Source organism: Candidatus Planktophila sp. (genome assembly GCA_030681675.1).
Classification (GTDB): domain Bacteria; phylum Actinomycetota; class Actinomycetes; order Nanopelagicales; family Nanopelagicaceae; genus Planktophila.
This window is the reverse complement of the sequence record JAUXRP010000002.1, coordinates 57,672-102,633: the sequence shown is the minus strand read 5'-3', so window position 1 is coordinate 102,633 and position 44,962 is coordinate 57,672. Positions and strand designations below refer to the sequence as shown.

46 protein-coding genes (1 of these 46 running past the window's edge) are annotated in these 44,962 nt (G+C 45.8%); 9 read left to right on the top strand and 37 right to left on the bottom strand.

Annotation, left to right across the window (positions count from 1 at the left end; all coding sequences use genetic code 11):
• The 4 genes from Q8K48_00540 to Q8K48_00525 form a co-directional block, all read left to right on the top strand.
• On the top strand, positions 1-513 hold a 513-nt coding region (locus tag Q8K48_00540), incomplete at its 5' end, for an adenine phosphoribosyltransferase (GenBank protein ID MDP1850888.1).
• Positions 514-515: 2 nt separating this feature from the next.
• On the top strand, positions 516-2,366 hold the full coding sequence (locus tag Q8K48_00535; GenBank protein ID MDP1850887.1) for an acyltransferase family protein: 1,851 nt from the start codon (positions 516-518) through the stop codon (positions 2,364-2,366).
• A gap of 21 nt (positions 2,367-2,387) precedes the next feature.
• Positions 2,388-3,032, top strand: a complete 645-nt coding sequence (locus Q8K48_00530) for a thymidine kinase (GenBank protein ID MDP1850886.1) — start codon at positions 2,388-2,390, stop codon at positions 3,030-3,032.
• Between the two features lie 4 nt (positions 3,033-3,036).
• Positions 3,037-4,077, top strand: coding sequence for an NAD(P)-dependent alcohol dehydrogenase (locus Q8K48_00525; protein ID MDP1850885.1), 1,041 nt, complete (start codon positions 3,037-3,039; stop codon positions 4,075-4,077).
• Positions 4,078-4,087: 10 nt separating this feature from the next.
• Here the strand turns inward: Q8K48_00525 and Q8K48_00520 are convergent, their stop codons facing one another.
• A complete protein-coding gene (locus tag Q8K48_00520; protein MDP1850884.1) occupies positions 4,088-4,822 on the bottom strand; it encodes a DUF554 domain-containing protein in 735 nt (244 codons plus the stop codon).
• A gap of 81 nt (positions 4,823-4,903) precedes the next feature.
• Here Q8K48_00520 and Q8K48_00515 point away from each other — a divergent pair, with 81 nt between their 5' ends.
• Complete coding sequence (locus Q8K48_00515) at positions 4,904-5,572, top strand: hypothetical protein (protein MDP1850883.1); 669 nt, start codon at positions 4,904-4,906, stop codon at positions 5,570-5,572.
• Positions 5,573-5,669: 97 nt separating this feature from the next.
• On the top strand, positions 5,670-7,106 hold the full coding sequence (locus tag Q8K48_00510; protein MDP1850882.1) for an NCS2 family permease: 1,437 nt from the start codon (positions 5,670-5,672) through the stop codon (positions 7,104-7,106).
• Between the two features lie 54 nt (positions 7,107-7,160).
• Here Q8K48_00510 and Q8K48_00505 read toward each other — a convergent pair whose 3' ends face one another.
• Both Q8K48_00505 and Q8K48_00500 read right to left on the bottom strand, forming a co-directional pair.
• Complete coding sequence (locus Q8K48_00505; GenBank protein ID MDP1850881.1) at positions 7,161-7,799, bottom strand: uracil-DNA glycosylase; 639 nt, start codon at positions 7,797-7,799, stop codon at positions 7,161-7,163.
• A 1-nt stretch (position 7,800) separates the two neighbouring features.
• Positions 7,801-8,592, bottom strand: a complete 792-nt coding sequence (locus Q8K48_00500; GenBank protein ID MDP1850880.1) for an ABC transporter ATP-binding protein — start codon at positions 8,590-8,592, stop codon at positions 7,801-7,803.
• Positions 8,593-8,678: 86 nt separating this feature from the next.
• On the opposite strand from Q8K48_00500, the gene serB reads away from it, so the two are divergent.
• On the top strand, positions 8,679-9,872 hold the full coding sequence (gene serB / locus Q8K48_00495) for a phosphoserine phosphatase SerB (protein MDP1850879.1): 1,194 nt from the start codon (positions 8,679-8,681) through the stop codon (positions 9,870-9,872).
• A 3-nt stretch (positions 9,873-9,875) separates the two neighbouring features.
• On the opposite strand, the gene hisG is transcribed toward serB, so the two are convergent.
• Genes hisG through pyrR form a run of 20 tightly spaced genes read right to left on the bottom strand, consistent with a single transcriptional unit; the run spans position 9,876 to position 30,324 of the window.
• Complete coding sequence (hisG, locus tag Q8K48_00490) at positions 9,876-10,721, bottom strand: ATP phosphoribosyltransferase (protein MDP1850878.1); 846 nt, start codon at positions 10,719-10,721, stop codon at positions 9,876-9,878.
• A gap of 17 nt (positions 10,722-10,738) precedes the next feature.
• Complete coding sequence (locus Q8K48_00485) at positions 10,739-11,002, bottom strand: phosphoribosyl-ATP diphosphatase (protein MDP1850877.1); 264 nt, start codon at positions 11,000-11,002, stop codon at positions 10,739-10,741.
• Positions 11,003-11,015: 13 nt separating this feature from the next.
• A complete protein-coding gene (pnuC, locus tag Q8K48_00480) occupies positions 11,016-11,705 on the bottom strand; it encodes a nicotinamide riboside transporter PnuC (GenBank protein MDP1850876.1) in 690 nt (229 codons plus the stop codon).
• A gap of 7 nt (positions 11,706-11,712) precedes the next feature.
• Positions 11,713-12,378 (bottom strand): ribulose-phosphate 3-epimerase, encoded by a 666-nt coding sequence (gene rpe, locus Q8K48_00475; protein ID MDP1850875.1) that lies wholly within the window; start codon positions 12,376-12,378, stop codon positions 11,713-11,715.
• Positions 12,375-13,739: a transcription antitermination factor NusB gene (locus Q8K48_00470; protein MDP1850874.1), complete on the bottom strand. Its 1,365-nt coding sequence runs from the start codon at positions 13,737-13,739 to the stop codon at positions 12,375-12,377. Before Q8K48_00470 ends, rpe begins: the two co-directional genes overlap by 4 nt.
• Complete coding sequence (fmt, locus tag Q8K48_00465) at positions 13,732-14,637, bottom strand: methionyl-tRNA formyltransferase (protein ID MDP1850873.1); 906 nt, start codon at positions 14,635-14,637, stop codon at positions 13,732-13,734. Before fmt ends, Q8K48_00470 begins: the two co-directional genes overlap by 8 nt.
• Positions 14,637-15,197, bottom strand: coding sequence for a peptide deformylase (gene def / locus Q8K48_00460; protein ID MDP1850872.1), 561 nt, complete (start codon positions 15,195-15,197; stop codon positions 14,637-14,639). The genes fmt and def overlap by 1 nt, the downstream gene beginning before the upstream one ends.
• Before the next feature lie 20 nt (positions 15,198-15,217).
• On the bottom strand, positions 15,218-17,101 hold the full coding sequence (locus Q8K48_00455) for a hypothetical protein (GenBank protein ID MDP1850871.1): 1,884 nt from the start codon (positions 17,099-17,101) through the stop codon (positions 15,218-15,220).
• A 3-nt stretch (positions 17,102-17,104) separates the two neighbouring features.
• A complete protein-coding gene (gene metK / locus Q8K48_00450) occupies positions 17,105-18,295 on the bottom strand; it encodes a methionine adenosyltransferase (protein MDP1850870.1) in 1,191 nt (396 codons plus the stop codon).
• 4 nt (positions 18,296-18,299) lie between these two features.
• Positions 18,300-19,484 carry a bifunctional phosphopantothenoylcysteine decarboxylase/phosphopantothenate--cysteine ligase CoaBC gene (gene coaBC / locus Q8K48_00445; protein MDP1850869.1) on the bottom strand — a complete coding sequence of 395 codons (1,185 nt, stop codon included), beginning with the start codon at positions 19,482-19,484 and terminating at the stop codon, positions 18,300-18,302.
• Between the two features lie 15 nt (positions 19,485-19,499).
• Positions 19,500-19,748 carry a DNA-directed RNA polymerase subunit omega gene (gene rpoZ / locus Q8K48_00440; GenBank protein MDP1850868.1) on the bottom strand — a complete coding sequence of 83 codons (249 nt, stop codon included), beginning with the start codon at positions 19,746-19,748 and terminating at the stop codon, positions 19,500-19,502.
• A 35-nt stretch (positions 19,749-19,783) separates the two neighbouring features.
• A complete protein-coding gene (gmk, locus tag Q8K48_00435; GenBank protein ID MDP1850867.1) occupies positions 19,784-20,656 on the bottom strand; it encodes a guanylate kinase in 873 nt (290 codons plus the stop codon).
• 28 nt (positions 20,657-20,684) lie between these two features.
• Positions 20,685-21,389 carry an orotidine-5'-phosphate decarboxylase gene (gene pyrF, locus Q8K48_00430; protein ID MDP1850866.1) on the bottom strand — a complete coding sequence of 235 codons (705 nt, stop codon included), beginning with the start codon at positions 21,387-21,389 and terminating at the stop codon, positions 20,685-20,687.
• A complete protein-coding gene (locus Q8K48_00425) occupies positions 21,389-22,396 on the bottom strand; it encodes a dihydroorotate dehydrogenase (protein ID MDP1850865.1) in 1,008 nt (335 codons plus the stop codon). The genes pyrF and Q8K48_00425 overlap by 1 nt, the downstream gene beginning before the upstream one ends.
• Positions 22,330-23,166 (bottom strand): dihydroorotate dehydrogenase electron transfer subunit, encoded by an 837-nt coding sequence (locus Q8K48_00420; GenBank protein MDP1850864.1) that lies wholly within the window; start codon positions 23,164-23,166, stop codon positions 22,330-22,332. Before Q8K48_00420 ends, Q8K48_00425 begins: the two co-directional genes overlap by 67 nt.
• A 1-nt stretch (position 23,167) precedes the next feature.
• Positions 23,168-26,428 (bottom strand): carbamoyl-phosphate synthase large subunit, encoded by a 3,261-nt coding sequence (gene carB / locus Q8K48_00415; GenBank protein MDP1850863.1) that lies wholly within the window; start codon positions 26,426-26,428, stop codon positions 23,168-23,170.
• Entirely contained in the window at positions 26,428-27,543 is a 1,116-nt protein-coding gene (carA, locus tag Q8K48_00410; GenBank protein ID MDP1850862.1) for a glutamine-hydrolyzing carbamoyl-phosphate synthase small subunit, read from the bottom strand. The genes carB and carA overlap by 1 nt, the downstream gene beginning before the upstream one ends.
• Positions 27,540-28,853 carry a dihydroorotase gene (locus tag Q8K48_00405; protein ID MDP1850861.1) on the bottom strand — a complete coding sequence of 438 codons (1,314 nt, stop codon included), beginning with the start codon at positions 28,851-28,853 and terminating at the stop codon, positions 27,540-27,542. The genes carA and Q8K48_00405 overlap by 4 nt, the downstream gene beginning before the upstream one ends.
• On the bottom strand, positions 28,850-29,797 hold the full coding sequence (locus Q8K48_00400; protein MDP1850860.1) for an aspartate carbamoyltransferase catalytic subunit: 948 nt from the start codon (positions 29,795-29,797) through the stop codon (positions 28,850-28,852). The genes Q8K48_00405 and Q8K48_00400 overlap by 4 nt, the downstream gene beginning before the upstream one ends.
• Entirely contained in the window at positions 29,797-30,324 is a 528-nt protein-coding gene (pyrR, locus tag Q8K48_00395) for a bifunctional pyr operon transcriptional regulator/uracil phosphoribosyltransferase PyrR (GenBank protein MDP1850859.1), read from the bottom strand. The genes Q8K48_00400 and pyrR overlap by 1 nt, the downstream gene beginning before the upstream one ends.
• A 127-nt stretch (positions 30,325-30,451) precedes the next feature.
• Here pyrR and Q8K48_00390 point away from each other — a divergent pair, with 127 nt between their 5' ends.
• Positions 30,452-30,940, top strand: coding sequence for a helix-turn-helix transcriptional regulator (locus tag Q8K48_00390; protein MDP1850858.1), 489 nt, complete (start codon positions 30,452-30,454; stop codon positions 30,938-30,940).
• Here Q8K48_00390 and nusB read toward each other — a convergent pair.
• The 14 genes from nusB to Q8K48_00320 form a co-directional block, all read right to left on the bottom strand.
• Positions 30,933-31,355 (bottom strand): transcription antitermination factor NusB, encoded by a 423-nt coding sequence (nusB, locus tag Q8K48_00385; protein ID MDP1850857.1) that lies wholly within the window; start codon positions 31,353-31,355, stop codon positions 30,933-30,935. The genes Q8K48_00390 and nusB overlap by 8 nt on opposite strands.
• Positions 31,355-31,915, bottom strand: coding sequence for an elongation factor P (efp, locus tag Q8K48_00380; GenBank protein MDP1850856.1), 561 nt, complete (start codon positions 31,913-31,915; stop codon positions 31,355-31,357). The genes nusB and efp overlap by 1 nt, the downstream gene beginning before the upstream one ends.
• A 90-nt stretch (positions 31,916-32,005) precedes the next feature.
• Entirely contained in the window at positions 32,006-32,437 is a 432-nt protein-coding gene (gene aroQ, locus Q8K48_00375; GenBank protein ID MDP1850855.1) for a type II 3-dehydroquinate dehydratase, read from the bottom strand.
• Complete coding sequence (gene aroB / locus Q8K48_00370) at positions 32,434-33,483, bottom strand: 3-dehydroquinate synthase (protein MDP1850854.1); 1,050 nt, start codon at positions 33,481-33,483, stop codon at positions 32,434-32,436. Before aroB ends, aroQ begins: the two co-directional genes overlap by 4 nt.
• Complete coding sequence (locus Q8K48_00365; protein MDP1850853.1) at positions 33,484-33,984, bottom strand: shikimate kinase; 501 nt, start codon at positions 33,982-33,984, stop codon at positions 33,484-33,486.
• A 9-nt stretch (positions 33,985-33,993) separates the two neighbouring features.
• Positions 33,994-35,175, bottom strand: a complete 1,182-nt coding sequence (gene aroC / locus Q8K48_00360) for a chorismate synthase (GenBank protein ID MDP1850852.1) — start codon at positions 35,173-35,175, stop codon at positions 33,994-33,996.
• 135 nt (positions 35,176-35,310) lie between these two features.
• A complete protein-coding gene (locus Q8K48_00355) occupies positions 35,311-36,132 on the bottom strand; it encodes a shikimate dehydrogenase (GenBank protein MDP1850851.1) in 822 nt (273 codons plus the stop codon).
• Positions 36,129-37,145, bottom strand: coding sequence for an endolytic transglycosylase MltG (mltG, locus tag Q8K48_00350; GenBank protein MDP1850850.1), 1,017 nt, complete (start codon positions 37,143-37,145; stop codon positions 36,129-36,131). The genes Q8K48_00355 and mltG overlap by 4 nt, the downstream gene beginning before the upstream one ends.
• Positions 37,142-37,567 (bottom strand): Holliday junction resolvase RuvX, encoded by a 426-nt coding sequence (ruvX, locus tag Q8K48_00345; protein ID MDP1850849.1) that lies wholly within the window; start codon positions 37,565-37,567, stop codon positions 37,142-37,144. Before ruvX ends, mltG begins: the two co-directional genes overlap by 4 nt.
• A gap of 8 nt (positions 37,568-37,575) precedes the next feature.
• Entirely contained in the window at positions 37,576-40,248 is a 2,673-nt protein-coding gene (alaS, locus tag Q8K48_00340) for an alanine--tRNA ligase (protein MDP1850848.1), read from the bottom strand.
• A gap of 9 nt (positions 40,249-40,257) precedes the next feature.
• Positions 40,258-40,617: a DUF948 domain-containing protein gene (locus tag Q8K48_00335; GenBank protein MDP1850847.1), complete on the bottom strand. Its 360-nt coding sequence runs from the start codon at positions 40,615-40,617 to the stop codon at positions 40,258-40,260.
• 4 nt (positions 40,618-40,621) lie between these two features.
• Complete coding sequence (gene aspS / locus Q8K48_00330) at positions 40,622-42,373, bottom strand: aspartate--tRNA ligase (GenBank protein ID MDP1850846.1); 1,752 nt, start codon at positions 42,371-42,373, stop codon at positions 40,622-40,624.
• Between the two features lie 20 nt (positions 42,374-42,393).
• Positions 42,394-43,644: a histidine--tRNA ligase gene (gene hisS, locus Q8K48_00325; protein MDP1850845.1), complete on the bottom strand. Its 1,251-nt coding sequence runs from the start codon at positions 43,642-43,644 to the stop codon at positions 42,394-42,396.
• Positions 43,644-44,306 carry an MBL fold metallo-hydrolase gene (locus Q8K48_00320; GenBank protein ID MDP1850844.1) on the bottom strand — a complete coding sequence of 221 codons (663 nt, stop codon included), beginning with the start codon at positions 44,304-44,306 and terminating at the stop codon, positions 43,644-43,646. The genes hisS and Q8K48_00320 overlap by 1 nt, the downstream gene beginning before the upstream one ends.
• Positions 44,307-44,476: 170 nt before the next feature.
• Between Q8K48_00320 and Q8K48_00315 the strand changes: the two genes are divergently transcribed.
• Positions 44,477-44,962, top strand: the beginning of a protein-coding gene (locus Q8K48_00315) for a DUF349 domain-containing protein (protein ID MDP1850843.1). 813 nt of this gene lie beyond the right edge of the window; 486 of the gene's 1,299 nt are visible here — the first part of the coding sequence; it begins with the start codon at positions 44,477-44,479; its stop codon lies off the right edge, out of view.

Sequence of the window (44,962 nt, the reverse complement as noted above, 5' to 3'; positions counted from 1 at the left end):
GCGCTCTCGCTCATCCGTGAAATCCCTGACTATCCAAAGCCGGGAGTCCGTTTCCAGGACATAACTCCCCTATTAGCCAATGGTGAAGCATTTTCTGCTATTACTAGAAAATTAGCCTCCTTTGCAACGGTTGGAACATTAGTGGCCGGCATTGAGGCACGAGGCTTCATTTTCGCATCGGCCGTCGCCCATGAACTGAACTCTGGCTTTGTGCCCATCCGAAAGGCCGGAAAACTACCCCACCACACTATCTCCCAAAACTACGGCCTTGAATACGGCACTGATACTTTAGAGATTCATAGTGATGCAATCGCACCAGGTGCATCAGTACTTTTAATCGACGATGTTTTGGCAACAGGAGGAACAATTGCGGCAGCAATTGAGCTCATACATAGAAGCCAAGCACGTGTCGAAGCGGTTCTAACCCTCATTGAAATAAAGGGATTAGACGGACGCAGCGCACTCAGTGCCCAGTATCCTGAAATAGCAATTAGATCTTTGTTAGTTTTATAGCGGTGCGCGTTTTACAAATTCAAGGTCTTAGAGCTTTTGCCGCAATAGTAGTTACCCTGTTCCACGCTCGTTTGGTACCTGGCGGATTCATTGGTGTTGATATTTTTTATGTCATTTCGGGTTACCTTATTACTGGCCTAATTCTGCGCGAATTGGATACCACTGGAAAACTTGATCTCGCCGCTTTTTATCAACGGCGTATAAAGCGCCTTCTCCCAACATCGATTTTTGTTCTATTTGCAACGGCAATAGTCTCGTGGTTTGTTTTACCCTCAATAAATCGTGACGAGCTTGGTCGAGATTTTTTTGCAGCTGCGACATATATTTCGAACTATCTTTTTGCATGGTGGGAAAATGATTATCAAAATCTCGACGCTACTCCTTCGCCATTTATTCACTATTGGTCGCTGGCAGTTGAAGAACAGTTTTACTTAGTGTGGCCTGTACTCCTCATTGTATTTGCGCGAAAAGGCAAGCGAGCTATATTAAATGGAGTTTTAACTATAACTACGCTCTCGCTCGTACTCTCGATTTATCAAACTCAGAGTTCACCTATTTGGGCCTTCTATTCACTATCTACACGAGCGTGGGAATTAGGCGTTGGGGCTCTCTTACTCTTTATACCGTCACGGTTTTTTGCGTATCGCTTTCTCCCGTGGGTAGGGTTGACTGCAGTTTTTGTAGCATCATTTGGTTTTAGTGATGGAACAGCATTTCCTGGAGTCAATGCACTTCTTCCAGTCCTTGGTACCGCTCTTCTGATAGCAACCATTGCAGAGTGGCCGCCAATTCTAAATGACTTATCAAATAATCGCGTGAGTCAATGGCTAGGAAAAATATCTTATCCACTCTATCTGTGGCATTGGCCAGCATTAGTTATTCCAAGTAGCGCACTTGGCCGCCCTTTAACTCTTCTCGAGCGATTCTTGTGCATTATTCTCACCGTGATTTTGGCCGATGTTACAAACAGAGCTATAGAAGAGCCGCTTAGACATATGAAGATTGCACCAAAGAAGATCTATCTGGCGGCTTTAGCAACGACGGCAACCTCCCTTGCGCTAGCGGTTTTCATTTCAACATCGGTACCAGCGCTAGTATCAACAAGTGGCAAAACCGCCTTTACCTTTAATTTAGCCGAAGTAGTAGCTAAACCGATTGTGGTTGGCGATGGTTGCCACGTTTCACATAGAGGCAATAGATCTGGTTACTGTACATATGGGGATATCAAATCTAAAAAAACTATCGTTCTTTATGGTGATTCTCACGCGGCACAATGGTTTCCTGCACTTGAAAAAATCGCCATTAAAAGAGGAATTAAATTGGTATCACTTACAAAATCAGCATGTCCAGCGGTCGATGCTCCCAGGGATGATAGAGGTGGATTCAAATATATAAACTGCGCGCAGTGGCGAAAATACTCATATCAACGGATTAATGAAATCAAACCAATTGCCGTAATCATGAGTAGTTTTCAGTACTTTTCAGCTCCAGACAAATATCCAAATCCAGAACTGTGGTGGAGGAATGGTCAGATAAAACTACTCAACTCACTCAAGGGAGCAAGTGAGAACTTAATTTATATTAGTGATACTCCCCACCCCAAAGTAGATATCCCCTCGTGCCTTGCCACACAAAAGGCCTTCGAATGTGATACCTCCGAAAAATCACTAAACCTAGTAGTCCCGGGTTTTAAGGTCATTGACCCAACTCCATGGCTCTGCACCGATATCTGCCCGGCAATAAAGGACTCCATCGTCGCCTATCGTGATAGGTCACACATTTCGATAGCAATGTCTCTTCATTTGATGCCATTGTTAGAGTCGGCATTAAAGGAGAAGGGGCTCTTTGCCTGATGGTGTGGCAAGATAGTTTTCATGGCTGAGTTAATTTATTACTGCGGAACTATGGATAGTGGTAAATCAACTCTTGCGCTTCAAACGGCTCATAACCACCATAGTCGGGGACGCAGTGGAGTTATCTTCACTAATAAGGATCGTGCAGGTACTGGTGTGATTTCATCGCGTCTGGGACTCTCATCTCCGGCCATTGAAGTTACTCCCGAGCTAGATTTACACAAACATGTCGTTGACCATCTATCTGCTGGCGATCGAATCGATTACATAATCTGCGATGAAGCCCAGTTTTATGAAAGAGAACAAATTGAACAACTCGCCAAAATCGTAGATGGTTTGGGAATCGATGTTTTCGCCTTTGGCATTCTCACTGACTTCCAAACTTTGCTATTTCCAGGTTCGGCTCGATTGATTGAACTATCTGATCGAATTCATGCTCTCCAAGTTGAAGCGTTGTGCTGGTGCGGCTCTAGGGCTACCCACAACGCTCGTACACAAGGTGGGACAATGGTTATTGAGGGCGAACAAGTAGTGGTTGGTGATGTGACACCGGGTGCAGAGATTGCATATGAAGTCTTGTGTCGCCGCCACCATATGCGACACGTTACAGCCCGCGCTTCACGCGCCGGACACATATCATCACAACCTCTTCCATTTAAGGAGTAAAGCCGTGAAATCACGTGGCCTAGCAGCTATCACCCCTAGCGCTCTTTTGACTCCTTTTGAGTTTGAACGACGCGACTTAGGTGCAAATGATGTGGTTTTAGATATTTCATTCACCGGAATCTGTCACTCTGATATTCACCAAGTTCGTCAAGAGTGGGGTCCGGCGATATTTCCTATGGTTCCAGGCCATGAGATTGCTGGCGTTGTAACTTCCGTTGGGGATTCTGTAACAAAGTTTGCCGTGGGAGATCTCATCGGCGTCGGTGTCTTTATCGATTCATGTCGAGTGTGCACTAGCTGCTTACAAGGGTTACAGCAATATTGTGAAGAGGGAATGACCGGTACATATAACACTCTCGAGCGTGATGGTACGAGCGTTGCTTATGGTGGTTATGCAAATAGCTTCATCATTGATCAAGATTATGCAGTACATATACCCTCAAATCTCCCACTTTCTGGAGTGGCTCCACTTTTGTGTGCTGGGATAACTTTGTACTCGCCGCTTCGTACATGGGGCGCCGGTCCTGGGATGAAAATAGGCGTGATGGGTTTAGGCGGTCTTGGCCACATGGGAGTTAAGTTTGCACATGCAATGGGCGCTGAAGTTACAGTCTTTTCACACTCTCCCGACAAAGAGAGCGATGCAAGAGCAATGGGTGCTGATCACTTTGTTGTTACTAAAGATACATCGCTCTTGAAACCACTGTATAAAACCTTTGACTTGATACTGAATACAGTGAGCGCCGAATTGGATATTAACGTATATCTGAATCTTCTCAAATTGGATGGCACACTCGTTGTCATTGGACTGCCAGGTAAACCTTACGGTGTCAACGTAGGTTCTCTTCTTGATGGTCGCCGCCGAATCGCTGGATCGATGATAGGTGGAATTCCAGAGATGCAGGAGATGCTTGATTTTTGCGGCCAACATTCAATTGTGAGTGATGTTGAAGTAATTTCTGCAGATTATGCCAATGTTGCGTACGAGCGAACCGTTGCCAGTGATGTTAAATATAGATTTGTGATTGACGCTTCAACTTTTTAACTCATGTGTCTTAATTAAAACTGTGCACAAGCAATGCAAGTATTGGAGCTATTGCAAGTGCAGGAAGAAGGTTGGCAACTGCAACGCTCTTAATATTAAGTAGTTTTAAAGCAATTGTTATAAGCAGTATGCCACCCACTATCGTCATCGCATCAATTTGGTAAGGGCTCAAAATTTCACCGAGTGATAACCCAGTAATTGTCCAAAAGCCCTGATAAATTGCCACCGGCATTGCCGATGCGGCAACTCCCCATCCCAATGAGCTAGCAAAGGCCATCGCTGCAAAAAAATCTAAAGTACTTTTAAGCAAGAGTTGATCAATGCCGGTAGACATTCCATCACTAATAGATCCAAGAATAGCTAAAGGTCCAATGGCAAATAAGAGCGCGGCCGAAACAAAACCTTCAACAAAAGGGCTCTCCTTAGAAGCTTTAAAGCGCCTTCTCAACTGCTCCCCCATGTGATCTAATCTAGATTCAAGATCAAGTGCAGATCCTATGAGCCCGCCGATGAGCAGTGATCCTAAAATAACAAGTAATGCCCAACCTTGGGCAAATGCCGAGGTATACCTAGTAGACCACATGGGAATCAAGGCAGAAGCAGCACTTACCAAAACGACTAATCCAAGAACATCTGTTAGCAAAATCCGAGTACGAATACCCATGCGATTTCCTACTAGTACTCCGAACGATGCACCAATAACTATCGCTATTACATTTATTACGGTGCCAACTCCAGGAAACATTCTGCAAAGGTTACGCAAAACTAAATATAGATGCAACATCTAAATACCCTCTAAATACATTAGAGGCAATAGACTCCCACAATGTCATCCAATCCAATAATGGAGTTCCTGCGTCCTCATCGAAGCGTTCCAATAACTCCCTGGACAGCAAGTGGGCGATGGGATTTAAACCCTCTGAGAACCTTCATTCTCATCGCTGCTCTTTTCATATTTGGTGTAGGCGACGCTTTTCTCATTCAGAGCAATATTGGTAATACTCCTTGGTCAGTACTCGCTCAGGGAATTTCGAATCATCTAAACATCACTATGGGGTGGTCAACTTTTCTCATAAGCGCGGTGGTTTTACTTGCTTGGATTCCACTTCGAGAGAAACCAGGCTTTGGAACAATTTCTAATTTGGTGATAATTGCGATTGCGATTCAAGTAGGAGTTTCAGTTATTCCTGTGCAAGATAGTTTTTTTGCGGGCGTTGTTTTCGCACTTTTGGGAATCGGTATGGTTGGAGTTGCAACTAGTTTCTATATTACCTGCGGCTTAGGACCCGGACCTCGCGATGGATTGATGACGGCAATCCATAATCGATCGGGAGTTCGAGTTGGCCGAGTACGTTTAGGCATTGAACTAACCGTGGTAGCTCTAGGTGCCCTACTGGGGGGCAATGTAGGCCTTGGTACGCTCTTATTTGCCGCTTTGATCGGGCAATCTATTGCTATCGCTCTCGGTGTCGTAGCCCGTCTTACTACACCTTAACCATTAGCCTTCTCATATCCCCCGGCCTTTGTGTTGGCCGATTCACTGCACACGGGGTCGTAAACACCCCCGATACCAAAACAGAAAGGGATAATCCATGCTCGATTCATATTTCAAAATTACAGAACGTGGGTCAACCGTAGCTCGTGAAATTCGCGGCGGTTTCGTCACATTTTTCACAATGGCATACATCGTTGCTCTCAACCCCTTAATTATCGGTCTTTCCAAGGATGTGAATGGAAAGTATCTCGGCGGTGGAGATGCACCAAACTTAGCTGCTGTTGCTGCCATGACCGCTTTAATGGCTGGAATTCTGACGATTCTCATGGGCGTTGTTGGTAACTACCCACTTGCACTTGCAACAGGGTTAGGGTTAAACACTTTTGTTGCCGTTGGAATTGCATCTCAAATGACATGGGCCGAAGCTATGGGCTTAGTAGTTCTTGAGGGAATCATCATTACGATTCTTGTTTTAACTGGATTTAGAACTGCCGTCTTCAGGGCCGTTCCATCTCAATTGAAGATCGCGATATCTGTAGGTATTGGCCTATTTATTGCACTCATTGGGCTAGTTGATGCTGGATTTGTTAGAAAAACCGGCGCAGGTCCAGTTCCTGTTACTTTGGGTGATAACGGAACGCTTGTCGGATGGCCAATTATCATCTTTGCTCTCGGACTCTTTTTAATGATCATCTTAATGGTAAAGAAAGTTAAAGGTGCGCTACTCATTGGAATCGCTGCAGCAACTGTTGCAGCTATCGCAGTAGAGTCTGCATTTAAAATAGGTCCTGGCTTTAATGGAGCTACCGGTGAAGTTAATCCAAAGGGATGGGGTCTTAACATCCCGGTTATCCCATCCGATGTAGTGGGCAAACCTGATTTTTCTCTATTTGGAGATTTCAACCTGTTTGGCTCCTTCGACCGGATATCTCTAATCGCTTGCATTCTCTTGGTATTTACACTTCTACTCTCAGATTTCTTTGACACCGTTGGTACGGTTACTGCCATAGGTTATGAAGCTGATCTCATTGATAGAGATGGAAATATTCCAAACAATGATCGTATCTTGCTAGTTGATTCGCTAGCTGCCGTAGCCGGTGGCGCCGGAAGCATCTCATCAAATACTAGTTACATTGAATCTGCCGCTGGCGTTGGTGAAGGTGCGCGAACTGGACTGGCATCTATTGTTACAGGTTTTCTATTTTTACTGACAACTTTCCTTGCTCCACTTGTTGCGGTCATTCCATATGAAGCGGCAACACCGGCACTTGTTATCGTAGGTTTCTTAATGATGACCCAAATCAAGAAAATCGATTGGGATGATTATGGAATTGCGATTCCGGCATTCTTGACAATCATTTTGATGCCATTTACATACAATATTTCAGTTGGAATCGGTGCTGGCTTCATATCCCATGTAGTCATTCGCCTTGTTCAAGGTCGACGCAAGGAAGTTCATCCTCTACTGCTTCTAGTATCTGGATTATTCATAATCTACTTCTTTACATCGCCAATAAACGCTTGGATCGGCTAAAACATTAAGAAATCAACTAAGAACCCGCAGAAAAATCTGCGGGTTCTTAGTTTTTCACCACTCTATAAGTGAGCGCCCTTGACCTGACAAAATCTCATTCACACGGGAAAATGGTTTTGATCCAAAGAAGCCACGATATGCCGATAAAGGACTTGGATGGACTCCAGAGATTACCAACTCATTTGAAAAATATGGCAAGAGTTCTTGAGCGCTCTTGCCCCACAAAACGGCTATAACATCGCGTGTACCTAGAATACGCGCTACTTCATCGGTAATAACCTGCCAACCAATATCAGAATGTGTCAACGATTGGTTAACTTGAGTCGTCAAGACTCTATTGAGAAGAAGAACTCCTTGCTCGGCCCAGTGTGTTAAATCGCCATTCTCGGGATGAATAATGGCGCAGTCATTGACCAACTCTTTAAAAATATTCCTCAATGTGGCCGGTAGCGGTGAAACACTGGGAGCAACAGAAAATGCGAGTCCGTTAGCATGGGCCGGATTTGGATAGGGATCTTGTCCGACGATAACAACTCTAATGGAATCAATTGGCGTGTTCAAGGATCGCAAAACAAATTCATATGCTGGAGTTATATCTTGTTCAATTAACTGTGCATCAATTGCCTCAAAATTACTTCGCATCGGGGCTAGAGCAATCTGCCAATCGGGATGTAACTGGCTGAACAGGTTCATGCTAATTTCGAGCGCGAGCCCAAAAGCGATCCGATTCATGCCTCACATCAATCGCAACATTAAAAACAGCTGAAACATGTTCGCTTGTTACTACGTGTTCGACTGGACCTGAAACTGCAATTACTCCCGATTTAAGTAAAAGGGCATGGGTCGTACCAATTGGAATTTCTTCGATGTGATGCGTTACTAAAACCGTTGCAGGCGCCGTTGGATCCTTTGAAAAATTAGCAAATCTAGCTAGTAAATCTTCGCGCCCTCCAACATCCAATCCCCCTGCTGGTTCATCGAGAAGTAAAAGTTCAGGATCGGTCATCAATGCTCGTGCAATTTGCACACGTTTTCGTTCACCCTCACTCAAACTTCCATAGAGACGTTCCCCAAGTTCTCGAACTCCAAAAGTTGACAATAACGATATCGCACGAGATTCATCCCAAAGATCATAGCTCTCATTCCAACGGCCGAGAATTGCATAGGCTGCCGTTAATACGACATCTCGAACTTTTTCATCTCCAGGAATATCTTCAGAGACTATTGATCCACACAAACCAATACGTGTGCGTAGTTCAAACAAATCTACTTTCCCCATTGATTTATCAAGAATTTTAACCGTACCCGTAGTTGGGAAAAATTTCGTTGCTAAAATCTGTAAAAGCGTAGATTTACCTGCTCCATTGGGTCCCAAAATTACCCAACGCTCCCCCGAGTTGATCTGAAAATTTATTGGTCCAAGGATCAAATTTTCGCCACGGCGAACTGAGACATCAATGAGCTCTAAAACCGTTGAACTACCCATAGAGCGAAAAGATACTGTGTAAATAGGGAAAGTAGCGCGATTATGGCTCCTGGCATAGCGTGATTCGCGATAACCTTGCTCACCTTATGGCAACCACTAACAATAGTGCGCAGTTTACAGGCCTAATTCTGCTCAGTGGGGTCGATAAACCTGGAATCACTCAGAACTTGTTCAACACATTAGCTCCATTTTCTATAACGATTCTAGATATTGAACAGGTCATTATTGGTCAAAGGTTGATTCTCACTGTATTAATCTCGCTTAACCCCGCTCACGAAAAGGCTATCGAAGCCGATCTCATGGCGTGTGCTGTGGCTCTAGATGTAGATATCGCCACACTTTTTTCTATAAGAGATAATTCAACAATTTCGTTAAAAAAAGATCTCATTCACGTCGTAATTTTAAGTAGCAAACTCACACCCACGGCTGTGGCTGGGGTTGCCTGTGCCATTGCCGATGCCGGTGCAAACATTGAACGCGTTACTCGAACGGCATCATCTCCCACGACTGCTATCGAATTCATAATATCCGGTGCCAGTCAAACTTCGATAAGTACGGCACTTGCCCCTGTTGCCGTTGCACAATCGATAGATATTGCAGTGCAACCAGGTGGACTGTTGAGATTTGCAAAGAAACTCGTTCAATTAGATGTTGACTCAACTTTAATCGCGCAAGAGGTCATCGAACTTCTAGCATCAAAAGCTGGGGTAGGTGATGAAGTGGCTGAGATTACCGAGGCGGCAATGCGTGGCGAGTTAGATTTTGAACACTCATTACGAGCCAGAGTTGCACTTCTTAAAGGTCTCCCAGAATCGGTGATTGCAGAAGTTCAAAGTGAGATTACTTTAACTCCAGGAGCAAGCACTCTCATTCGGTCTTTACAGAGGCTAGGTCACGCAGTATCCGTTGTTTCTGGAGGTTTCATTGATGTTATAGCACCGTTAATTACGCAATTAGGCATTGTTCATTTTCGTGCAAATAAACTGGAAATAGTCGATGGTTTTCTTACTGGCCAAGTGGAGGGTCCCATTATCGATCGCGCCGCTAAGGCTCAGGCTTTACGTGATTTTGCCGCATTGGAATCGGTAACTCTTGAACAAACAGTTGCAATAGGTGATGGGGCCAATGATCTAGATATGATCGCTCTTGCTGGCTTAGGAATTGCATTTAATGCAAAACCTGCCGTAAAAGCCGCTGCAGATAGTAGCCTCAGTTCACCATATTTAGATTCAGTTCTCTATTTTTTAGGAATACCTCGTGAAGTGATCGAGGAAGAGTAGTCTTTATAAGCGGCAGGCGTGGATATCTGTAACTAAAATTCCCCGTGCTCCAACGTTCCACAATTCATCCATCACTTGATTAGTATCTCTGCGTAGAACCATAGCTCGCACCGCTACCCAATCGGCTTTTTGCAATGGAGAAATTGTTGGAGATTCTAGACCTGGAGTTATGGCACATGCGGCCTCCACATTATTTTTAGGGATGTCATAATCTAACAAAACATATCTTCTTGCTGTTACGACTCCTTGAAGGCGTCTAATGAGAATCTCTAAATCTTTAGGGATAGCGACACCTTTTCTAGAGATGACTATCGCCTCACTCGTTAGAATTGGTTCACCGAAAATCTTTAATCCTGCCTGACGCAGGGTATTTCCTGTACTCACAACGTCAGCGATTAAGTCGGCAACTCCTAACCGAACACTACTTTCAACTGCGCCATCTAATCGCACAATATCGGCCTTAATCGAAAGTGGCTTTAAATACGCAGCAACTAAACCTGGATAAGCCGTGGCGATGCGTTTGCCTGCAATTGATTCTATTGACCACTCCTGAGTAATGGGAGCGGCAAAGCGAAAAGTAGAACCTCCAAAAGCTAAGCTGATGGATTCTTCGGCATCTGCTCCTGAATCAATAAGGAGATCGCGTCCAGTAATTCCCGCCTCAAGCTCTCCAGAGCCTACATAGATAGCAATATCTCGTGGCCTTAAATAATAGAATTCAACATTGTTTTCGGTATCTACTAAGACCAAATCACGACTATCCGTGCGTTGACGATATCCAGCCTCCTTCAGAATCTCGATCGATGAATCGGCAAGTGATCCCTTATTTGGTACGGCAACACGTAACATCACGTAACTCGATTCTATTAAAGGTACTTGTAAATGTCGTTGAGAGTTAAACCACGAACCAGCATCATTGTTTGAATGTGATAAATCAACTGGCTTATCTCTTGGGCTAGTGCCTCATCTGATTCATGTTCTGCAGCTAACCAGACTTCTCCAGCTTCTTCTAAAATCTTTTTACCAATACTATGTGCGCCGGCATCAACGGCCACCACTGTCCCTGAGCCCTCTGGGCGGCTCACCATTATGTCTGATAATTCTGCCCAGAGGGTGTCAAAGGATTTCATAAGCCTGAGTTTACTATGAAGCTACAACCTCAGGACGATTATTATCTTCACTCTTTGAGATTTTGAGCCATGCGACGAAACCCCAAAAAACAAATGGAAGATAAATAGCGTAAAGAGTACCCGTTGGGTAATAGCCGTTACTAAAAGCAAAGGGAACACCCACTAAATCAACTGCAACCCACACTAACCAAAATTCAACATATCCGCGGCTCATGCCAAAAGTAGCAAGTGCTGTACCGGTGAAAATCCATGTATCAACCAGTAACCATGTTCCAGTCTCACCTAAAGCCTTGAAAATCTGCATGGATACAATAAAAAATACAACGATAATCGGGGCAAGAATCAATTTCTCTCGAGTTGTTGTCCATCGTGGTGTCACAGCATGTTTGGAGTTGCCATGGCTCTTGCGGTACTGCGACCAGCGAATCCAACCATAGATGCTCACAAAGATGAGCAAGAGATTACGGCTTGCTTGACCGTAAAAATTAGCTGAAGGTTGGTCTGCATACGCAAAAACTGCGCCAAGAAAAACGGTAAAAAGCAAGGCATCTCCAAGAATTCCGACAGGCCATGCCCAAATTTTCCTGCGCATTCCCAGAATTGCACTTATTAAACCTAATGTGCCGCCAATGATTTCTCGCAGCGCGATAGATTTACTTCCAAAGTTGATGTTTGTTTCAAATAGCCAGGTAATTACATTCACAGTGGGCTCAGTTTGCCACAGAGGTAGCAAGATTGCGTAATGCATTAACCATCGCCGCTGGATCCTGTGCGTTAAATACTGCGCTACCTGCTACAAAGACATCTGCTCCCGCTTCAGAGGCCTCTGCGATAGTTTCCATTGAGACACCGCCATCTACTTGTAGCCAGATCGGTCTGTTACCAATAATCGTGCGCGTACGCCGCACTTTTGACATCATTTCATGCATGAACTTCTGTCCCCCAAAGCCGGGTTCGACCGTCATAATCAAAAACATATCAACTTCATCAATTACATCGAGATAATCTTCAATCGAAGTAGCCGGCTTAATTCCTAAACCTGCTCGTGCTCCAAATTTTCTGATCGTCCGCAAAGTCGATGAAATATTCTCCGTCGCTTCGGCATGGATAGTTACGCTTGCACACCCTACTTCAGCATAGGCTGGAGCAATCATGTCAACATCGGCTACCATCAAATGTGCATCAACTTCAATGGGACAAGACTTTATTATTTTACTTGCCTGCTCGAAATCAAAAGTAAAATTCGGAACAAAAATATTATCCATAATATCTAAATGAATTAAATCAGAGACTCCAGCTACTCGAGAGATTTCATTATCTAAATCAGAGGGATCGGCGTTCAATATGCTTGGTGTAATGCGAATTTCACGACTCATGTAAGTACCTGAGTTCTCTTAACAAAAATAGCTAGAAACATTGCGTCAGTGCCGTGTCTATGGGTCCACAGTGCTAGCGCTCCCCCACGAACTGCGTCTTTAAGTCCGCTCGGTAGGTTTGGAGTAATATCCAGAAGCTCCAATTCAGGATGTTTTTTTAGAATGTCATTAACTTGGACCGTAGTCTCTGCTAAATGCGGAGAACATGTGGCATATCCCAACACTGCATGTGGCTCTAGAATTGAAATCGCCGATTCGATGAGTTCGCGCTGCAGGGCGGTTAATTCGCGTAAATCTTGAAGGCTTCGTCGCCATCGAACCTCCGGACGTCTACGAAGGGCGCCCAACCCTGTACATGGTGCATCGATTAAAATTGCATCAAATTTCTCATTATGCATAGCGATATCTCGACCATCACCAACCCACACTCGTGCTCCGTGGACTACTTGTTGCACTAACTTTGCCCGCGGAACTGAAATCTCATTTGCCGTGAATTCTATTGAACGCTCTCGAGAAATCGCGGCCAATAAGGCAGCTTTGCCGCCAGGCCCAGCGCATAGGTCGAGCCATTTAGAACCTTTTGCAAAGGAGGCAAAGAGGGTTGCGACTAACTGAGAGCCTTCATCCTGTACACCGGCTAAGCGGTGTCGAATTAGCTCTAAATTTCCAGGATTGCCTTTCCACTTAGCTCCTAGCGCTGAAAATTGTGTTGGTTGCGCGCCGATTGCAATCAAATCAGCTTGGGTTGAATAACCCGGCCAAGCAACTAACGTCGGTAGGGCAGGCACATTATTTATCGCTAAAGCCGATTCAACTTGACTCCAATCCTTCAAAAGATCGTAATACGCAGAAATAATCCACTCAGGATGCGAATATTGAATCGCCATTCGCTGGATGGGATCTTTCAAATCTGCCAACGGAGAAAACCACTCCTGCATGGATTTGCGAGTGACATTGCGAAGTAGAGCATTGACAAAACTTGCCTTTGACTCACCCACTCGTTTACGAGCCACCTCTACAGTTGCCGCCACTGCGGCGTGATCGGGAATTCGCATCTCATGTAGTTGGTGCACTCCCATTCGAGCGACATCAACTATTCCTTCATCAACTTCTGACCATGGTCTATCGCTGATTTGAGACAAAATCCAATCATGCTTACCCTGCATTCGGATAGTTCCGTAAACAAGTTCGGTGGTTAAGGCTCGATCTCGTTCATCCAGCGAGCTCGTGGAAAGTGCTTGTGGGAGCAGCAAATTTGAATATCCATTATTTCTGTTGACTTCCGAAATTAAATCAAAGGCCAATAATCTCGATGCATCAGGTTTAGGCGATTTAAACGAGTTCCTGCGCGCTTCAACCAAAGTGTGAACCTATCTCTAAGCGTGCTCCGCGGGCCCAATCTATCGCAAGCATCTCTTTCTTTCCTGAAGGAATTACTGTCACAAGCGTAATTGTGCGATTATCACCGCATCCGACAGTTACCCAACCATCAATGATAGATATCTCACCCGGTGGCAGACTAGTTGAATTCATTTTCGCATCAGTGACTCTAAAACCTTCACCTTTCCATGTACACCACGCAATTGGCGCTGGATAAAAAGCACGTATACGTCGCAGAACAATATCTGCGCTCTGTTTCCAATCTATCTTTGCCTCTTGTTTCGAAATTTTCGGAGCCTTTGATGCCTGTCCACTTTGAGGCGTAGGTTTTTGACCCAGTGAAATTGCAGTCAATGCCGCCTCCACTACTTCAGGTGCGATCAGGGCGAGCTCATTAAATAGCTCATGTGCGCGCCATCTTGGATCGATTGAAATAGTCGAACTGCAGTACACGGGTCCGGTATCCATGCCTTTATCAAGTGCGAAGACCGTCACTCCTGTAGTGAGTTCGCCATTTTCAATTGCGCGTTGCACTGGAGCGGCGCCGCGATAAGCTGGCAAAATCGAAAAATGAAGATTTATAAAGCCAAAGCGTGGAAGTTTAAGGATCGCCTCTGGCACAAGAACTCCATAACCTATTGTCACAATGCAATCTAAATCCTCGATTACCCCTACCAGCTCTTCTGGAGACTCTGGTCGAATCAGTGGAATGTTGTGGCTCTTGGCCCACGTGCTCACTGGAGAAGATCGAATCTCCTGTCCACGTCCAGCGGCTCGATCAGGCTGAGAGATGACCAGAGCAATCTCATGGGATGAAACAAACAAAGAATTAAGCGTAGGTAAAGCCACATCCGGAGTAGCGGCTACTCCGATACGCATTAAGTGCTCCGTCCGAAGAAACTGTGGGGCGAATCTTTGATTGAAATATTTGTACCATTCCTAGAGGCTTCGTTAAACCAGTCGGACTCTCGAATCTGCTTCATTGCTATTTTGCGCTCACTCTTGCTTAAACGATCAATAAAAAGTACACCATCTAAGTGATCGGTCTCGTGCTGGAGAGCCCGAGCAAGTAGCTGTGAGCCGTCTACGGAGATCGGCTCACCAAACATGTTAAAGCCGTTTGCGACGGCGCGTATCGAACGAGGAGTGGGGTATGTTAAATCTGGAAATGATAAACAGCCTTCATCATCAACTTCAACGTCACCACTCAAAGTTAGAACAGGATTAACCAAATGTCCCAATACTTCATCGACGTTCCAAACAAAAACGCGAAGTGAGACACCAATTTGTGGCGCGGCAAGTCCTGCACCTGGTGCCAGCAACATTGTTTCTGTTAAATCAGATACCAGCGTTCGAAGTTCTTTATCAAAATCAACAACAATGGCTGCAGGAGTCAGAAGTATTGGATCGCCAAAGTATCTGATCTCCTGAATGCTCATTTAACTATCCTACCAAAAAGTTACAGCGAATACGGATCAAATCTAATTGTGAGATATTCCTTTTTAGCAATACTACGTCGACGCGCAAGTTCGAGTAAAAAAACAGCTAAATCAGCTCTCTTTTCCCGTGGACAGTACATTACAATTTGTGCAATATTTCGACCTTTATCATTCGGACCGAAAACTTTTACCTCACTTGGCAGTCGTCCATCTTCTATTGCCTTTCGTAAGCCTGTGGCAATTAATGTGAACTCCTTGGCATCTCCAGAAATAGTAACGCTTGATACATATGGCGGGAGCGGAACTTCCAATCTCTCTTTTAGCTCTCTACGAATCATGGCCCCCGGACTCCATCTCACTAGTGATGAAACAATCGGAGAGCTTTCATCGATGCTCAAAAGCACGGATGAGTTGACACGAGCCATAGCTGCAGTTTCGAAAAATAGTTCGCGCGCACGTTCTTGAGATCGCAAATCAGCATGAGCGAAAAATTTCCATCCTTCCAGTATTACTACTGCCCCATACCCCCATTTCACTTTAGGCGCAGAACCTGGGGTCGCCAAAACAAGAGCTGGTCTATTTTCGACAGTTGTTTTAATCACATTGCCAAATGAGAGAATTAAAGGCAATCCTGGGAAAGCTCGCGAGATCTCCTCTCCTGCGCGGTCTATACCCCGCGAACCCAAATATTGTTTACTACCATGACACCACGAACACGCCCAATCTAGATATGTTGTATGGCATAAGAGGCAGATAGGATCCGCGTTTTTACTCGTTACTGCAAGCCGTGATCCACATGCGCACACAGCAACATTTTTGCAATTGGCGCACAAAAGCGCATTTCCATAGCCTTTACGTGGAACGATGAAAAGTACCGGTCCTAACTTTAACCCTTTGCGAATCTCCTTAAAGATTCGATCCGGAAGAAGCGCACCGTCACTAGATGAAAATGCCTTTACATTCAATTGATGTGAATGAAATATATATTTCAATTGTGCATTTTCTATAAGCAAGGCGATATCCAAAGATGGAACATAACCCATATAAATTCTCTGAAAACCTTCAATGCCACTTCTTAGCGATAACACATCGCGAACGTTCCAACCCGGGCTACGTTTCTCAAAGTGCTCAAATGATGACTCTTTATACATGATCACGCATTTTAAATTTAGAATCGGCGCAAAAACAGCGCTTCGTGCCCCCACTACGATGCAATCTGATGACCTAAGCGTTTTAAGGAAGTTCGAATATCTATCAGAACGAGAGAGCGAACTATCTAGACGTATGTATTTCACTCTGGATTTCTCTAAACTCTCACAAATTGCATCAACATCGCTCTCATCGGGGGCTATTACCAATACCGAACCGACTTGAGCCTTTTGAAGAATTAACTCTGCGCATTGATCTGCCGGATCGCTCACAGGTTCAAAGGCGATAAAACGATCAGAGTCAGTATTCACAGAATTCAATACGGTTGGTTGTTGTTGCGCTAAAAGTGATTTATCAACACTTACAACGCGAGAAGGAATTGCAAAGCGGACAATATCAAAGGGATTACATGCCCAATGCCGAGAAACTGCCGCAAAAAGTTCAAGAGTGGCGACGGTAGCCACGGGATGAGGCGATATGAGCTTCGTAATCTCCTTAATAACACCCGTGACGTGAGTGGAATCTAAACGCTCAAGAACAAGTGCTTCTACTTCGCGCCCATTAAATGGAACTTGAACGCGAACGCCGACCTGAACTTCATCGGAAATTTGTAATGGAACGGCGTAATCGAAAGGGGAATCTAGATGAGGGACACCGCTATCAACCCAGAGCTTGGCAAAGGGTTTTGAGCTTGCCCGCACTTCGGGCCGAGCTATTAACTGCGCCTTAAGACGCAGTCGGCTCGGTATGGCCACGTCTTACTTTATTGCGCTTTGAAGTGCACTAACACGATCGGTTCGCTCCCAAGAAAACTCTGGAAGTTCACGACCAAAGTGGCCATAAGCGCTAGTCAGAGCATAAATTGGTCGAAGTAATTCGAGATCGCGAATAATGGCAGCAGGGCGAAGATCAAAAACTGACAGTACCGCATCTTGAATAGAGGAAACTGGCACACTTTCTGTTCCAAAAGTTTCAACAAATAGACCAACGGGTTGCGCTTTTCCAATCGCATATGCCACCTGAACTTCGCATCGACGTGCAAGTCCTGCGGCAACTACGTTCTTTGCGACCCAACGCATCGCATACGCCGCCGAACGATCTACTTTCGATGGATCCTTTCCGCTAAAAGCTCCGCCGCCATGTCGAGCCATACCGCCGTAGGTATCTACAATAATTTTTCGACCAGTTAAACCAGCATCCCCCATTGGTCCACCTATTACAAAACGACCAGTCGGATTAATCAGTATCTTCACATCTTTTTGAGGTAGTTCGATTGTTGCCAGAATTGGCTTAATTACATGTTCAATAACCTCTGGCGTCAGAGTTTTAACAACATCGACATCGCCGGAATGTTGACTTGAGATAACCACGGTATCAAGTCCGACTGCGCGATCGCCATCATACTCAATAGTGACTTGTGTCTTTCCATCTGGGCGAAGGTATGCAAGTTCTCCGGATTTGCGAACTTTAGAGAGTTGCTGGGCAAGAGCATGCGCTAACCAAATTGGTAGAGGCATTAATTCTTTTGTGTCATCACATGCATAGCCAAACATTAAACCTTGATCACCAGCGCCCTGTAAATCTAAGGGATCTGCACCTGCTGCGACTCGGTGCTCATAAGCATCGTTTACTCCCTGCGCAATGTCTTGTGACTGTTGCCCAATGGAAATTGAAACACCGCAACTATTTCCATCAAAACCCTTGTCCGAGGAGTCATACCCAATATTGAGAACGGTATCTCGAACAATCGTATTAACATCGGCATAGCCATTTGTTGTGACCTCACCAGCTACATGAACTTGGCCCGTGGTAATAAGCGTTTCAACGGCAACACGGCTCTTACTATCCTGCGAGAGAAGTGAGTCAAGAACTGCATCCGAGATAGCATCGGCAATTTTATCTGGATGCCCTTCGGTTACTGATTCTGAGGTAAAGAGGCGCTTTGACATATATTTAACCTAACTGCCGGATGGCGTGATCAAGGAGAAGATTTGCTAGAGCGTCTTTGGAGACTTCCTTGAGCGCTATGTGCGCACCGGTGCGCGAAATAATCATACCCTGCGTCGTATCTTTTCCAAAAATAGCCCCACCGCTAACATCATTTACATAAATAATATCAAGGCCCTTGGTCGTTAACTTAGTCGAAGCCGATGCAATGAGCTCACTCGTTTCAGCGGCAAAACCAACCATAACTTGATTCGTTCTGATGGCCGATAAGCTAGTTAATAAATCAGGCGTCGGTTCAAGTTCAATAATCTCCAACTGATCCTTCTTAATTTTTTCAGAGCGCATGTGCAGTGGTTTCGCATCTGCAACTGCCGCGGCCATCACGAGAATGTCGCATGTTGGAAATTGAAGCGACAACGCTTGGCCCATCTCTTCCGCGCTTTCAACGTGAGTCACTTCAACACCTGATAAATCCGATGTATCGGTATTTGCTGCAATGAGTTGAACATGAGCGCCTCGCATGACTGCCGCTTTAGCAACTGCTAACGCTTGCTTTCCAGATGAGCGATTACCGATAAATCGAACGGGGTCGATCGCCTCCCGCGTACCGCCACCGGTTACTAAAACACGCTTTCCCAGTAAATCTTGTGTATATCCAGTTAATGTATCGAAAACCTCAATAATCGCGGTACTTTCCGGAAACCTTCCTTGACCGATATCACTGCCAGTTAACCGTCCGATATCTGGCTCCATGACGGTGAAGCCGCGCGCTCGAAGAAGAGCGACATTAGCCACGGTGGCTGGAGCCGTCCACATCGATGGATGCATCGCAGGAACTATCAGAATCGGAACCTGCGCAGCCAATACAAGAGTGGTCAAAAGATCATCGGCGCGTCCCCATGCAATGCGAGCAATTAAATCAGCGGTAGCTGGGGCGATAAGAAAAAAATCTGCCGCTCGGGCGATAGAGATATGGGAAACCTCATGAACGTTCTCCCATACCTGCGTTGAGACGGGACGACCAGAGAGCGCAGCCCATGTTGCTGAGCCGACAAAGTTTAAAGAGGATGGTGTAGGTACGACCGTTACTGAATAACCACGATCTTGCAGGCGACGAAGGAGATCGCAGGATTTATATGCAGCTATTCCTGCGCCGACACCGAGAACTAATTCACGGGATGCGCCTGACATTGTATGAAAGAGTAATTAAGCGGTTGGTTCTAAATTTTCGATCGCCAATAAGCCTTCGTTTATCTCGCGAAGGGCGATAGACAGTGGCTTCTCGTGTACATGCGTCTCTACAAGTGGCCCGACATACTCAAGAAGACCCTCACCAAGCTGCGAGTAATAGGCGTTAATCTGACGTGCACGCTTTGCCGCATAGAGAACGAGGCTGTACTTAGAACCGCTCTTCTCTAGTAACTCATCAATTGGTGGATTTGTAATGCCATCCATAGTTTTCCCCGCTCATATATCTAACGCTCATGTGGTCAAGAGGTCAATGCTATCAGTTCCTCCACAACCCGCTCGACTGCGTCGTTAACGATCACTACATCGAAAAATGAGGCTGCGGCAAGCTCGTCCTGAGCGATCTGTAAACGCTCCGCACGACGGGCCGGTGTATCGGTTCCACGACCCTCTAGTCGAGAGACCAACTCTTCCCACGTAGGTGGCTCAAGAAAAACGAGAATCGCCTGATTGACGTGGGACTTTACCTGCTTGGCTCCCTCAATCTCAATCTCTAATAAAACATTGCGCCCAGCCAACAACGCCTCTTTAACGGCGGCGCTGGGAGTTCCATATCTGTTTCCAGCAAACTCTGCCCACTCCAGAAACTCATCGTTTCTAACCCTTCGAGAAAACTCTTCGTCGGAGATAAAGTAGTAATCAACGCCATCATGTTCATTCGTGCGAGGTGTACGAGTAGTCGCTGAGATGCTAACCCAAAAATCTCCGGATTTTCGCAAACGTGTAGCCACTGTGCTCTTACCGACTCCCCCTGGTCCAGACAAGACGAGGAGTTTGCCAGCTTTAGCCGCATGCGAAGTTTTCATAAACTCAGCTCTCAGCTCTTTAATTTGATGGCGACCAAGACCTGCGATCCTGCGATTGGGCGAAATATTTAAGCGCTGCATCAAAGCGCTGGCACGAACTTTACCGACCCCGGTCAACGCCTCTAATAGCTCTCGAACACGCATCTTGGCAACTGCATCTTCATTAGCTGCAATCTCTAGAACAGTGTCAATTGAGAACTCACCACGTTTAATTTTCGCCTTTATTTCAGCACGGCGTTTGCGATACTGCGTAGCTTTAGCAAGGGCGGCCATGCGTGCCTCGGGAGAGAGTTGTGGAGGTGCGCCCATGGTTGAAATCTAACGTACAACACTGTAATCAAAGAATTTGCTGCGCAATTTCAACTGCTCGCTCACGCATGGCTGTAGGACCATTAACCCACTGACTAGTGATGGGTCTTCCAATTACCAGTAAGTTTGCCCCTCTTTCAATTGCCTGTCGCGGTGTCAGAGTGCGCACCTGGTCATCAGAGATTGCCGCATTGGTTGGACGAACACCTGGAGTAATAATCGTTACTCCATTGCCAATGGCGGCGCGAATATTAGTTATTTCCAGTGGTGAACAAACGATAGCTCGCGCGCCAGCTCCAACCGCAATCGAAGCTAACTTAACCGCACTTTCACATGCATTCTCCTTGAAACCGATCTCTTGGACATCTTTTTCAGACAGAGATGTCAAGATGGTTACGCCTGTTACATGGGTAGATGGGGTTGCCTCAACGGCCGCCGCAATCATTGAACGGCCGCCAGATGCATGAACCGTCAAATACTTTGGTTGAAGTGTTGAAAGCGCAAGCGCTGCCGCACCCACGGTATGTGGAATATCGTGAAGTTTTAAATCAAGAAAAATATCAGAGTCTGTATGATCAAGAACTCTCTTTACTCCATCCCTACCGAAAGTTAGATAGAACTCCAAACCTAATTTATAAACAGAGACAACCCCCTGCGTCGCCTCTATCCACTCGATCGCAGTTTCTAGATAGGGCGTATCAAGGGCCAAAACTATTGGTGCCTTCGTTTCCATCACTGCACAACTCCATCCGGTCGATGGGCAAATCCAACAGCTCCTCGTAGCGATTCAAAACCTTTAACGCGCAACAACTCCTTTAACTCACTTTGAACCGATATCAGCGCCGTAGGATTTGTAAAACTGGCAGTGCCAATTGATACTGCACTTGCCCCGGCGGCAATCATTTCGAGTGCATCACGGCCTGTAGAGATTCCTCCCATTCCGAGTATTGGAGTTTTTGGCAATGCTGCATGAACTTGATATACGGCACGCACCGCGATTGGTCTGATTGCTGGACCCGATAGGCCGCCAGTCTTTCCGCCTAAATGCGGACGCAAAGTATCTAAATTTATAACCATTCCAAGAACAGTATTAATGAGGGCTAAAGCATCGGCACCAGATTCAACAACTCCTTGCGCGATAGCAACTAAATCTGTGACATCAGGAGATAGTTTGACGATAATCGGAATATCGCCACCGATGGTGCGACGAACGCTATCAATTACTCTGCGGGAAGCATCTAGATCACAAGCAAATACAAGTCCACGGTTTTCAACATTTGGACAGGAAATATTTACCTCGAGCGCACTAATTCCGGCAACAGATCGTAACTTTCGAGCAAGTGTCGCGTACTCTTCAACGGTTTCTCCTGCTATTGAAACAATAATGCGCGCTTTTTGCTCTATTAAGTAAGGAATATCCTTAGCAATAAAGGCATCGATACCAGGTCCTTGCAGACCAATTGAATTGAGCATTCCGCTTGGTGTTTCAGCCATGCGTGGAGTTGGCCTTCCATGACGTGCCTTGTTCATAACAGATTTTGTGACTACTCCACCTATATCATGAAGTGGAAAAAATTGAGCTAATTCGCGACCAGAGCTTGCACATCCACTGGCAGTAAAGATTGGCGAGGGGAACCAAGCATTACCAATTGTCGTCGAAAAATCTAACTCGATCATATTACCTGCCCGACTTTTTCCCATGCCACCGATGCGCCATCCATGACCGGACCATCTATACATGATCGAAGCATCGAGAGATTACCTGCCTCGTCTCTTACTGGAAGAACACATGTCATGCAAATACCAATTCCACATGCCATCGACTCTTCCACTGCGCACTGATGGATAACATTGGTGCCACGTGTAATCTCATTAATCGCCGACAACATCGGCATCGGACCACATGAATAGATTACGGCTATGTCCAAATCTTCAATCAGAGATTTGACCGGATCGGTTACTTGGCCTAACTGACCCATGGAGCCATCTTCAGTAAAAATTCGAAGTGAATTAACTGCACGCTTACCTTCCATTGGTGCATAAATTTTGCCTGCAGTGCTCGCGCCCAATAACATATCTACACGACAACCCCGCGCATGTAAGGTTTCAGCTAAACCAAAAAGAGGTGCGGATCCATATCCACCGCCAATCAGAAGTACCTGTACAGGCTCAGTTGGAATTCCAAATGCCGTTCCTAGTGGAACAACTACATCTAAAACCGTTCCCTCGTTTTGTGCGCACAGCCACTTGCTTCCTGAGCCATGGGGGGCAACTATCAACTCCATCGTGCCTCCAAATGATGAACTATTTGAAACGCGTGAGATCGCAAAAGCGCGGCGAAGCACCATCCGCGAACTTTCCCCACCAACATTAATTGCTACAAAATTTCCCGGTCTACATTGATTAGCAATTTCACCGATGCTGATAATAAGTTGGTAATACTGCCCAACGCGTTTGTTCCCAACTAAAGTTGCCCTAATCTGCACGGCAGCTTTATTTATAGTAGTCATGTTATGAAAGCCATTCCTGCAAAGGTTTGATTGATAATTCATTAGATTGAAGAAAACGAATTCCCTCCACCGCCGCGTTAAAACCGGCAGTCGTTGTGATGATTGGGATTGAGCGCTGCACCGCGGCGGTACGGATTAGCCAACCATCGGCTCTTGTGCCACGACCAACAGGAGTATTAATTACCAAATTGATTTCTCCAGCATTAATGATTTCAACGATTGTTCGCTCACCCATAGGACCAGACCCATCTGAGTTTTTGCGAACTGGAATAGAAGGTACTCCGTGGCGGGCTAGAAATTCAGATGTACCTTGTGTAGCCAGTACTTTAAAGCCGAGATCGATTAAACCTGCCGCTGGCGCCACACCCGATAACTTATCTTTATCGGCAAGAGAGATGAAAACCTTCCCAGCTATTGGAAGTGGACCAAAGGCCGCTATCTGAGATTTGGCATAGCTTTCACCAAATCCCGGGGAAATTCCCATCACTTCACCAGTAGATCGCATTTCAGGGCCTAAGACCGAATCCACACCTCGTCCATCTGTACGCCGAAAACGATTCCACGGCAATACCGCCTCCTTGACGCTCACACCTCTAGCAACGCCATCTCCCGTATCTGGTAGAAGCCCTTCGGTGCGTAGCTCTGCGATAGAAGTGCCGAGTGCGATGCGCGCGGCCGCTTTAGCCAGCGCCACACCAGTAGCTTTACTTACAAATGGGACGGTTCGCGATGCTCTGGGATTAGCCTCCAAGACATAAAGAACCTCATCGGCAATTGCAAATTGAATATTAATCAGACCAAGAACGCCGACGCTATGAGCAATTTTGTAAGTTGCCGATTTTATAGCCTCTAATTGCGAGCTAGTGATTGTCATAGAAGGTAGTACACAAGCGCTGTCACCACTGTGAATTCCAGCCTCTTCAATGTGCTCCATAACCCCGCCAAGAAAGAGTTCAGATCCATCAAAGAGAGCATCAACATCAATTTCAACTGCGCTATCTAAAAAGCGATCTACCAATACTGGATGATCGGGAGTGATGTCAGTGGCTCTAGTAATGAAACCACCTAAAGCCTCATCATCATAAACAATCTCCATGCCTCGGCCGCCTAAAACAAATGAAGGGCGCACCAAAACTGGATACCCAATTCGCGTTGCGATTCTCTTAGCCTCTAACTCTGATGAAGCCATCCCAAACTCAGGCGCATTGAGATTTTGTTCCAACAAAATCTCTCCAAAAGCGCCGCGCTCCTCAGCTAAATTAATTGCTTCGGGACTCGTTCCAAGTATTACTACCCCATTATCCTTTAAATGCACTGCCAATCCCAAAGGGGTCTGACCTCCAAGCTGAGTTATTACTCCCAATACAGGACCAGCAAGGGTTTCTGCATGTATTACCTCTAAGACATCCTCTAAAGTCAGTGGCTCAAAATAGAGTCTATTACTTGTGTCATAATCGGTAGAAACAGTTTCTGGATTGCAGTTAATCATAATTGTTTCAAAACCTGCCTCACGAAGTGCGAAAGAGGCATGAACACATGAGTAATCAAACTCAATTCCCTGACCTATTCGATTTGGCCCACTACCTAAAATAATTACTGCCGGCGTACTTCTTGGTTGAACCTCACTCTCTTCCTCGTAGCTTGAGTAATGGTAAGGAGTAAAAGCTTCAAACTCTGCAGCACATGTATCAACGGTTTTATACACTGGTCGAATAGATAGATGGTGACGTACCCGACGCACTTCATCTTCGGTAATTCCCCGAAGCAATGCAATTTGATTATCTGAAAACCCCGACGCCTTAGCTGACTTTAAGAGAATTGCACTGAGATCTCCGGGTTGGGCAATTAAAGCGGCCTGTTCATTAATGGTTTGAATCTGTCGTAAGAACCAAGGGTCAATTCTGCTTGCTTCGAATACTTGATTAATTGTCGCCCCACCCCACAGGGCGCGCTGCACTTGTTGCAAGCGATATTCAGTTGGTGTGTGCATTGCAAGTAAAAGCGAATCCTTATCGCTTTCACTCACAATCGGCCAAGTAAAAATCGCCTCCTTACGCTCTAACGATCGAAGCGCTTTCATCAAAGCCTCTGAGAAAGAACGGCCTATAGCCATCGCCTCTCCAACACTTTTCATCGTGGTGGTCAATCGCGGGTCTGCATCCGGGAACTTTTCAAAAGCAAATCGAGGAACTTTGACTACAACATAATCCAAAGTTGGTTCAAAAGAGGCTGGAGTAACCTTGGTAATGTCATTGTCTATCTCATCTAATGTATAACCGATTGCCAACTTAGTTGCAATCTTGGCGATTGGAAATCCAGTCGCTTTAGAAGCAAGCGCACTTGAACGAGAAACCCGGGGATTCATTTCAATAACTAAAATTCTGCCACTAGCAGGGTTCACTGCAAATTGAATATTGCAACCGCCTGTATCAACACCAACTTCTCGGATAATTCTGAGGGATAAATCTCGCAGTTTTTGATATTCAACGTCAGTCAGAGTCATAGCAGGAGCTACGGTTATCGAATCACCCGTGTGAACGCCCATAGGATCAACGTTTTCTATACTGCAAACAATAACGACATTGTCTTTGTGATCTCGCATAACTTCTAGTTCATACTCTTTCCAGCCAATAATCGATTCTTCCAATAGAACTTCAGAGGTAGGACTGTAACGAAGGCCTGCACCGGCAATCTGCTCAAGTTCATTTCTGTCGAAGGCAATTCCAGATCCAAGTCCACCCATTGTAAAAGATGGGCGAATGACGACTGGATAGTTCAAGCTTTCAACGGCCGCAAAGACTTCCTGCATCGAATGGCAGATAATTGAAAGCGCTGATTCTCCGCCAACTTTCGCCACAATGTCTCTGAAAAGTTCGCGGTTTTCTCCACGGTTTATCGCCGCAACATCAGCGCCGATTAAACGAACACCGTATCTAGAAAGCGTTCCTCGTTCAAATAAATCGATTGCAGCATTGAGTGCAGTTTGTCCACCTAACGTAGCCAGCACTGCATCTGGTTTTTCGTGAGCAATGATCTTTTCAATCACTTCAGGAGTAATCGGTTCGATATATGTTGCATCGGCGAACTCAGGATCTGTCATAATTGTTGCAGGGTTAGAGTTTACGAGGATTACTCGAATTCCCTCTTCGCGCAAGACCCGACAAGCTTGAGTACCTGAATAATCGAACTCACATGCTTGGCCTATAACTATTGGGCCACTTCCAATTACTAGTACTGACTTTATGGACGCATCTAGTGGCATTAGGTTCGCACTTTCATGCTCATCAAATCCACAAAACGATCGAAGAGATATGACGCATCATGTGGACCTGCCGCCGCTTCTGGATGGTATTGGACAGAAAAGGCTGGGCGATCTTGCAGTTGTAGGCCTTCTACAACTCCATCATTGAGACATATATGTGTAACTTCTCCCTCACCATATAGAGTTGAAAATTTCGCATCACTTGGAGCTTTGAGCGCAAAACCATGATTATGTGATGTGATCTCTACTTTGCCCGTATTTTTATCTAAAACTGGTTGGTTAATGCCTCGGTGACCAAAATCTAATTTGTAGGTTTCAAAGCCGAGGGCTCTACCTAATATCTGATGTCCGAAACAGATGCCAAAAATCGGAATCTGTCTAAGGAGTAACTCTCTTACAAGCTCAATGGCATCCACCATTGTGGCTGGATCTCCAGGGCCATTGGATAGAAATACGCCATCAGGATTGAGATTGACAATCTCCTCGAGAGTTGAGTTGTATGGAAGTACATGAACTTCAACCCCTCTTTCAGCTAAAGCTCGAGGCGTTGCGGCTTTAATTCCCAAATCCAGAGCTGCGACTACAAACTTTCTCGGTCCAACGGCAGGAACAACATATGGAGTAAGGGTCGAAACATCGGCAACAAGAAAGGCTCCAGACATCATCTCAACTTTGCGAACCTCTGCGACCATTTCTTCAACTGTTACATCTAAGTTTGAAAAAATTCCGACACGCATCGATCCTCGCACACGTAAGTGACGGGTGATTGCCCGTGTGTCCACGCCTTGAATTCCTACTATCTCTTGGGCAATTAGCTCACTTTCTAAATCTCTCTCACTTCGCCAGTTCGAAGACAGCGTAGATGGATTACGTACAACAAAGCCAGCAACCCAAATTTTCTTCGACTCATTATCAAAAGAGTTGACACCAGTGTTACCAATATGAGGCGCAGTCATGACAACAACCTGCTTGTGATACGAGGGATCGGTCAAAGTTTCCTGATAACCCGTCATACCGGTTTGAAATACCGCCTCACCAAAGCTCTTACCCGTGGCACCCCACGCTGTACCTTCAAAAATCCGACCGTCATCTAAAACTAAAAACGCTCCACTCATAATCCAACCTCATCTGAAACGAGTAAACCATCAATAAGTGTTGGTATTCCATTAAAAAACGTATGCGTTACAACACCAGGTAGTTCATATCCATGAAATGGAGTATTTCGACTTTTCGAGGTTACGAGATCTCGGTCAACTATCCACGTTGCACTGGGATCAATAATCGTGATGTTAGCTCTCGAACCTATCGCCAGATTATTACCGTGGTTTTCATAACCACCAATTCGTGCTGGTCCAGTTGAAAACCTATCTGCAACACCGGCCCACGTTAACAATCCAGTATCGACCATCGTTTTTTGAACTATTGAAATCGCAGTTTCCAGCCCGAGCATTCCAAAACTTGCCTCTTGCCATTCGCACTCTTTGGATTCAACGCTGTGCGGTGCATGGTCGGTGGCAACAATGTCGATGGTTCCATCGGCAAGTGCTTCTCTTAAGGCCATTACATCCCTCTCACTTCGCAGTGGGGGATTAACTTTGAAAATAGGATCATACGATCGAGCTAACTCATCGGTTAATAACAAGTGATGCGGCGTCACTTCAGCGGTGACATTAATCCCGCGTGCCTTGGCCCATCGAATTATTTCTACTCCCCCGGCCGTTGTTAGATGGCAGATATGCAAACGCGATTTAACATGGTCAACTAACAAAACATCGCGTGCAATAATCGCTTCTTCAGCAACGGCTGGCCATCCCTTGAGACCTAAAATCGCCGATACATTTCCTTCATTCATCTGTGATCCAACGGTTAATCGAGGCTCTTGTGCGTGTTGAGCAATTACACCGTTAAATTTCTTGATGTACTCAAGTGCGCGCCGCATTACTAATGGATCGAAAACACAGTTTCCATCATCACTAAAAACTCTCACTCCTGCTATCGAATCGGCCATTGCGCCGATTTCCGATAGAGATTCACCTTTAAGGCCTTGTGTCACTGCACCGATTGGAAATACATCTACGAGACCAGCCTCTTGGCCTAATCGAAATACTTGTTCGACGACACCTGCATTATCGGCAACGGGTGAAGTATTAGCCATCGCAGAGAGCGCGGTGAAACCGCCTTTAGCTCCAGATTGTGAGCCAGATAAGACGGTCTCTGCATCCTCTCGTCCGGGTTGGCGAAGATGGGTATGTAGATCGACTAATCCTGGAAGAATCACAGAACCAGAAAGATCGAATTCCGTCGCATCACTATCGATGATGCTCGGCGAGATCGCATTGATGAGACCATCAACTATAAGCAGGTCGGCGCGCTCACCTTGTGGCAACATTGCAGCCTTTAACACGTAGCGATTCTTTATCTTCATGTGTTACCCGCTTCCAAAGGTTTACCAGCAAGTAAGACGTATAAAATAGCCATTCGAATACTTACACCGTTGGCAACTTGTTCTACGATGACCGAACGTGCGCTATCTGCAACTTCAGCGGTAATTTCTAGGCCACGATTCATTGGACCAGGATGCATAATGATTGAGTGTGCAGACATAAATTTTAATCGTTCGGAATTTAATCCAAAATAACGGGAATACTCGCGGGCGTTCGGAAAATAGAGATCGCTCATTCGCTCCTGTTGAACACGCAACATCATGACCACATCAACGGTTGGGATAACACTGTCCAAATCGTAGGAAATTGTAACTGGCCACGACTCTACGCCAACTGGAAGAAGCGTAGGTGGTGCGACTAAAACAACGGTTGCTCCCAATAGTTTTAGTAGTAAAACATTTGAGCGAGCAACGCGCGAGTGCAACACATCTCCAACTATTGCGACCCGAATTCCATGTAGGTCGCTAGCGCCCTTTCCTAGATGTTTTCTAATCGTGTATGCATCCAAGAGTGCTTGACTAGGATGCTCATGCGTACCATCCCCCGCATTAATGACAGCGCCTCGCATCCATTCCGAATCTGCTAATCGTTGCGGCGCACCTGATGCGCTGTGGCGAATAACAACAGCATCAGCACCCATGGCCTGCAAAGTCAAAGCCGTGTCTTTTAAAGACTCACCCTTGCTTAAACTCGAACCTTTGGCAGAGAAATTAATTACATCTGCCGATAGACGCTTAGCGGCAGCTTCGAAAGAAATTCTCGTACGCGTTGAATCTTCGGCGAAGAGGTTAACGATTGTTCGTCCACGCAGTGTAGGAAGTTTTTTAACGGTACCCTCACTTATACGCGCCAGCTCACTTGCGGTATCTAGAATTGATATGGCCTGGATCTTTGTTAAATCTGAAACTGAGAGTAAGTGTCGCATTAGATTTCCTCAATCAATACTTCATCCACGCCATCTAGCTCGCTCAAATGCAGCTTCACCGACTGAGAAATTGATGTTGGAAGGTTTTTCCCAACAAAATCGGCTCGAATGGGAAGCTCACGGTGGCCTCTATCAACTAGAACGGCTAGTTGAACCGTACGAGGTCGTCCGATCTCACCGACGGCATCGAGGGCGGCTCTAATTGTTCGACCAGAATATAGAACATCATCTACGAGAATTAACTCTCTTCCTTCGACGCCCTCAGGTGGAATTGAAGTTGGCATAATCGCTCGAGGCGCTCTCATTCGAAGATCATCTCGATGCATAGTGATATCGAGCATCCCGACTGGTATCTGATGGGCGGCAATCTCTCCCATAATCGCTGCAATCCGAATGGCAAGATGTGCCCCGCGAGTTGGAATACCTAAAAGAGTTATCTGTGATGAGTCAGAGTTCGACTCTAAGATTTCGTGGGATATGCGTATCAACGCACGAGAAATATCGGAGGCTTGCAGAGCAACGCTCATTTAAAAAACTCCTTCCCCATCTCTCTGGACGGGTCGTTAAAGGATACGTCGGTACTATAGCACCGCCTCCTTTCAGGGTGTGGATAAGAAATCAGCTTTGTCTGCGCGTCGCAGTAGCCTCGTCCGTATGACAACAATTGAGCTTGTTTCATCGAGAGTGCGTGCAATTCGTATTGCGAAGGGTTTGACTCTGCACGAGGTAGAAGTAGCTAGTAATCGCCGTATTCGAGCCGTAGTTCTCGGCTCATATGAAAGGGGCGATCGAACATTGAGCGTACGTATGGCGATAGTAATTGCGCAGTTCTATGGAGTGCCGCTGAGCTATCTCTTGGAGGAGCCTGAAAAACCTGCAGGAAAAGCCAGCGCCGCTATTCTAGATCTACGTCGAATACGCTTGATAATCGCTGATTCCACATTACCTCCTCGAATCAAATCAACCCTGAGAAGTGCAATTACCTTCACTGGAGAGATCATAAAACTTCGAAATGATTGGAATGGCGAAGTCATTTCACTGCGAAGTAGCGATATGGTTTTGCTCGCTGCGGCAATTGGTATACATCAGCAAGAGTTAGAGGAAATCTTGCGCTCACATAGATTACTCATTGAAACTAAATAGCTAAGCTCTCTTTTATTGACGAGATTCTTCCTAGAACTCCATGGATAAATCCGGCAGAGCTATCGGTCGATAACTCTTTAGCAAGCAGTAACGCCTCATCGATGGCAACTCCATCCGGAATCGATGTAGCCCAGAGAATCTCAAAGATACCAATTCTGAGGATATTTCTATCAACTGCTGGTAGACGATCCATATCCCAGCCTTGAGCATATGTGGTGATGAGCTCGTCGATTTTACGATAGTTATCTCCCACACCAAGAACTAATTCACGGGTGTATTCGCGTATTGGCCGAGCATCTGGAGCCTCATCGCTTACATCACGTAGAGCAAGTGTTTCTACTGCATTAGTGCCACGTATATCGGCCTCGTATAGAAGGTCAAGCGCGGCCTTTCTTGCCTTACTGCGTGCCGACACTAGTTAGCGCGGCCTTGATAAGAGCCATCGCGAGTATCCACCATGACAATCTCATCCTGCTTAATAAATAAGGGAACCTGAATCTCAATTCCAGTCTCAACAGTGGCAGGTTTAGTTCCACCTGATGAACGATCCCCCTGAATTCCAGGCTCGGTATACGTGATCTTTAAAGGCACCGCTGCTGCTAATTCGATGTACAGGGGATTGCCTTCATGAACCGCAACAACTGCATCAGTATTTTCTAGCATGTAGTTAGACATTTCACCAACTGTTGCCATAGAAATTGTCATTTGATCAAAGGTTTTTGCATCCATAAATACAAAATCTTCACCCTCTTTATACAGGTACTGCATATCGCGCTTTTCTAGAATTTCGATATCAATTTTAACTCCTGAATTGAAAGTTCTATCAATAACCTTGCCAGTCAAAACTGATTTCAACTTAGTGCGCACAAATGCTGGCCCTTTACCCGGTTTCACATGTTGAAATTCAATAACATTCCACAGCTGCCCCTCGATATCTAGAGTAATTCCATTTTTTAAATCAGCTGTTGTTGCCACAGTTAAAGCTCCACTCATTGAATAAAATCGGCCATCCTTTGTGATAGCAAGGGGTTAAGGATACCTGCTCATTGATAGTGCTCAGTTCGCCTAACCAATCAGGTTTTTAAGCGCAATAATCGCTAATACATATGAATTCGGGCCAAATCCAGTGATCGTTCCATGTGCAACTCCCGAGATGACTGATGTATGGCGAAACTCTTCACGCGCCATTGGGTTGGAGAGATGAACCTCTATCAAAGGTGATTTCACTAACTCTGCAGCATCGCGTATTGCAAAAGAGTAATGAGTGAAAGCCGCTGGATTAATTATTACCGGCAGATTTAGATCAGCTGCCTCATGTAGCCAACTAATAATTGTTGCCTCATCATCACTTTGCCGAACATCGGCAGTTAAACCGTGTTGCTGCGCTGCACTTTCAATTAAACTCTTTAACTCCTCATAGTTAAGATTTCCATACACCGAAGAGTCTCGAATATCTAAGCGCGCAAGATTTGGACCGTTGATTACTAAAATCCTCATGAGCTAACTCTCTCATAAGCGGCCAAAAGTTCGCTTTGACTCACTCCCTCTATTCGTATGCAGCGTCCAACATCGGAGATAGCCACAAAACGCAACAATGTTCCACGGGATTTCTTATCTAATGCAAGCATCGGCAGTAACTCTGGCCAAGCAGAGCGCGGATATGAAATGGGTAGATTAAGCCCACTTAAAACTTCGCGATGGGCATGAACTAACTCTTTGCTCAAATATCCCTTTAAGTGGGCTAGCTCTGCGGCAAAAACCAATCCGATGGAGACAGCTTCTCCATGACGTAGTGAGTATGCCGAGTGCATCTCCACGGCATGACCCAGAGTGTGTCCGTAATTGAGAATCTCCCTGCCAAAGCTTTCTTTGAAATCCTCTGAAACCACAACCGCTTTAACCGATACTGCTGCGCTTATCAGGCCGATCACAGTCGGAAGATCGTTGCGAAGGGCGGAAAGATTTTTCCCAGTTATGGATTCTAGAATTGCCTTATCTGCAATAAAACCACACTTAACTACTTCAGCCATGCCTGCACAAAAATCACGATCTGAAAGCGTCGACAACCAGGATGTATCGATGAGAACACTTATCGGTGAGTGAAAAGCACCAATCAAATTCTTACCAAACTCACTATTAATTCCCGTCTTTCCTCCAATTGAAGCATCGACCATTCCCGCAATACTCGTTGGAATAGCGACCCAGTCAATACCCCGCAGCCACGTTGCGGCTGCAAAACCAGAGACATCAGTGACGGCGCCCCCTCCAACTCCGACAATTAAGTCAGAGCGCGTGAAACCGGCAGAAGCAAGCCAACTCCAAAGAGAAGTTAAGTTACTCAAACTCTTAGCCTCTTCCCCATCTGGAACTGTGAAATAGAAAACCTCACTATCGCAATCAAATTGCATGGAAGAGGACATGCTTTGCGTGTGAATAATTCCGACTCTAGTTCTATTTTTTGCAAGGGTTAGAAGCTGCGATCTCCAATCACAATCAACTATTACGTTGTACTCGTGCTCGGCCTTAACCGTTATTAATTTCACTCAAATCCCCGATTTAATAGTTTGAACGATCTCTTCAATACTCATTGCATCGACTTTAATTACCATTGTCGCTAATTTCTCGTAAATTGGACGCCGCACATCGTATAGGTTTTGCCATTGGGCACGTGGATTTCCAAGAAGTAAGGGTCTATCACGATTAAAACCTACACGTGGTGCTGCAACCGATAAAGAGACGTCGAGAAAAACTATTGGGCATTCTGTCGCAGCGAGTGCGGCCTGCGAACGCTCAGAAATTGGTGCTCCTCCTCCAAGAGAGAGGACAGAGTTCTTATCCTTTAAGGAGGCTGTGAGCGCTTCAAACTCTAAATCTCTAAACACCTCTTCACCATCAACTACGAAAATATCCGAAATCCTTCTGCCGGAGTTTTTTTCCACCACATTATCTGAGTCAATAAAGCCCACTCCAAGTGTCTTTGCCAGCGCTCTTCCTACACTACTTTTTCCGCTCCCAGGAGGTCCAATGAGAATTGCATATGGCACGTCCACTACCTACTTAAAATTTAAGTTCTGCATGTAGCCTTCAAAGTTTCGCTTTGTCTCACTGAGACTGTCTCCACCAAATTTTTCAAGAACTGCTTCGGCTAAGACTAGAGCTACCATGGCTTCGGCGACTACGCCTGCTGCTGGAACTGCACAGACATCTGAACGCTGATTAATTGCTTTCGCAGGTAAACCCGTAACCACATCGATAGTGTCTAAAGCTTTTGGCACCGTTGATATTGGCTTCATCGCCGCTCGCACGCGTAGGATTTCACCATTCGACATTCCGCCTTCGGTGCCACCGGCGCGATCACTTCGACGAATGATTCTTCCACCACTTGATTTTTCAATCTCATCGTGAGCAACACTTCCCCGCCTCGAAGCGGTCTCAAACCCATCTCCAAGTTCGACGCCTTTAATGGCTTGAATTCCCATAAGCGCACCTGCCAAACGCGCATCTAACCGACGATCCCAATGAACATGAGAACCAAGCCCTGGCGGCATATTAAATGCTAAAACCTCTATAACTCCACCCAGAGTATCTCCATCCGAATGAGCGCTCTCAATTTCTGCGACCATAAGCGCACTAGTGGTTGGATCGGCGCATCGAACTGGATCCTCATCAATTCGCTTCATATCATCAACCTCAGGAAGCTGCGCTGTGTTAGGTACGCGGACAGCGCCTACCGATAGAACGTGACTTAGAATCGTAATACCTACACTTTGTTCGAGGAACATGCGCGCCACTGCACCGAGTGCTACTCGAGATGCAGTTTCTCGTGCACTGGCACGTTCAAGAATTGGCCGCGCATCATTTAAATTATATTTTTGCATTCCTACTAAATCTGCATGTCCTGGTCGCGGACGTGTCAAAGGTGCGTTGCGCGCCAAATCCTCAATCTCCTGCGTTGCGATGGGATCTGGTGACATAATTTTTTCCCACTTTGGCCACTCAGAGTTATCAATCTGAATCGAAATAGGTCCGCCTTGTGTTAATCCCAATCGAATACCACCAAGAATCGTGGTTTTATCGGCCTCAAAACTTTGGCGGGCTCCACGCCCAACGCCTAAACGCCTACGAGTTAAGTGATAATCAATGTCAGCCGTCGTGACGGCAACCGAGGCGGGTATCCCTTCAATAATTGCACTGAGGGCCTGACCATGAGATTCACCAGCTGTTAACCAACGCATCTGCGTATTGTCGCAGAGATGTGCTCATGTCTGCAGCCAAATACAAGGCCGAGCCAGAAAATATTGCAAAGGCTAGAGGGATACTTTTGGGCAATTGTGCCGAAAACAGCTTCATCAGGAGTTACTGAAAAAAGCCTATGTGGATGGCCCAAGTGCCTTTTCTGCATGCCGTCGCATTAACTGCGCCATGCTGGTACGTTCGACATAGACACCTGAAAAAATCGCTACTTGATCGATTGCTTGATGGATTAAAAGATCTAAACCATCCACAACCTGAGCTCCAAGTCCGCTCCATGCTTTTAGCGCCATCGTCGGCCACGGATTGTAGAGAACGTCGAAGAAGATACCAGCCGGCTTTGATGGGAAGTTTTTTATTAGTGAATCTGAGACACCTTCTGGAACCGTTGAGATAATTAAATCAGCACTTTCAAAGAGGTTTGAGTCTCCCCACTCTACGAACGTTAAACCCGAAAATTCAACGCAGTTAGAAATCTCTTTAACTCTAGATAGCGATCGAACCATAACGCTTATTCGAGTTGAAACGCCATCGCATGCAGATACCGCTGCACGCGCCGTTGCTCCACCTCCGATAACAAGAACATCACCGGTGGCATCTCTTCCATGTGCTGATAAGGCGTGCGTGAAGCCTGAAACATCGGTCGTTGAAGCGCTCCATACCTGAAAGGGGTCTTGCACTAAGGTATTGGCACTTAGTATTCGTGAAGCCAATGGTGAAACATTACTAGCAAAATCCAACACTTCTTCTTTTAACGGCATCGTAAGTGAGAAACCTGACCACGTTGGTCCACAACTTTCCAGAAAACTTCCCAGCTCGCCCGATTTAATCTCGATTCGAGTGTATTCACTCTCGAGACCTAATTCGGTATATGCAATCGTATGAAGTAATGGACTTAAAGAGTGAGAAATCGGAGAGCCAAGGACGGCCGCTTTGATCAATCGAATGCACCTGCCTTCCTATTTTCTTGATACAAAGATTTCCACGCGAGAAACTCTTCGTGAGAGGCAGTAAATCGAGTGTCACCGGGTGCAACAGTAATAAAGTAAAGCCAATCTCCAACGGCGGGATTCAATGCAGCTTCCATTGCACGCGCCCCTGGATTTCCAATTGGAGTCGGCGGTAGGCCATATCTCTTGTAAGTGTTGTATGGGGAATCTATGAGCGTTGATGAAGTACTTAAAAAAATTTCACCGCGCACTTTCTTAACATAGTGAACAGTTGAATCCATCTGAAGAGGCATAGAAATTTCGAGCCTATTAAAAATTACTCGAGCAACTTTGCTGAAATCTGCGGTGTCGCCTTCGGCTTGCACAATGGAGGCAATTGTCAATAATTGTAATGGTGTATAAGTGCCTGAAGCATTAAGAATCTCCTGACCAAATTTTTCGCTTCGAAAACGATTAATCATCGCTTGGAGCACCTGTATCGCGCTGGTTTGCCGCGGAAAACTATATTGAGCTGGAAAAAGTAAACCTTCTGGATTACTAAACCCTGAAGGGAGAAATAGCGAATCGAAAGCCTTCGATATTTCAGCTTGCTTAAATCCGTAAACAAGAAGTGAATTAACAATTTCCTCACTCCAAGCGCCTTCAAATACTTTGATCAGATTTGGAATGCGTGCTGGATCTAGAAGCTGTTCAAGAGCTTGCGCCGCAGAGATGGACAAAGTAAGTCGATGAGAACCGGGTGAAACTTTTTCTGAGTTTTTATTCGAAACAGCGACTCTAAAATATGCTGAAACGGATTTAGTAACTTTGTTTTTAAATAGAAGTTCTGCCACTTCGTATCCCGTTGCACCAGATGAAATGTCCACAACTACTTCAGGTTCACTAACACCAATGGCTCGAGTGGGATAATCGGGTGCTGTTGAAGTATTGCTTCGAACCAGATGAAGTGAGTAGGTCAATCCCAAAATAAAGACCGCCGCCAAAACAACCGGTCTCAATCTCACGTTCGATTCTTTTCAATCGAGAGTGCAAACTCTAAAATTGCAACCGCTGCGGCTTCATCAATCCGAGATTTCGATTCCTTAAAACGTACCCCAGAATCGCGCAAACTTTTGGCGCCGCTCACCGTCGATAATCGTTCATCAATGAGTTCGATAGGGGAATTCGTCAACGTTAGAAGAAAATCGCAGAACTCCAAAGCTTTATCAACTGCAGAACCAGAACTTCCATCCATATTTGAGGGTTTACCTATATAGATCTTGATAGGTTCAAACTCTTGGAAGATTTCTAAGAGTTTACTCTTCAATGTCTTATCAGTGCTTCGTAGAACCATTAGAGGTGAGGCCAAAATCCCATCGACATCGCATACCGCCACGCCAATTCGAACAGCGCCATAATCGAAGGCAATACGACGACCTCTTTGCATGGGCGCTATTACCCTTTAAGTGCCGTGGTAATCGCTTCCAGGGCCTGAACGGTCTTCGATGCATCAGTACCGCCACCTTGGGCACAATCATCTTTGCCGCCTCCCCCACCGCCAAGAATGGAAGAACCTATCTTCACTAAATCACCCGCTTTAACTCCGAGGTTCCGAGCTCCATCACTTGCCGCCACTACTAATACAGGTTTGGAATCGTTAACACTAATGAGTGCTACGACACTGACATCTGATTGTGCCCGAAGCTTCAATGCGATTTTTCGCAAATCATCCCCAGGAATTCCATCTCTAAGAAGGGCTGCGATAGTTGAAACTCCATTGATTTCTCTAGCAGTTTTAGCGATTTCGTTTACTTGAGCAAAAGCACCTGCTGATCGAAGGCCTGCGATCTCCTTCTCAAAATCCTTTATTTTTGTAAGTAAATCCGAAATTCGATCTGGCAAATCCTCAACACGCGCACCTTTGATTAAAGTGGTCAATGAATTAAGCAAAAAATGTTCGCGTGCTAAAAACTTGTATGCGTCAACGCCTACTAAAGCCTCAACCCGACGTACACCTGCACCGATGGAGGATTCGCTCAATAACTTAATAACACCAAGCTCTCCTGAGGCAAGGACGTGAGTTCCACCGCATAACTCACGTGCCCAATCTCCAACGCTGACTACACGAACGACATCGCCATACTTTTCACCAAATAGGGCCATTGCGCCGATTTCTTTGGCCTGTGCTTGAGACATAGTTTCGGCGGTAACCTGCAAATTATCTAGCAGCAATGTATTTACTCGAGATTCAACCTCATTAATTACGCTGTCAGGTACTGCCCCAGTTGAAGGAAAATCGAAGCGAAAACGTCCCGGTGAGTTTTCCGATCCCGCCTGAGTTGCCGTCTCTCCTAAAATCTCACGGAATGCTTTATGCACCATGTGCGTTGCAGTGTGCGCTCTAGAAATCGCAGCTCTGCGCTCTACATCTATCTGAGCAAGGGCTTGACTGCTAACTTCGACGTTTCCGCTAACTACTCGACCACGGTGAACAATAACTCCAGGAACTGGCGTCTGCACGTCCCAGATTTCAATAATAGCGCCGTTAGCTAATGTTATTTTCCCACCATCTGCTAACTGACCACCACCTTCTGCATAGAAAGGAGTGCGATTTAGGACGACTTCAACGTCAAAGCCTGCATCAACATTACTTACCGAAATCCCATCGACAAGTAGTCCAGTAATTAAAGATTCACTCGAGATCGATGTATAACCGCAAAACTCACTCTTACCGCTTTTATCAGCGATTGCGCGATATTCGCTAACATCGGTATGCCCACTCTTTTTAGCGCGAGAATCGGCTTTAGCCCTATCTTTTTGTTCCTGCATTAATCGCCTAAAACCGACCTCGTCCACTTCAAGGCCCTCTTCGCGCGCCATTTCCAACGTTAAATCAAATGGAAAACCATAGGTGTCATGGAGTTTAAAAGCTTCGGCACCTGGCAGCACAGATTGTGAACTCTTCTTTAAGGCAGCACTTGCACCATCAAAGATAGTTGTTCCACTCTTTAACGTTTGCAAAAAACTCTCTTCTTCAGAAACGCTCACAGAGAGGATCCTCGCTTTATCGGTGACTAATTCAGGATATTGGGGCCCCATAGCACCAATTGCTGCAACGGATAGTTCGGACATGATGGGATCCATAGATCCGAGCAAACGCATATTGCGAATCGTTCGGCGCATCATACGACGCAGTACATATCCTCGACCTTCATTTCCGGGTGTTATGCCATCACCAATGAGCATCGCTGATGTGCGTGCATGATCGGCAATAACTCTCAACGAGATATCCGATTTCTTAGATGCCCCATACTTAACACCAGTTAGCTCGGATGCTTTATTGAGAATCTGCATCGTCGTATCAATCTCATAGATATTATCCACACCTTGCAAAATCGAAGTTAATCGTTCAAGGCCAAGGCCTGTGTCTATACTTTTTGCCGGTAGTTCACCGAGAATTGGAAAATCATCCTTGCCGTTGCCAACCCCGCGTTCATTCTGCATGAACACCAGGTTCCAGATTTCCATGTAACGATTTTCATCGGCAATGGGACCACCATCTTTTCCGTAAGCCGGTCCACGATCATAATAAATCTCAGAGCAAGGTCCACATGGACCAGGCACACCCATCGACCAAAAATTATCACTCATTCCCATTCGCTGAATTCGCTCTAGGGACACGCCTATCTTTTTATGCCAAATATCGGCAGCTTCATCATCGTCTAGAAAAACCGTGACCCATAACTTATCTGGCGAAAAACCATAACCACCATCATCGATCGCTCGAGTCAATAGCTCCCATGCTAGTGAGATAGCACCTTCTTTAAAGTAGTCACCGAAAGAGAAATTTCCACACATTTGAAAAAATGATGCATGACGTGTGGTCTTGCCAACTTCATCGATATCCAACGTTCGAACACATTTTTGTACCGAGGTTGCGCGCTTAAAGGGCGGTTTAACTTCACCTAAGAAATATGGTTTAAAAGGCACCATTCCGGCGTTGACTAAAAGTAGATTCGGATCATCGGCGATAAGTGAGGCCGATGGTACAACGGTATGGGTTAGACCCTGGCGATTATCACTCTCAAAAAAACGCAGCCAGCGCGCACGGATCTCGGCGGATTCCACGTAGAGTGATCACTCAGCCTTCTTCTTAGAGCGTGACTTTTTCTTAGCCGCCGCAGCTAAAATCGCTCCAGCAACTTTAACTGCAGAACCATTCTTATTCATAAAAGAGTTTGTTGCGTTAGCAACTTTATCTGAGATATCTTCAGCGTTCCTAGTAATTCTATTAAAACTCTTGAGTGGTGCATTTACAAGAGAAATAGTCGTGTGAACCTCTTCAATCAGAGGTGCAGTCTCTTCGGTCAATGATTTAAGAGAGAGCTTAGCCTCATCGATAAATCGACCAACCCTGATTACGACATAACTTATTGCGATAGCGATTATAAAGAGTCCGCTCGCTGCGATGATAGTTGCAATTCCACCTGGTCCCATGTAATTAGCCTACCTGAGGAGCGTTCTTTACTGCGCCATCAATACCACTTTCTTTTCTTTGAGCGGCAGTAATAGGTGTAGGAGCTCCAGTTAATGGATCTCCCCCGCTGGCCGTCTTAGGAAATGCGATAACTTCGCGAATTGAATCAGAACCCGTCAACAAGGCGCAGACTCGATCAAGACCCAATGCTATTCCTCCATGGGGCGGCGGACCGTAATTGAATGCCTCAAGTAAGAAACCAAACTTCGAAGCCGCTTCCTCATCACTCAAACCGATTACACGAAAGACATCGCTCTGCATTTTCTGGTCATGAATACGTATCGAACCTCCACCTAGCTCAGTTCCATTTAAAACTATGTCATAGGCATACGCCAATGCATGTTCAGGATCGTTCGCGAAGCTCGATGCAAATTCAGGTTTTGGACCAGTGAAGGGGTGGTGGACAGCGGTCCATCCCCCGTCTTGTGTTGGTTCAAACATTGGTGCATCGACAACCCATAAAAACTCCCATGAATTGTGAGCAATTAATCCACAGCGCTTTCCTATTTCAAGACGCACGGCACCTAAGAGATTCAACGCTTCGCTGCGCTCACCTGCGGCAAAAAAGATTGCATCGCCAGGTTTTGCTCCAGTTGCTGCAGCAATTCCAGCGGACTCACTTTCACTTAAATTTTTAGCAACGGGTCCACCTAATGCTCCATCGGCATCAATTAAAATATAGGCCAAACCCTTTGCGCCTCGAGCTTTCGCCCAATCTTGCCAAGCATCAAGCTCGCGTCGCGGCGAAGTTGCCCCCCCTGGCATAACAACTGCGCCAACATAGGGTGCTTGGAAAACTCTAAAACTTGTTTCTGCAAAAAATTCAGTCTGCTCTGAGAGTTCATTGCCAAAACGTAAATCTGGTTTATCCGATCCATACCGCGACATAGCTTCGGCATACGTCATACGTTTCAATGGCAACGCAATTGTGTAACCAACAGCCTCTAGCCAAATTTTGGCAACAATTTTTTCGGCGACAGCTAAAATATCCTCTTGGTCAATGAACGACATTTCAATATCTAACTGAGTGAATTCAGGTTGTCGATCTGCACGAAAATCTTCATCACGAAAACAACGGGCTATCTGATAGTACTTTTCCATTCCTGCAACCATCAACAACTGTTTAAAGAGCTGAGGTGATTGTGGAAGGGCGTACCAGCTTCCAGGTTGAAGCCGAACAGGGACAAGGAAATCACGAGCGCCTTCTGGCGTTGAACGTGTCAGATAGGGTGTTTCAATTTCAAGAAAAGACTCTTCCTCCATAACACGTCGAATGGTTGATGTAACCTTTGAACGAAGCCGAAGATTTGCTGCAGGTTTTTCTCGACGCAAATCCAAGTATCGATATTTAAGGCGTACTTCTTCGCCAATATCTGCGTCATTACCGCTATCTATAGGAAATGGAAGCGGGGCAGATTCACTCAGGACTACAACGGTGTCACCCATAACTTCAATCTCGCCCGTTGGAATATTGGAATTCTCATTTCCAGCTGGCCTGGCAAGAACTTCGCCAGTAATGAGCAAGCACCATTCTGCCCGAAGCGCACCTGCAATTTTTTCATCACGAATGACGACCTGCACTGAACCAGATGCATCTCGAAGATCGATAAATGCCACACCGCCATGATCGCGACGGCGGGAAACCCAGCCTGCCAATGTAACTACCGTACCGGCATCAGTTTTGCGTAGCGTGCCCGCATCGTGGCTTCTTAGCATAATGAGTGTGGTTTCGCTTTCTACAGTGCGTTGATTAAGGATTCAATTGTAACTGAAACCGATACACCGGTGTTCATATTTTTGAGTTCAACGCTTTGAGAAGCAATCTCTTGATCGCCAACTACCACGACATTGCGCGCACCACTCTTATCGGCAGACTTCATTGCAGTTTTCAAGGAGCGGTCACCAAAGGCTATTTCAACTATTTTTCCTGCGCCTCGTAGCTGCGTAGCTAACTCTAAAACCATCTGCATTGCACCATCGCCGAGCGGAATAATGAACAAATCCGAAACAAAGCCTTCAATTGGAATTACTCCTTCGGCCTCAGCCGCCAACAATGCACGATCAACCCCAAGACCGAAACCAATTCCAGAGAGCTCTTGGCCTCCGAGTTCGGCCATCAAACCGTCATAGCGGCCTCCCCCACCAATACCAGATTGAGCACCTAAAAGATCATGTACAAACTCAAAGGTGGTACCCGTGTAATAATCCAAACCCCGCACCATTCGTGGATTTAAGTGGTATGAAATACCTAATACATCTAGAAAATTCTTTACTTTTTCAAAATGTTGACGAGATGCAACGCTTAGAAAATCCATCAGAAGCGGTGCCTGCGCCATGGCGTTTTTGATCACCTCTCGTTTATCATCAAATAACCGCAACGGATTTATTAAAGCTCTAGAAGTAGTAGCTTCATCTAAGTCAAGAGTTGCTATATATTTCAGAAGTTCAACGCGATGTGCCGCGCGAGATTGCGCATCACCAAGGCTAGTAATCTCTAAGCGATACTGCTTCAAACCAATTGATTTAAAACCAGCATCAGCGATTGCGATGACTTCTGCATCTATTGCAGGATCATCTAAGCCGATCGCTTCAATACCAACTTGATAGAATTGGCGGTAACGCCCGGCCTGCGGGCGTTCGGCACGAAAATATGCCCCTGAGTACCAAATCTTTACTGGCAAACGACCTCTGTCTAAACCATGCTCGATAACCGCTCGCATCGCTCCCGCAGTTCCTTCAGGGCGCAAAGTAATCGAACGATCTCCCCTATCGGTAAAGGTGTACATCTCTTTTGTTACCACATCAGTTGAAGCACCAACACCTCTGCTAAAGAGTTCAGTATCTTCAAAAACAGGAAGCTCCATAAGTTGGTAACCAGCCAGACGAGCCGGTGCAATCAAAGATTCACGAACGAATTCAAATAACTTTGAACGTGGAGGAACATACTCACTCACCCCTTTGGGGGCTTGAATTCTCGCTCGAGCCATTAGTAACGCTCTTTCAGTGAGTTCAAATATGGGTTGTGCTTTCGTTCGCGACCAATCGTTGTTTCATTGCCATGTCCCGGCAATACCCGTAAATGGTCGCCAAGAGGTAGAACTCTTTTTCGCAAACTCTCCTCCATATCCTTAGCCGAGCCGGTTGGTTGATCGGTCCGGCCAATCGAGCCTGCAAAGAGAACATCGCCGCTAATGAGCAGTTCATTGGATACTTCAAACATCAGTGAGCCCGCCGTATGGCCAGGTGCATGTATGGCCGTAATCCTGAGCCCGACAATCTCAAGAACTTCTCCATTTCGCAATTCTCTTACATCCCTTGGCTCAACAAACTCCATGCCTGCCAATGTCGCGGCATATTCTGGCGACAGGCAGCGTTCGGGATGGGCAAGAGCAATCCGATCCTGACTATGGATATATGCCGGAATCTCATATCCATCGGCGATAGGTGTAATTGAAAAAGTGTGGTCCAAGTGGCCATGGGTAGCAAAAATAGCCACGGGCTTGAGCCTGAACTCATCGAGAATGGACGATAACTGGGGGCTCACATCGGGCATGCCTGGATCAATAACTATGCACTCAGCTCCAGGGGCGCTGGCGATAACCCAGCAGTTAGTTGCAAACATAGGGGCGGCAAATGAGGCTACAAACATCCATGTACCCCTTATCTCGTGCCATAACTACGATTGACGCTATCTGGCTGGTACAGGGTACCTTTTACCCTACACAAACGCAGAATTCACGCGCTTTGAGGTACACCTCGAAGAGCCCGCGCCATACATAGCGACGTTCACATGAACAACGCGCTGAAAGGATCACCACCATGACCGATATACATCCACTTCCTATAGCAACAGCGGCAAGCGCGTTGATTGGAGATCCTGCAGCATTTGGACGGGTAGGCGACGACGGAACCGTCTATGTTCGAACTTCAAGCGGCGAAAAAGCCGTTGGCTCATATCCGGGAAAAACCCCTGAAGAAGCACTCACCTACTTTGTCCGCAAATTTGAAATGCTCGCCGCTGAGGTTGCGCTACTGGCAGCACGCGTTAAAAGCGGAGCGTTGGTTCCTTCAGATGCCTACATCGCAGTAAAGAAATTACGAGATGCGATAAAAGAGTTAAATGCAGTCGGCGATTTAGAAGCACTCTCAGCCTCAGTTGAGCAGATCGAGCCATTGATTGAAGGTCATCGTGAAGCATATGAAGCTAAAAAGGCCGCTGAAACTGCCGCCAAGAAAGCTCGCCTTGAACAAATTTTGATTGAGAAAGAGAAAATAGTTGCAGAGGCTGAATCATTAGCGATGAGT

Excerpts from the sequence above, each read along its gene's own strand:
- Q8K48_00530 (MDP1850886.1), top strand. The coding sequence starts at position 2,388 with ATGGCTGAGTTAATTTATTACTGCGGAACTATGGATAGTGGTAAATCA.
- Q8K48_00520 (MDP1850884.1), bottom strand. The coding sequence starts at position 4,822 with ATGTTTCCTGGAGTTGGCACCGTAATAAATGTAATAGCGATAGTTATT.
- Q8K48_00515 (MDP1850883.1), top strand. The coding sequence starts at position 4,904 with ATGTCATCCAATCCAATAATGGAGTTCCTGCGTCCTCATCGAAGCGTT.
- Q8K48_00510 (MDP1850882.1), top strand. The coding sequence starts at position 5,670 with ATGCTCGATTCATATTTCAAAATTACAGAACGTGGGTCAACCGTAGCT.
- Q8K48_00505 (MDP1850881.1), bottom strand. The coding sequence starts at position 7,799 with ATGAACCTGTTCAGCCAGTTACATCCCGATTGGCAGATTGCTCTAGCC.
- Q8K48_00500 (MDP1850880.1), bottom strand. The coding sequence starts at position 8,592 with ATGGGTAGTTCAACGGTTTTAGAGCTCATTGATGTCTCAGTTCGCCGT.
- serB (MDP1850879.1), top strand. The coding sequence starts at position 8,679 with ATGGCAACCACTAACAATAGTGCGCAGTTTACAGGCCTAATTCTGCTC.
- hisG (MDP1850878.1), bottom strand. The coding sequence starts at position 10,721 with ATGTTACGTGTTGCCGTACCAAATAAGGGATCACTTGCCGATTCATCG.
- Q8K48_00485 (MDP1850877.1), bottom strand. The coding sequence starts at position 11,002 with ATGAAATCCTTTGACACCCTCTGGGCAGAATTATCAGACATAATGGTG.
- rpe (MDP1850875.1), bottom strand. The coding sequence starts at position 12,378 with ATGAGTCGTGAAATTCGCATTACACCAAGCATATTGAACGCCGATCCC.
- fmt (MDP1850873.1), bottom strand. The coding sequence starts at position 14,637 with ATGCGTATCGGAGTAGCCGCTACTCCGGATGTGGCTTTACCTACGCTT.
- def (MDP1850872.1), bottom strand. The coding sequence starts at position 15,197 with ATGAGCATTCAGGAGATCAGATACTTTGGCGATCCAATACTTCTGACT.
- metK (MDP1850870.1), bottom strand. The coding sequence starts at position 18,295 with ATGTCAAAGCGCCTCTTTACCTCAGAATCAGTAACCGAAGGGCATCCA.
- coaBC (MDP1850869.1), bottom strand. The coding sequence starts at position 19,484 with ATGTCAGGCGCATCCCGTGAATTAGTTCTCGGTGTCGGCGCAGGAATA.
- rpoZ (MDP1850868.1), bottom strand. The coding sequence starts at position 19,748 with ATGGATGGCATTACAAATCCACCAATTGATGAGTTACTAGAGAAGAGC.
- gmk (MDP1850867.1), bottom strand. The coding sequence starts at position 20,656 with ATGGGCGCACCTCCACAACTCTCTCCCGAGGCACGCATGGCCGCCCTT.
- pyrF (MDP1850866.1), bottom strand. The coding sequence starts at position 21,389 with ATGGAAACGAAGGCACCAATAGTTTTGGCCCTTGATACGCCCTATCTA.
- Q8K48_00425 (MDP1850865.1), bottom strand. The coding sequence starts at position 22,396 with ATGTATAGATGGTCCGGTCATGGATGGCGCATCGGTGGCATGGGAAAA.
- Q8K48_00420 (MDP1850864.1), bottom strand. The coding sequence starts at position 23,166 with ATGACTACTATAAATAAAGCTGCCGTGCAGATTAGGGCAACTTTAGTT.
- carB (MDP1850863.1), bottom strand. The coding sequence starts at position 26,428 with ATGCCACTAGATGCGTCCATAAAGTCAGTACTAGTAATTGGAAGTGGC.
- carA (MDP1850862.1), bottom strand. The coding sequence starts at position 27,543 with ATGAGTGGAGCGTTTTTAGTTTTAGATGACGGTCGGATTTTTGAAGGT.
- Q8K48_00405 (MDP1850861.1), bottom strand. The coding sequence starts at position 28,853 with ATGAAGATAAAGAATCGCTACGTGTTAAAGGCTGCAATGTTGCCACAA.
- Q8K48_00400 (MDP1850860.1), bottom strand. The coding sequence starts at position 29,797 with ATGCGACACTTACTCTCAGTTTCAGATTTAACAAAGATCCAGGCCATA.
- pyrR (MDP1850859.1), bottom strand. The coding sequence starts at position 30,324 with ATGAGCGTTGCTCTGCAAGCCTCCGATATTTCTCGTGCGTTGATACGC.
- Q8K48_00390 (MDP1850858.1), top strand. The coding sequence starts at position 30,452 with ATGACAACAATTGAGCTTGTTTCATCGAGAGTGCGTGCAATTCGTATT.
- aroQ (MDP1850855.1), bottom strand. The coding sequence starts at position 32,437 with ATGAGGATTTTAGTAATCAACGGTCCAAATCTTGCGCGCTTAGATATT.
- aroC (MDP1850852.1), bottom strand. The coding sequence starts at position 35,175 with ATGCGTTGGTTAACAGCTGGTGAATCTCATGGTCAGGCCCTCAGTGCA.
- ruvX (MDP1850849.1), bottom strand. The coding sequence starts at position 37,567 with ATGCAAAGAGGTCGTCGTATTGCCTTCGATTATGGCGCTGTTCGAATT.
- Q8K48_00335 (MDP1850847.1), bottom strand. The coding sequence starts at position 40,617 with ATGGGACCAGGTGGAATTGCAACTATCATCGCAGCGAGCGGACTCTTT.
- aspS (MDP1850846.1), bottom strand. The coding sequence starts at position 42,373 with ATGCTAAGAAGCCACGATGCGGGCACGCTACGCAAAACTGATGCCGGT.
- hisS (MDP1850845.1), bottom strand. The coding sequence starts at position 43,644 with ATGGCTCGAGCGAGAATTCAAGCCCCCAAAGGGGTGAGTGAGTATGTT.
- Q8K48_00320 (MDP1850844.1), bottom strand. The coding sequence starts at position 44,306 with ATGTTTGTAGCCTCATTTGCCGCCCCTATGTTTGCAACTAACTGCTGG.